Origin of the sequence: Citrobacter sp. EC_71 (genome assembly GCF_019584005.1) — a bacterium.
Classification (GTDB): Bacteria; Pseudomonadota; Gammaproteobacteria; order Enterobacterales; family Enterobacteriaceae; genus Citrobacter; species Citrobacter werkmanii.
Window position 1 is genome coordinate 115,344 of sequence record NZ_VDAY01000011.1, and the last position, 57,671, is coordinate 173,014.

The following is a 57,671-nucleotide window of genomic DNA, read 5'->3' on the forward strand; positions in this document are numbered from 1 at the left end:
CGCTATTGTAAGCTTGAACGTATTAATGCCGAACGCCATGCCAAAGAGTTGTATGAAGCGTACTGCGAAGCGAGTGATTTTCGTGACTGGACATATCTGGCGGCAGGGCCTTTTGAAACTTTTGACTCCTTCCTGAACTATGTAAAAAACATGGAAGAACAGACAGATCCGATGCATTTTGCCGTGATTGATTTAGTCACTATGCAACCTGTTGGTACGTTTGCTCTTATGCGTATCGATCCCTCAAATGGTGTGATTGAGGTGGGGCATATTTCTTACTCCGTACGCATGAAACGCACACGAATTTCAACGGAGGTCATATCATTGCTTTTAAAGTACGTTTTTGAGGATCTGGGCTATCGCCGTTTTGAATGGAAATGTGATGCGCTTAATGCGCCTTCCCGTGGGGCGGCGGAGCGTTTTGGCTTCAGTTTTGAAGGCATATTTCGGCAGGCTATTGTTACCCATGGGCGAAATCGGGATACCGCATGGTACTCAATCATCGATAGTGAGTACCCGACACTCCGACCGGCCTACGATCTGTGGCTTAATGAGCGTAATTTCGATAACCAGAGTCGGCAGATTAAACGTCTTGGGGAATTGATGGAAAGGGTATAAAAGGATCACTGCCCCATACCGTCAGTGGTTACGTGAGTTTCGGTAATGCAAAGACCGTAGATTCGACTTCTATTATCGTGCCAGATGAGCATAGCGCTGTATTATCGCTATGCTTTCCCAACCACCCATTTCCTGAAGTGCTGATAGCTGAATACCGGACTGGTACATAAACTAAAGGTAGTAATGATACTAAGGTGAAAATATGAATGACGATCACCTTTAACGAGACAGGCAGTTACACATAATCACGGACAGGCTCAGATTCAATTATAATATTTCATTATCTAATATTCCTGCGTTACAAAGTTTATTACGTAGTTTTTTGGCGCCAAACATATTCAAATGATGTCCATCGAGAAAATCACAATAATGAAAATCACGATCTGTGGAATAATCATATACATGGAAATGTTGTGACTTTAATGTGCTTAAAAAATTATATACTTTATGTTTGATGTGTTTGTCTAAGTTTTCAATATATGATCTTTGTACTGGTGGTATAATGAAGTAAACTTCTTTTTCTAAATGATTAGCATTGTTTTTTAGTTCTTCCATTAATCTGCAATTTAGTTCAAATGAGTCTTCGTATTTAATATATTTGTTATGCACGGACACTGTGTGAATCCCCAGTTTTTCACCTTCCTCTTTTGATATTTGAACTGCGGAGTTTATTTTTTTTTGCATTTCCAGTATAACGTCATTGTCATCATTTTTGTTTTCAAATCTATTGTTCTCGGCAGTGCCATCGTCTAAATAACGTGAGCTGACCAAAACATCAACAGAAGTAGATATATTAAGGTTTGTCGTATGATTATGTAATCTGCCGCTCTGTGATTCGGGAGATAGATCTTTACCATTCATGAAACTCGTTACGGCTTTATACGCATCAACATATACTTTAGCATTTCCTTTTTTTATTTCTTTAAAAAAATCATACAAGCCAAAACAAAAGATAACTTTATTATCTAATGGTACTTTATGTATCTCATGGTACAATTGCATAGCGCTGATTATATCTAAGCCTGGTATTGAGAAACTGACAGAATTCTCTGAATTCACATCTGTTAGGGCATGGTAAGCATACGAAGAGCCGAATATGATTTGTTTGAATTTTTTATCCAGTAATCTCATGTATTGATATGCAAAAAATAACGTCCAGTCTTCATGTGATTCGCGTGTGATTTTTTGTGGTGCTTCGTAAAGATAATGAGAAAAAGGTCTGCATACACCTTTATTCAAAACAGCATTGCTTCCATGGTAATCATAGGCAAGCACAGAAAATGGGCTATTATAAATTTCTTTACTAAGCTTCTCAATATCAATAAATTTTTCTGAATTATAAAAATGGATATTGAAATTTATAATGTTTACACGCGTTGTAAAATCTTTATAAGCACTCTCTTTGCCGATAAAAAATACATCCTTGGTTTTTATATCCATCATATACCCATAAAAATTACATGAGGTCATATAAAAAGAATCAATACAGTCTGCGTGGAAAAATTCACATAGCATGAATAAAGCATCGATAAAAGCTACAGTTGCATCACCGTCAGGCAGGTGATGACAGTTATCCAGCAAAAATTCTTTTAACTCCAGAGCATTAGAGACATCCCGGCTATTATATAGCGCTAAAATAAAGAATCTTAAATTTAACATAAATTTTACATTGCTGTTCATCTATTCCTCCGTTACATATTAATATCCATCCTTATAAATGCGGCAGGGAAGAAAAAAACTTAAAATGTGAGTCCACCGGAACGTTACACTGAAAGTGACAATGACAGTCGATGGATACGGCTCGGAATTTTCAATGGCAATAAAAAAACGCACAGGGGAGACCGCCCTGTGCGTTGGGTTTATCGCGGAAGAACTCAAACCCCAAGGCGATCGCGTAAGCTGTAATAGGCCGCCCCCATGGCGGTAAAGGGAATGCGCAGGCTGCGGCCTCCCGGGAACGGGTAGTGTGGCAGATTGGCGAATGCGTCAAAGCGCTCGGCATCCCCGCGTAACAGTTCGGAAATCAGGCGTCCAGCCAGATGGGTGCAGGTCACGCCGTGACCGCTGTAGCCCTGCATATAGTAAATATTGGTATCAAGACGGCCGAACTGCGGCATACGTGATAACGTCAACAGGAAATTACCGGTCCAGCGGTAATCAATTTTTACCCCCTGCAATTGCGGGAAGGTCTTCAGCAGATTCGGCATCACCAGGCGCTCAATATCGTTCGGATCGCGGGCGCCGTAGACTACGCCGCCGCCGTACAGCAGGCGGTTATCGCCGGTCAGACGGTAGTAATCCAGCAGGTAGTTACAATCTTCCACACAGTAGTTTTTCGGGATCAGCGAGCGCGCCATTTCAGCGGACAGCGGTTCGGTGGTTAATACCTGTGTGCCGCACGGCATGCTGCTTTTTGCCAGCGCCGGTTCCAGTTTGTCGCCGAGGTAGGCGTTGCCCGCCACGATCACAAAGCGGGCGGTAACCTGACCTTTTTCCGTGCTGACCACCGCCGGGCTGGTGTGCTGAATGCGGGTGACCGGCGACTGTTCAAAGACGCGCCCGCCGTTCAGACGAATAGCGTTAGCTTCGCCAATCGCCAGATTGAGCGGATGAATATGACCACCGCTATGGTCGAGCAGCGCGCCGACATAACGATCGCTACTGACTTCGCGGCGAATTTCGCTGCTGTCTAACAGTTCAAGCTGCGTGTTGCCGTAGCGTTCCCAGTTCGACTTCTGCTCTTCCAGCGTTTCCATCTGCTTATGGTTCAGCGCCACAAACAGCCCACCGGGGCGATAGTCACAGTCAATCTGATAACGCTTGATGCGTTCGCGAATGATATCGCCGCCTTCAAACATCATGCTGCCGAGCATTTTGGCGGCGTCCGGGCCGTAGCTGCGTTCGATAACATCAATATCGCGACTGTAAGAGTTAACCAACTGGCCGCCGTTGCGTCCGCTGGCGCCAAAACCAATACGCGCGGACTCCAGTAGCACCACGTCATAACCCATTTCCGCTAAATGCAGGGCGGAGGAGAGTCCGGTATAGCCACCGCCCACGACACAGACATCACAGCTAACCGATTCGCTAAGGGTGGGAAACGGTTCGTACTGATTGGCGCTAGCGGCGTAATAACTGCTGGTATGTTCAGTCATGATTAAGGCTCCAGGGAGATCCAAATGGTTTTCAGTTCGCTAAATTTTTCCAGGGCATGCAAGGACTTATCGCGCCCGTTGCCGCTTTGCTTATAACCGCCGAACGGCACGGTCATATCACCGTCGTTGTAGTTATTCACGAAGACCGACCCGGCCTTCAGGCGACGACTCATGCGATGGGCGCGCGACAAATCGCGGGTCCAGACTGCGGCACCCAGGCCGTAGTCGCTGTCGTTGGCCAGCGCCAGGGCTTCGGCTTCGCTGCTAAAACGGGTGATGACCAGTACCGGGCCGAAGATCTCATCGCGGCTGACGTGGGCTTGCGGTGCGGTATCGACAAAAATCGTCGGGCCGATAGCCGCCGGATGGACATGGCTGCGGCCATCCAGCGCCAGCGTGCCTTGCGTTTCACCGTCGCGAATAAAGGTGTCCACGGTGTCAGCATGCGCATTGTCGATAAGCGTGCCCATCGTGGTTTCAGGATCCAGCGGGTTGCCCGGCTGCCAGTTTTTCGCCTGCTCTTTCAACAGCGCGATAAATTCGTCGGCAATACTCTCTTCCAGCAGCAGACGCGTACCGGCGATACAGACCTGACCCTGGTTGTAGAAAATGCCTGCCGCGGCAGTGGCGGCGGCTTTTGGTAGATCCGGGCAGTCGGCAAACACGATGTTGGCGCTTTTACCGCCAGCTTCCAGCCAAACGCGTTTCATGTTGCTGTCGCCAGCATCTTTTAGCAGTTGCTTGCCGGTGCGGGTTGAGCCAGTAAAAGTGATCACATCGACATCCGGATGCTGCGACAACGCCTGGCCTGCTTCGTGGCCATACCCGCTAACCACGCTGAGAACGCCATCGGGCAAACCCGCTTTTTTAGCCAGCGCCGCAAGGCGAATGGCGGTCAGTGGGGATTTCTCCGAGGGTTTGAGGATCACGCTGTTACCGGCGGCCAGCGCGGGGCCAAGTTTCCAACAGGCCAGTAGCAGGGGAAAGTTCCACGGAACGATAGCCGCGATCACGCCCACTGGTTCGCGCACAATCAGCGCCAGATCGTTTACCGAGGTGGTGGCAACTTCGCCATAGACTTTATCAATAGCTTCGGCGTACCACCGGATGGCGCGCGCCGCACCTGGAATATCATCACGCAGGCTATGGCGAATCGGTTTACCGGTGTCGAGCGTTTCCAGTAGCGCCAGCTCCTCGTGATGCTGCTCCATTAAATCTGCAAGCTTGTGCAGAACCGCCTTGCGCTCAGCGGGTGACGCCTGCGACCAGTCACCGCGTTCAAAGACGGCGCGGGCGGCGGTGACCGCACGATCCACATCCGCTTTTTTGCCGCGGGCGACTTTGGCGAGTGGGCGCTGTCCGGCCGGATCCTGAGTAATAAAGGTTTCGTTATCGGCGGCGGCGCAATATTCGCCGTTAATAAATAAACGGGTTTCCGGCGAATAATGACTGGCTTTCTCACGCCAATATTTAAGGTTCTGAAAGTTCATAGCTACTCCTTTTATATCAATAAGATAAAGTTCGTTGCTGATCTTTTTCAGGCAAAATCAGGCTGCACGATGCCCCAGGGATTTACCCTGTTAATGCGCGTTATTTAAGAAGGCCTGAGAAACTCAGGCCGCTACTTATTAGAATGTGGTAGGAGTGTGGGCACTGATAATGCGGCAGATCCCTGCCGAAGTGTTGCTGAAGCTGTGTGGAATGCCGGTGTTAATGGCATAACTCTGCCCTGCAACAAGATGATACGTTTGACCGTTGATGGTCAAAACCACTTCACCTTCCAGTATTGTGCCTATCTCTTCACCCTGGTGCTTAATTCTCTCCCCGGTTGTCGTGCCTGGCTGATAGGTTTCAAACATCATTGCCAGCGTACGATTCGGATTTCCGTTGTGAACTAACTTCATGGATACTCCCTGACTCCCGATCTCAATCAAATCATCCTGATTGATAACCACCTGCGGTTCGTCAGGCTTTTCCGGTTCCGCGAAGAACTCGGAGAGCGACAGCCCATATACTTTCAATAGCTTTTGCAGCGTACTGATGGCAGGACTGACTTTATCCTGCTCTATGGTGCTGATGGCGCTATGCGTCAACCCAGACAGTTCGGCGGCACGACGCTGCGAAAGACCCAATTGCTGGCGGATCTCTGACAAACGTTTACCCGGCGCCAGGCCGTCATCGCTCATAATTGCATTTCCTTAACAGTAGTGGTCAGAGTCGCTGTTTTTCAGCGAGGTGGTTCTGACAAGCGGTGATAAAACCTTCAAGTAACAAACGCGACAGGGCGTATTCGCTACTGTTCCATTCCGGGTGCCACTGCACGCCGAGCGCGAAAGGATGGTCGTGAACGCTGGCAGCTTCCACTAATCCATCCTGCGATCGTGCTTCCACACGCAGCTGCGGGCCGAGCGTTTTTGCGCCCTGACCATGTAAGGAGTTAACCCAAAACGTGCTGCAACCTGGTATTAATTGCGACAGCAATCCTCCCTGTTGAACCTGGACTTCATGAGATGGGGCGTACTGCTGCTCCACCGGGAGTTCCGCATCTTCACGATGCTCCAGGAACTGTGAGTGATCGCACAGGCGACGATACAGAGTCCCGCCAGTGGCGACAACTAATTCCTGTAAGCCCCGGCAGATGGCGAAAATGGGAATGCGCCTTTCGAGCCCGGCGGTAATTAGCGCCATGCTCAGAAGATCACGCCCCGGATCGGCGTCAGACTCATCGCCATTTTCACCATATAGGTGCGGCTGCACATTGCTTGGGCTTCCAGGCAGGAAGATACCATCCAGTTTTGGTAACAGCGCGTTCAGTAATTCTGGCTCCGCGAGCGCATGAGGTAACGCTATCGGTAATCCCCCGGCATTCAAAACCGCATTCAGGTACTTTTCTTGCAGAGTCTGGGTCTCGTGACCCTTAAGCCTGTTCCTACACATCACGACACCAATAACTGGCTTGTCAAATATATTGCCCATGATCGACCTCACGTTTTGGAATAAATTATTGCCAAACGGTTCCTTGTTGTGCCATTCCGTTCATTATTTTCTCAATCTAGCAGCGCAATAACCTTCTGGCAAACTTAATTTAACATTTGACAAACAAATTGTTTGCATCCAGAGTCGAAGAGTGGACATTATATTTAACAGTCAAATCACAGAAAGCTTACCAGGCCAACGGCGGTGAATCATGGAAACCAATATCGTAGAAGTTGAGAATTTTGTGCAGCATTCTGAAGAGAGGCGAAGTAGCGCGTTTGCGCGCGAAGTGAAGCAATATCTGGAACGTTATCCCAACACGCAGTTTGTGGATGTGCTGTTAACCGACCTGAATGGCTGTTTTCGCGGTAAACGCATTCCCGTGTCGGGATTGTCTAAGTTAGAGAAGGGCTGTTATTTTCCGGCATCGGTGTTCGCGATGGACATTCTGGGCAATGTGGTGGAAGAGGCGGGGTTAGGACAAGAACTTGGCGAGCCGGACAGGACCTGTGTGCCAGTGCTCGGAACGTTAACCCCTTCGGCCGCCGATCCGGAATTTATTGGGCAGATGATGCTGACAATGCTGGATGAAGATGGCGCTCCCTTTGACGTTGAGCCGCGGAACGTTCTCAACCGACTCTGGCAGAAACTTCGCCAGCGCGGTTTGTTCCCCGTCGTAGCGGTAGAGCTGGAGTTCTATTTACTCGATCGCAAGCGCGATCCCGAAGGTTATCTGCAGCCGCCGTGCGCGCCGGGAACGGACGATCGTAATACCCAAAGTCAGGTTTATTCCGTTGATAACCTGAACCATTTTGCTGATGTGCTGAACGATATCGACGAACTGGCCCGTCTGCAGTTGATCCCGGCCGACGGTGCGGTGGCCGAAGCATCGCCTGGTCAGTTTGAAATCAATCTTATCCATACCGATAACGTACTCGACGCCTGTGACGATGCGCTGGCGCTGAAGCGGCTGGTGCGGTTGGTGGCGGAAAAACATAAGATGCACGCCACGTTTATGGCAAAGCCTTATGAGGAGCATGCCGGTAGCGGGATGCATATCCACATCAGCATTATGAATAACAAAGGCGAGAACGTGCTGGCCGATGTGAATGGCGATGACTCCGCGTTGCTTAAGCGGGCGCTTGCCGGGATGATTGATCTGATGCCTGCGTCGATGGCGCTGCTGGCGCCAAATGTGAACTCTTATCGTCGCTTCCAACCTGGGATGTACGTCCCGACTCAGGCTTCCTGGGGGCATAACAACCGTACAGTGGCGCTGCGCATTCCCTGCGGCGATCGTGATAATCATCGGGTTGAATATCGTGTGGCGGGGGCTGATGCCAACCCTTATCTGGTGATGTCGACCATTCTGGCCGGGATCCTCCATGGTCTGGATAACGAACTGCCGTTACAGGAAGAGGTGGAAGGCAACGGACTGGAGCAGGAGGGTTTGCCGTTCCCGATCCGTCAGAGCGATGCGCTGTGGGAGTTTATGCAAAACGACAGTCTGCGTGAATTATTGGGTGAGCGCTTTAGCCACGTGTATCACGCCTGTAAAAACGATGAATTAATCCAGTTTGAACGTCTTATCACCGACACCGAAATTGAGTGGATGTTGAAAAACGCCTGACCGTCGTACAGGTCGTTTAAAAAGAAGTCGCATCATGCGGGCTGAGCGGAGCCAGCCCGTAAAAATTGCAGGAATACCTGCCATTTCCCGGATGTCGCGTAATGGAGCGCGGGCGACAACGGGTCTTCAGATAACCGACAGAGTTTGTGACGAGGAAATGTGATGATGCCAGTGTTTAAAAACCAGCCCCGCGTGAGCATCCATGGCTCCCGCAGTAAGTACGGACCACACCTTTGCCGTACGACATTGACGCCTTACTTTTGGAGATCCACCCCGACACGACTCAGGTTTGCGCTACCAACATTTCGAACGCAGACCTGGACTCGTTGCGGGGAGGATCGCTATGTCGACTAATTCTCCTGTGGACGTTGCAGCCCAGCCGGGCAAAACACAGCTGCGAAAATCCCTGAAGTTGTGGCAGGTGGTGGTGATGGGGTTGGCCTATCTCACGCCGATGACGGTGTTTGACACCTTTGGGATTGTTTCGGGCGTCAGCAATGGCCATGTTCCGGCCTCCTATCTGCTGGCCCTGGCGGGCGTGCTGTTCACCGCCATCAGTTACGGTAAGCTGGTACGCCAGTTTCCGCAGGCCGGTTCGGCCTACACCTACGCGCAAAAAGCCATCAATCCGCATGTGGGGTTTATGGTTGGCTGGTCGTCGCTGCTTGACTACCTTTTCCTGCCGATGATTAACGTCCTGCTGGCGAAAATTTACCTCTCCGCGCTGTTCCCGGAGGTTGCGCCATGGATTTGGGTGGTGATGTTCGTGGCGATCCTCACCGCGGCCAATTTGAAAAGCGTTAATCTGGTGGCGAACTTCAATGCGCTGTTTGTACTGGTGCAGGTGGCGATAATCGCCGTGTTTATCTTCCTCGTGGTACAAGGGCTGCATAAAGGCGAGGGGGTCGGCACCGTCTGGTCGCTGCAACCATTTATTAGCCAGAATGCGCATTTGATCCCGATTATCACCGGGGCGACCATCGTCTGCTTCTCGTTCCTCGGCTTTGATGCAGTGACGACGCTTTCTGAAGAAACGCCGGATGCGGCGCGTACCATCCCGAAAGCTATTTTCCTCACCGCCCTGTACGGTGGGTTGATCTTCATTGCCGCTTCGTTCTTTATGCAGCTGTTTTTCCCGGATATTAGCCGCTTTAAAGACCCGGATGCGGCGCTGCCGGAGATTGCGCTGTATGTCGGCGGCAAACTGTTCCAGTCCATTTTCCTGTGTACGACTTTTGTGAATACGCTGGCGTCAGGCCTGGCGTCACATGCCAGTGTATCCCGTTTGCTGTACGTGATGGGCCGCGATAACGTCTTCCCGGAGAAGTACTTCGGTTATGTCCATCCGAAATGGCGCACCCCTGCGCTAAACGTCATTATGGTCGGCATTGTGGCGCTGTCGGCCCTGTTTTTTGACCTGGTGACCGCCACGGCGTTGATTAACTTTGGTGCGCTGGTGGCCTTTACGTTCGTCAATTTGTCTGTGTTTAACCACTTCTGGCGTCGTGAAGGGCGTAAACATACCTGGCAGGAGAAATTACACTTTCTGGTATTGCCAATGGTTGGCGCCGCCACGGTTGCCGTACTGTGGGTCAATCTGGAGGTGACATCGCTGACGCTGGGACTGGTATGGGCCGGGTTAGGGTTGGTGTATCTCGCCTGGCTGACCGGACGTTTTCGTAAGCCGCCGCCGCAGTTTGACGCGGCGAAAACCGAACGGGCCTGGGAGTGATCTGACGACGAACCACATTGTTGTTTCAGGTATTAACAACAGGGCGTGCCTTCAAGGACGCCCTCAGCCGTAAAAGAGTTCATGTATCGTAATTTCTTCGTAGAGAGATATAGCACCAGGTTGGATAAACTTTTAATGCCATACTTTTTCTATTCGAGGTTCACATGCCAAATCATATTGATTTAGCACAAGTTAAAGCGATGAAAGTGGTTAATTATGCCACTTTGCGTGAAACGTTAAAATCAGGTGACCTTTTTTTCGCTTCCGGAGACTACCTGGTATCAAAAGCAATTGAAAAGATGACTGACTCACCATGGAGCCATGTAGGGATTGTTTTTGTTTTACCGCAAATAGATCGTGTGTTGCTCCTGGAGAGTGTAGAAGATATGGGCGTACGGCTATCTCCATTATCAAAATATTTATCCGATTATGATGATATTGGGAAACCTTACAAAGGCCGGGTTGTTCTCGCTAGATATGAGGCATTGTCTAAATCCGCCGTTGAGCAAATAGCGGCTTTTGGTCTTAATGAACTAACCCGCCCATATGATAAAGAAGAAATAGCACGCATCCTTGCGAGGATCACTCTTGGGAAAGGAAAATCGAAAAAGGACAGGGAATATATCTGCTCTGAACTCGTCTATGCTTGCTTCAACAATGCCGGAATTAACATTCCATATAATCAGAAAGGATTTATTAGCCCTGAGGATGTATGGCAGGAGTCACATATTTCTTTAATAAACAGAATATTGTAGAGACCGCCACTGTCAAAATAGCATCGAAAATCGGCGTATGTAATCTGCGCCGCTATTTTTACTACGAAAGATAAATTACTCGCGTGGTTGCTGCGTAACGTATTGAGTAGCGTAGTCGCGTATATATCTGACGGAGGGGGACGGCCCTTCAATTGTGACCACCTTCAAACCTCCGATGACGGCGCATACTGCTGTATTTATTAATGTCGGGATACGCGTGGGCTATAGTAAAGATGGCCGCTATTTCTCATCATTAATCACTGTGAGTGGGGGACGTGAATGAAGAAGATACTGATGTTGGTTGGCGATTATGTCGAAGATTATGAAACGATGGTTCCTTTCCAGGCGTTGCAAATGCTGGGCCATCGTGTTGATGCAGTCTGTCCGGATAAGCGTCAGGGTGACTACGTTCAAACCGCGATTCATGATTTTGATGGGGCGCAAACCTATAGCGAAAAACCGGGACACCGTTTTACGTTGAATGCGAATTTTGCCGAAGCGCGGGCCGTCGATTATGACGCGTTGGTGATCCCCGGCGGGCGTGCTCCGGAATATCTCCGGCTGAACCCGGATGTCATCCAACTGGTACAGGATTTCAACTCGGCGGGTAAACCTATCGCCGCCGTCTGTCATGGTCCTCAATTATTGGCGGCAGCGGGAATATTAGAAAATCGTACCTGTAGCGCCTATCCGGCCTGCGCGCCTGAAGTGCGTTTGAGCGGCGGACATTATGCGGATATCGGCATTGATCAAGCCCACGTCGACGGTAATCTGGTGACTGCGCCAGCCTGGCCCGCGCATCCGCAGTGGCTGGCTAAATTTGTTGAAGTATTAATGCAGTCAGCGGCAAAGTGATGAGAAAGTCGGTATAACCTCCCGGTTATACCGACCACACAGCTTACCTCTTCATGAGTGCGAACACGCCCCAACCAATGTATTCTCGGGTGAAGGTGACGTGGCGTCCGGGTGAACTTCTCAGTTGCTCCCTGACTTCCGGTGCAAACTCATCGTTTTGATTAGCTTCCAGCCAGCGGCGCATCGTCAACCATTTTGCCGCCTCGTACCTGTCCCAACCTTCCTGGTCAGCCAGAACCATTTCAACCACGTCATAGCCGAGCGGGTCAAAAGAAGAAATGAGTTCCGCCAGGGAAAGAAAATCGGCAACAGCGGTCGCGCCGCAGGACTGGGCGATTTCCTCCGTTGCGGGCATCTGGCGCCAGTACGGTTCACCGATGAGTATGATTCCACCTGGCTTAAGACTCTGCTCCAGTTGTCTGACCGTTCCGGTGACGCCGCCTGCAATCCAGGTTGCGCCCACGCAGGCGGCAATATCGCATTTTTCTTCAGCGACATAGCCCGTTGCATCGGCGTGGACAAAACTCACCTGCTGACTGACGCCCAGTTCTGCTGCGCGCAGCGTTGCTTGTTCGCTAAACAGCTGGCTCATATCGATACCGATGCCGAAAATGCCATGATCGCGCGCCCAGGTACACAACATCTCTCCTGAGCCGCTACCGAGATCCAGAATGCGGGTGCCCGGTTCCATGCGCAACACCTGGCCTAACGTGGCGTATTTCTGCGCGGTGAACGGGTTATGGATGCGATGAGCGCTTTCGCTGATAGTAAAAATTTTTGGGATATCCATTTCTCTCTCCTTAGCGATTATCCAGTTGGGCGCGAACGTTGTTCAGCCCGGTAGTATTGATGCGATAGGGCTGACCATTGACAGATTTGATCAGCTTTTTGGTTCTGAGTTTTTTGAACACGGCGAGGGTGCAGTCGCAGAGCAGTAGTCCTTCGCGGCTGTAGCATTCGACGGAGGTGACGCGGCCTGAGGCGTCGCGGACGTGAACGATACGGCCACCTTTGGCGAGAACGTGTAAGGTACGTTGTTCCTGACGGGATAAATTCATACTGGAAAACCTGTTTAATCATCATGTGCAAAACGTGCAAACACACTGCGGTGTCCGCATTCGATTTCGGCGCATTGATAACCAGTCCGGCCTGAAAAGGTCGGTAAGCTGATTATCTGATGATTACATTCTCCAGCATCAAAGCCTCGGGTTGAGTTGAAAGGTATTTACCTGATGAATCATACCAGCCAGAATCTCCAGAGAAAACTCCTTGTACATAAAATGTGATCTATAACGAGTTATTGCGTTTAGTGACTTTATTAACTGCAAATTTTCGTTATGTGAGACATTTATTAAAGTATTAAATTAATTTGATATTCTGTCTGTGCATAGCGTGATGTCTGTGGTAACTCAGCATTTTGAGCGCATTCAGTACCATGTAATTGATTAGTATAGGTTAATATTTGCGAGGTTTTATTTGCCTTTTTGATAAGGTATTTTTTATTATTTTAATAATTTTCTACCGAGTTTGCGATTAATCAATTTTAAGAATTTTCTTAATGTTGCGAGTTGTGTATACTCGGTTCCGCAAGAAGCTCTTCCGTTATCACTAAAACTATAAATCTGTCCTTAACACCCGTATTACCTCTGCCCTGAATCTCTTCTCAGGGCAGAGGTTTTTTTTGCCGGTGCAGGATTTTATTAATCACCAATATATACAAATATTATGGTGGGTAATGTTTAAAATTAATGGTTAGGGAAGTATTATCCATCGATAATAAGGTAATGTCGAATAGTATCATAATGAATCTATTTACCAAGGGACTATATAGTATTTCTTATAATTCACGGTTTTTCAGTATGATAGAAATTTTTGCTATTGATATAATTGTGAGTTTGTTCACGGATTTTAGTGCGCTAAGTGGCTATTTCTAGAGAAGTGCAAACGGTTGCATGTTGCAGTTACAGTATTCGTTCATTAAAAAAATATAGCGATGGTATATCTTAGGCCGGTATGGATGAGTGGAGTCTAAATGATTTCTATTATCTCTTAGGCTTACGAGTACCGTTTATGATTTCTGTTAGCTAAACACCATGGGAAATAGCAGTAAACACGGACAGGGAGTATGATTTTACCCATCAGTAAGGCGTTTTATCACAGGCATAATTTATATTCATTTATATAAATCAACGTCGTAATGTTCATAAAACCAGCGTTCCGGGATGAACGCTGGTTTTATCCAGTTCCCTGTTTTATATCACTCGCGCTGTACGCGAGCCTCCTCTCACAGTATTTCGTCAATAAAATATTAAAGGACCTCCTGGAATGGATATTGTTGAACGTTTTATCAACTACACCAAAATTAATACCACGACTTCAAGAGAAAACGGCGCCAATGGGATAATGCCTTCTTCTGCTGGTCAAATGGTACTGGCAAAACTGCTTGCAGCAGAACTTGAAGCATTAGGAATGGAAAACATTGAGGTCAGGGATACCGCTATCGTAACGGCAACACTTCCCGGGAATACTGATGACACGGTTCCTGTCGTTTCATTCTTTGGACATCTGGATACCAGCGCGGAACAGACTGCGGACACAAATGCACAACGTCTTCACTATAGCGGTGGGGATTTGTGTCTGAACAAAGAGCTGAATATTTTTCTGCGCGAAAGCGAATTCCCGGAACTGAAAAATTATATCGGTGATGATCTGCTCGTCACTGACGGAACCAGTCTGTTAGGGGCTGATGATAAAGCAGCCATCGCCGCAATTATGAACGCATTACAGTATCTGGTGGCACATCCGGAAATCAAACATGGGCCGGTGAAGGTGGGTTTTGTGCCTGATGAAGAGCAAGGATTACGTGGCGCAAAAGCGTTTGATGTTGCGAGCTTCGGCGCTGATTTTGGTTACACCCTGGATTGTTGCGGTATCGGGGAGTTTGTTTATGAGAACTGGAATGCGGGCGATGCGGAAATCATCTTTACCGGCCAGTCTGCGCACCCCATGTCAGCCAAAGGTAAGCTGAAGAACTCGCTGCTGATGGCGCATAAGTTTATTGCGATGCTGCCTGGCGGAGAAGCGCCTGAATATACGGAAGGGCGCGAAGGTTATTACTGGGTTAAGCAGTTGCAGGGTAACAGCGCCCGCACGGTGCTTAAGCTGGATATCCGCGACTTTAGCGAAGAAGGCTATAAGGCGCGTATGGCATTTATCCGTCAGCTTGCCGTCAGTACCTGCGCTCTATGGGGCGAAAATAGCGTGGTCTGTCATTTAGCCGATCGCTATGCGAACGTGTTCAATAGTTTGCAGGGTGATGCTCACTATCCGATTGATATTGCATTACGCGCCTATCAGAAATGTGGGATTACCCCGGCTCCTGTCGCCATGCGCGGCGGATATGATGGTGCGGTTTTATCGCAGAAAGGATTGCCATGCCCGAATATTTTTACCGGTGCTCATAATTTTCACTCAATCTATGAATATCTGCCGGTGCGTTCACTGCGGGCCGCCAGCGATGTCGTGGTATCGGTTATTGAGGAAACCTTTGCTGAGTTCACGCAGCGGAGAGCTCAGTCATGATTCAGGTGTTAATTGCCCTGCTGGTTATCGTGGTAGTCGCGCGTCTGATCCTGAAAGGTTATCGTGCCGAGCCCGTGCTATTTATTGCGGGTTTGGTGCTGATGATTTGCACCGCACTCACCGGGTGGGGTTCCGTACTACCGAAAGGCGTTGCTGGCACGGGGATTTCCTTTCTCGATCCGTTCGAGGTTATGCGCGATCTTTTCAGCACGCGAGCTGCCGATCTTGGCCTGATGATCATGGCGCTGATGGGATTTGCGCACTACATGGATCATATCGGTGCAAATGAGGCGGTGGTGCGTGTCGTCACAAAACCCCTGCGTGCGCTGCGTTCGCCCTATATTCTGCTTTTTTTCTCGTACCTGCTCGCCAGTCTCCTGCAGTTAGCTATTCCTTCCGCCACTGGACTCGCCGTACTGCTGATGGGAACAATGTTCCCCATTATGCTGGGATTAGGGCTTTCCGCTGCCTCTGCTGCCGGGGTAATTGCCACCTCGCTTGGTGTGGCGTACACCCCAACGGCAATCGATGCTATCAGGGGGTCGAAAGCGGTCAATATGGATGTGGTGGAATACGTTGTCTACCACCAGGGACCGGCAGCTCTGGCTACCGTTTTGGTCGTGGGAGTCTGCCATTTTTTCTGGCAGCGCTATTGCGACCGTAAAGCGGGGACCTTACCACGGGAAATCGGTAGCACTGAAGTGACTGACTCAGGGAAAGCGCCTGCTTTTTATGCGCTGCTTCCCATGCTTCCGATACTGATGGCAGTGGGATCCTCCGAAATGTTCGTCAGTGGTATTAACCTGAATATCATTACCATTGTGCTTATTTCAATGGCTATCTGTATGTTGATTGAATGGCTACGGGTGCGAGATTTAAAGGCGGTGTGCGAAGGGTTTAGCCATTTTCTGAAAGGAATGGGTACTGCCTTTACCGGTGTAGTAGGACTGCTGGTAGCGGCGGGTGTTTTTGCTCATGGTATTAAAGTCATTGGTGCAATTGATCAATTAATCCTGATGGCCGAACATGTGGGATTACCGCCATTCGCCATGGCGGTGGTGTTTGCGCTGGTAACGCTTGCGGCGGCTATCATTATGGGATCGGGTAACGCGCCATTTCTGGCATTCGTTGAGCTTATCCCGCAAATCGCTGCCAGTATGGGGGCTAACGCCGTTGCCATGATTCTGCCGATGCAGCAGGCATCGCATATGGGACGGGCCATTTCACCGGTATCTGGCGTGGTGATCGCCGTTTCCAGCGGGGCAAAAATAACCCCATTCGATGTGGTTAAACGCACCGCCGTGCCGTTGATTGTCGGCTTTGTTACCCATACGCTAATCATCGGTATTTTCTACTAACAATTGCAGGCACAGACAAACCTCTGGTTCATTGAATCTGGAGGTTTTCTGGTTTGATACGTTGGTGTATTGATTACGGGGGATAATTATTAGTTTTCATCTTTATCGAGCTATTCTTATTATTTGTGGTCAACCTTGTTAACTATAAATGGTTAATAAAAATAATGTGTTTCATGGCTCTTTTTTTACATTGAGATAAATTAATCTGGATCATATTATGCTGATTTTAGTTGTAGTAGGTTTTTAAATTGAGCAGTAACAAATTAAATACAATAATGATTTTTTCTGGGTGGGTTTTAAGTGGTAAAAAATTTAGGAAAAGTGAGTAAATCGAGGCATCATTATCAGGATGAGCTGGAAGCGTTTACCTGGAGCGCGTTAGTGGCAATTGGTATCGCAATACAGGATCACAAGATCCACTCTAAAATGTCAGAGCATATTTTTATTATGCATTGGTTGGCTATCGCAAAAAAAAGAAAACTCTTCTCACGAAGTGTTGCCAATGAGCTTCAATGGTTAATTGATGAAGGCAAGAAAAAAAACATTAATGCACAACTAAAATTTAAAATTGAATACTTGTACGCCACCTCAAGTGGTGATGTGACAATGCAAAATGATTATTTTAAATTCACCCACACGATTGAAATATTGAGAAATAATGGATGGCAGAACTTTCTACTCACACCAGAGAAGTGGCGTAACCTGCATGATAAGATTAAAGTGAGAAAGGGTAACTTTATTTTTATGGATGATACCCGACTCCAGGAGTGCTTTGGTACTCAGGGCGAGATAGTCAAGCCTTTCTGTATCCGGGTGTATGGTGATGTTGAGTTCGCAAAATTAACCTTCATCAAACACCACCTGCCGGTAGAGTTTGTGAAGGATATTTCAAATGAATTTCATCACTTCCAGTTTCTTACTGATAAGTAATGATTAGCACAAGTTATGAACAGAGAATTGTTAAAGCAAAAGTTAGAGATCGCGACCGAATGGATTAGGTTGTCTGATGCCGCTGACAATTTATCTATAACTTTTCGGGGCATTCTCGAGATTGGCGAAAGTTCTTCTGCGCCAGATGACAGCACGCCGCTACTTCGGTTAGAAAATGAAATGGCGACAATTGCAGTTGATTCAATGTCATGGGTAAGGGTGCCGGCAGATCTTCAGGAAAAAGTTACCGTCTATATTCTCTGACGTTTGGCTGCTGCTTTGTTCGTTTTATGCCAGTCAGATACGGCTATCGTGCCCATTCTCAGTGGCGCATGATGTTTAATATAACTGTTTTTTTTTCATTCATAAATAATATTAATATTGGTTTTTTTATAGTGTGATTGTTCCCGGTAATAAAACGGCGATTTGCCGCCATGTATACGACGGTGTACGTAATTTATTATGCTATGTTGAGCCGGGAAACTTTCTCATAATTAACCATTTTTAGGTTAAGGTATTACGTGGCGTGTCGATAACAATTTAGTCAGAGATGATTGTCTAATTGTTATGGAGATGTTCAAATGTTAAAGAATATGAGGGTTAAAACCAGTCTGTTATTATTGCTTTTGGTATTTACCTTTATGCAGTTCCTTTCTAATGGGTTTGAGTTGGTCGATCTCAAAGGAAATCAAAAAAGTACCCTTCTACTGCATAATATAGTAAAGGAACAGGATTCGCTGCATAACGTCGTTGGGGCTGTTTATAAAGTAAGAAGCGTTCTAGATAATATTCAACTGCAAGATATGGCTGCTACCCAACAAAAATTGAGACAGGTACAGGATGAGATCGCCTATGCCAGAAAGCAGTTCGCTATTTTTTGGGATATACCTGGACTGACGGCGGATGATCCCCAGATTGGTAAAATCGTCAGAACTGCTTTTGAGCAACAAATGAATGCTGAACAAAAGTATGTTGATAAATTAAATGAGGCTATTTCTAACGGTAGTCTTGTCGGTACACAAGCAAATGCCAACACTGAGCTGCTGGCTTTGCGAAAAAATTTTGATAAGGAGATTGAGAACTACTATAAATCAACCATGTTGGTCGGTAAAAATATCGTAGAGCAGACACACGTTCAGTTTAATGTCTCAATACTTAAAATATCCTTGCTGCTGGCCGTTACAGTTCTTATCTTTATTCTCTGCAATATCTGGATAAACCGAACAATCATTCGGCCATTAAATATCGTGTCTGAGCATTTTTCACGGATTGGTAAAGGCGATCTGAGTCATCCCGTTAAGGTGCCGGGTAACAATGAAATTGGCTTACTGTGTTTAAATTTACAACACATGCAAAACGGCCTGCGGGAGACTGTCAGTACAATTCGCGATGGCGTTGAGTCTATTAATATCGGAATGCAGGAAATTGCTTCGGGTAATTCAGACTTATCCACCCGAACGGAGCAACAGGCTGCGGCAGTGGTTGAAACGGCGGCCAGTATGGAACAGATTTCCGTAACAACCAAAAATAACACCGATAAATCACATCAGGCTTCTGCCATGACGAGTGAAAGCACGGAAATGGCATTGCGTGGCGAGCGCTTAATGAGCGACATGGTTGAGAAAATTCACCTGATCAGCCGCAACGCGCAAAGCGTGAATGAAATCTCTCATGTGATTGATAGTATTGCTTTCCAGACCAACATTCTCGCTTTAAACGCCGCGGTAGAAGCGGCGCGCGCTGGCGAATCCGGGCGTGGATTTGCCGTTGTAGCGAGTGAAGTCAGAACCCTTGCCCAACGTAGCGCCTCCTCAGCGAAAGAAATTAGCGAACTGGTTGCCAAAGCGGCAATCAGCGTCAAGGAAGGGGTGGAGATAGCTGAAAGCAGTGGGGCTATGATGGCGGACATTGCTAAGGCAATACGCAATATCAATATACTCATGGAAGATATATCCGGCGCATCGGGGGAACAGAGTAGCGGCATTGAGCAGATCCGCGTTGCTGTCACGCAAATGGAGCAAGTCACTCAACAAAACGCGTCTCTGGTTGAGGAAATCGCCGCCACGACAGGCAGTGTGGAAGAGCAGTCGGCAATGCTTTCCCAGGCCGTGGCTGTGTTTCAGGTTGATGAAAAGCCGCAGGAGGGTACGCAGGACAAGCAGTAGAACATGCCATCTCATCAGCTGTAAATTCAGTCTGATGAGATGGCTGGCTGTCAGGAAAAGCGCCTTAATCATATTGATAATAATTCTCATTATTATTGTTGTGTTGCGCAGGGAATGGTAATGTTGCTCCTGGCCATAAACTGTTAATCCCATTTTCTGTGCAGAAGACAGCATGAACAACACCACTCTGAATGCGTCCAGACGCGTAGCCCGTACTTTTTCCGTCAGCGAGTTTATGGATTTTGGTGAGCGTTACGGGATCGACTATCGCTTTCCCCAACTGGCACAAAAGCCGGACTTGCCGTCTGCTAGCCCTGTGCTGCAAGGTGAAATTGAGGAGATGACGCTCCCCTGCGGGATGTGCGTGACGCACTCTGATGTACAGGTATTGCAACCCTACGAAACCACCTCCCGCCACAGCAGTCCCCTGTATATGTTGGTGGTACTGGAAGGCTGTGTGGTCCTCTCGCTTAACGGTCAGGAACACGTGGTGCGTTCCGGCATGGCGTTTAGCTCACGCCTGAGCGAGCACCAGACGATGCGCGCCCGCCATCATGCCGACTGCAAACTGCGAACCTTATCTCTCGGTCTGTATCCCGGCGGAGCGTGGCGCACGGGGCTGCTCGAATCGTTGATGCGTGAGTGGGAAAGATGCCAGACGCCGACGCTTATCTGGCAGGTGCCGGGATTTTTACTCAGTGGCCTGGAGTATGCGCAGCAGATCACGCTCAGCAATGTTTCTCGCCAGTTGATGCTGGAAGGGCTGATATTGCAACTGTTCGGCCATGGCCTCAGCGTGTGCCAGGTCGAGAGCGGCAAACGCCTCGCCGCCAGCGGTGAACAGCAGCGGCTGGAAGTCGTTCGTCGCCTGTTGGAACAGAATCCTGAGAATGACCACACGCTCAATGAACTGGCGCAACGCGCGGCAATGAGTCCCAGTAGTCTGCGTAGCAAGTTTCGCGCAGCCTATGGCTGTTCGGTCTTTGATTACCTGCGCGATTGCCGCCTGGAACGCGCTCGCGGTTATTTACTGGAAGGATACAGCGTACAGCAGGCAGCCTGGATGTCGGGATACCAGCACGCCACCAACTTCTCTACCGCCTTTCGTCGTCGTTACGGTTTTTCGCCAGGCGATATGCTCAAGCTTTGCTAATCCATTTTTGCGTTTTGCGCACGTTGCTGGCAGACAATTTGGCACTGCGCATAGGTAATCTGGCATCCGGCATAGCTATCTCCGTCAGCAAAAAGGTAATAATTCTCACTTACAATTAGAAATGCCTTTGGAGATACTCATGTTCGCGAAGACTCGGTTGGCGCTGCTGGTAGGATGGGTGACCGGCAGCGTGGCTTTTCCTCTGCTGGCGCAGGAAACAACAAAAAACGATACAGTCGTTGTCACCTCGCAAATGCAGAGCGGGGCTACTAAGCTTGCCACGCCGGATATTGAAACCCCGCAATCGGTATCCATCATTACCCGCGAACAGTTTGAAGAGCAGGGTGCAACCAGCGTGCGTCAGGCCGTTAGCTATACGCCGGGGGTATACAGCAACCAGATTGGCGCCTCCAACCGCTTTGACTACATTGTGCTGCGCGGCTTCTCCGATGGCAGCCTGGACAACGTCTATCTCGATGGTCTGAAGATGATGGGCGACACCAACTCACATAGCTCGCTGGTGGTCGATCCGTGGTTCCTTGAAGATATCGAAGTGGTGCGCGGCCCGGCTTCCGTGCTGTACGGGCGTTCTTCTCCGGGGGGGATCGTCGCGTTGACGTCGCGCAAGCCGTCGTTTGACGCGGGTGGGGAAGTGAAGCTGTTTGCCGGCAACAATAACCAGCGCGGCGCGGCGTTTGACGTCACCGGAGCGCTGGATGATAACGATCGTGTGGCGGCGCGCCTGAGCGGGATGACGCGTTACGCTGACTCACAGTTTGGCCCATTGAAAGAAGAGCGTTACGCGCTGATGCCCAGTCTGACCTGGCGGATCACCGACCAGACGCGTCTGGATCTGATGGCCTATCTGCATCGCGACCCGGAAGGCGGTAGCCACTCCGGTCTGCCTTATGACGGCACCGTGGTTCCGCATTACGGGCAAAAGATCTCCAACACCTTTTACGAAGGTGAGGATGATTACGACAAATACGATCGCCGTGAAAACATGGTGGGCTACAATATTGAGCACATGTTTGATAGCGGCTGGTCGGTGCGGCAAAAGCTGCGCTATCTGCATACCGACGTTGAACTGAACCAGGTGTATGCGGCGGGCTGGTTGAACGAAACCGAGCTTAATCGCGGCTATTCCGGCTCTGATGAAAAAATGTCGGCGATTACGCTGGATAACCAGCTCGACGGCAGCTTTGATACCTGGCAGGTCAACCATCGTCTGCTGGTGGGCATTGATTATCAGGATCGCAGCAACAATACCACCGGCTACTACGGCGCATTCCCGCCGATCGACGCTTTTAACCCGGTGTATGGCGCGAAGCCGGATTATATCGACATGTATGCGCGTGAGAAGCACAAGCTGCGCCAGACGGGCTACTATTTGCAGGATCAGATGTCATGGGATCGTTGGCGTATTACGCTCGGCGGTCGCTACGATCAGGTCAGCGTGTCTAATATTGATAAGATCAACGATACCCGCAGCGATCTGGATAAAAACAACTTTAGTACTCGCGCCGCATTGCTCTACTTGTTCGATAATGGCTTTGCGCCGTACGTGAGCTATTCCACCGCCTTTACGCCAACCAGCTTTGCCGATGAGAACGGCAATCTGCTGGATCCGATGAAAGGCAAGCAGTGGGAAGCGGGGCTGAAATATGAGCCGGAAGGGCTTAACAGTCAGTTCAGCGCGTCGGTGTTCCGCATTAATCAAACCAATATCGCCACCAAAGAAGAGCCGACCGATCCGTACCGCTCGATTGGGGAAATTGAATCTGAAGGGGTGGAGCTGGAGGCGATTAGTCAACTTACGGACAGCTTCCGTCTGCAGGCGGCATATACCTACACCGACATCCGCTACAAGAAAAGCAGTCCGGAGGAGCAGGGCAAGCGTGCCGTGTATGCACCACGGAATCAGGCCAGCACCTGGCTGAGCTACGATGTGAAAAGCGGCCTGCTGGATGGTCTGACGCTCGGCTCGGGCGTGCGATATGTCAATGGGATCACCAGCGATCGTCTGAATACGCATACTCTGCCATCCTATACGTTGGTGGATATGGCAATTGGCTACGATTTAACGAATATCGGTATTAAAGGACTGAGTGCCCAGTTGAACGTCAACAACCTGACCGATAAACGCTACGTTGCGGCCTGTAATTCGCTCTCATACTGCTACTTCGGCGCTGAGCGCAGCATTGTCGGCAGCGTATCCTGGAAATTCTGATGCTTTAGCCGGATGCGGCGTTGACGCCTTATCCGGTCTACAACAGAGTGCAAATTGTATGCCTGATAAGCGCATCAGGCATAGTGGATTGCGGCTATTGCGTAAAACCGTTTTGCATACAAATCTGCGCGCTGGTTCTCAGAGTGAAGGCGACTTTGTCTGGGTACTGGCTGTAATAGTTATGCTCTTCTTCCAGCCCTTTCGCCTGCGCCAGACGTACCGTTTCCAGCGAGCAGGTACGGTAGATCAGATCCTTATTCATATTGATCTGCTTCTCGCGCTGTTTGTCCGCAGACAGCGCCAGCCATTTCTCTGACAGCGAGTAATCGTAGACCACCCGATTTCCTTTCGCCTGCACGTTCTCAATGGTAATGAATTCGTCGATTTTCAGTCTCGGTTGCCCACGCATTTTTTTCTTATCTTCTGCGGCGGCATATTGGGCCAGGGTATTAATATCCATGCTGGCTATCTTCTGTTTATAAGTCTCGACATAGGCGGCGGGTTGCTGATAATGCTGAGCGTAAGCGTTTCTTAATTCCCCGTCGCTCATCGTACAACCCGCCAGAAACAGAGGTAATAGCAGTGCCAGTTTTATTTTAGTCATAATGCTGTCCCGTTTATTATTGGATGCAGTCGCCCATAACATAATAAAAAATGAATGATCACAGGTGATAGTTAAGGTTGTATAAACCGGGGCGCGAAGGCACAAGTTCAATAGTCTTAAAATGGCGGAACCGGCGGGAAACCCTGCCAGAATTGGCAGGGTTATTAAAAATTAATGGCCGATCATTTTAGCCTTCGGGATTAGCTGGAAATACATGTGATCGGGCACCGGCGTATCCCAGACATTGGCATAAACCGCATAGCCAATGGTGGCAAAAAGGATACCCAGCACCAGGATAGTCATGACAACGCCTGACAATGCCGTTTGCCGCCATAACGATTTTCCGTTTCCTTGTTCCCCCGCAGGGGGGGGCAGTGAAAAGCTCAGCGTAGAGGCCACCGGGCAGGATTCAACGCAGGTCATACAGCCGGTACATTCCACGGTACGCACCTGAATCAGTCGATCAACCGGGATAGTAGACGGGCAGTTTTTCGCACATTTACCGCAGTCAATGCAACTGTCTGGATTACGCCGGATTTTAAACGGCGAGAGCAGTGAAAACAGGCCAAGCAGTGCGCCATAAGGGCACAGATAACGGCACCAGGCATTGCGAATAAACAGGCTCAGAACGCTGATAACTACCACGAAAATAAGCGTGGCGGAGCCGATATGACGAAAAAAATCGAGCATCTTCACGTCAATGATCATGCCGTAGGCCGACATCAGAAAGTACTGGATTCCCTGGGCGGGCATCGACAGAGCGATATACAGGAAGAAACCCAACAGCAGATACTTCAGACTGAGCAGTGGGATGTCCAGCCAGCGCGGAAGCGTGAAATTGCGACCCAATACTTTTTTTCCCAGAGTACCAAGCAGTTCGGAAAGCGTGCCAACCGGGCATAGCCACGAACAGAAGGCTTTTTTTAACAACAAGCTAATCAGGATAAACGCAACTAACAGCAGCATGGAGGCGGCATGGATGGGCGGGAGAAAACCGGTCTCCAGCGTGTAGCGGATATTCATCAAACCCGCGATCGGCAGCCACCCCTCAATACCGCCGGGTCTTGGAATATAAACGCTGGTACCGGCAGTTTCAAAATAGCGGACCCAATAATAAAACGTCACGCCAATATAGACATTGCTGGCCAGCAGGAGAAACTGGGTGGCTTTTCGCCAGGTGCTGGCGTTACGCCAGTCATTCCACGGCAGTTTGCCTCCGGTCGTGCCTGGGCGGCGCTGCCAGCGTGTTCTCTTTTTCCCGTTCATGGTTTTACACTATCCCTCATATTTCCCCTCCTGCATTCAGAAGGCGTCATCACCGGGATATGCTAGCGCTATTCAGATTTGGTGTATTTGATTTGCATCTTATTAAGCGGCTGTTATTTTTATGGTACGTATATACCTGAATAAAAATAACAGCCCGATACTTATCGCAGGTCAGATAAATACCCTTAACGGGGTATTTATTTCTCCGTGGGAAAACAGGTTATTCCTGAAATATCTCGATGCGGTCACGGCCATTACTTTTTGCCAGGTACAGTGCCCGATCGGCTTTATCAACCAACTGCTTGTAGTCAGGATGGTAGTCATATTCGGCGATGCCAATACTGACGGTAACAGAAAACACTTCTGTTGCTGAGGCCGCCATACGCATCTCGGCAATTTTCATGCGTAGCGTTTCGAGGATAATACTGGCCTGAGACTGATCTGACTCGACAAGCAGAATCATAAATTCTTCACCGCCGTAGCGGAAAACGTAATCGCTGCTGCGAATATGATCATAAATAACCGCCGCGACGTTTTTGAGCGTCATATCACCGGTGTTATGCCCATAGTTGTCGTTAATTTGCTTAAAGTAGTCGATATCCAGCATCGCCAGGGTAAAGGGCTTCCGGGTATGTAACGCCAGCGAGATCTCACGCCGCATAATGGTCGGGATAAAGCGTCGGTTAAGCAATTGAGTCAATGAGTCTTTACCATTTTCCTGCTTCACCAGCGCGTCGAACATTGAGGCGAGCAGGAAATGGATTTTTGCCGAGAGCTGGCGTACATCCTGCAACAAGCTCATCCGTTCAGGTTCTGTCGCCTGATGCTGATGCGACAGCGTGGTTGTCAGGCGGTTGTCGATTTCCGCAATCAGCGACTCCATTTCTTTCAGCAGATTGCTGTTGCCCAGAATGTATTTTACCTTGTGTGCGAACCACATACCAAAATCAGAATTCGCCAAAAGGACCAGCTCACCGAAAGGCATTCCGGTGGCGATGTTATAGATAAACTGATTTTCCCAGTCGGTAAATGAGCGTATTTGCCGCTCGCGTTCGACGTTAACGTCATCGTAAATGGTCTGCAGGCGATACTGTTCCTGGGTATGCAGTGAGTTTTGATAGCTGGGGGAATAGGAGACGGTCATGGCCTCCAGGGCGGTATCCATTGCCAGACTGCTGAAACAGATGGCATCGCTCAGCAGGGCGGGCGAGTATTCCGCTTTCTTTTTCAGGACCCGATACAATTCATCTTTCAGCTTGCGTGCGCCGCGATTAACCAGATCGATAGGCAGCCCGATGCGGGCATGCACCACGCCAATTTTGCGCTGTTTTGCCAGCAGTTGTGAGAGATCTTCGTTCGCGCTACCAAGTACGCTGCGTAGCCAGTCAAACATACTGCCGCTGAGGCGGGTGCTGACCTGTTCTGTATTGAGGAACAATGCGCTCTCCGCATGGGAGAGCATATAGTCATAAAAAACGCTCACTAAATGGCGGATCTCTTCGTCGCTTAATGATGTCAGGATCGTATGAACTTCAGGGGATGTTTGACGTAACAACGCCTGCCATTCTGTAAGGAGTAATGTGTCGTTTACCGAAGCAACCTGTTCCATCTCACTGCCACTCAAAATGCGATTTAAAAATTCAGGCGGTATTACGGACAATTACGTCACAATGGTCAAGTTAAACTCGCTTAACGATGGCTGACACCTTCATAAATCAGCCTGAGCGCGAAGACGCCGATAATGGCGCCTATCACCCGGCTGGCAACCCTCTGGATTCGACCATACGCACGGCGCACAGCGGGCAAAGAAAATGCCTGGCTGAGAAAAATCCGCCAGATAACGGAAGACAACACAATACCTGCCCAGGCCATTAGCCTCGCCCACGTAGGCGTTTCTGCGCTGAGGGTGACGGAGAAGATACTAATAAAAAACAGAACGGTTTGCGGATTAGACAAATCTGTTAATAACCCGCGGCGGAAAAATACATACCAGGGGGCGGAAATCGGCTGCTGTAACGTTGGCATTTGCGGTGTAGCCTGATGGCGAACACTGTTCCAGGCAAACCACAGCAAATAGGCGCCGCCGACAATTTTAATCAGTGAAAATATCTCTTCACATTGGGTAATGAGCGTCGCCATGCCAAAGAGCCCGAGGCCGGAGTAGAACGCATCGCCTAAGGCCACACCCAGACCGGTCATCACCCCTGCGCGCCGTCCTGACGCCAGACTGGTTTGCACCACCACGAACAGGTTCGCGCCAGGATTAAAAAAGGTTAAAACAAACAGGCTGATGGTGAGTACGACGGCGTGTAAAGGTTCCATAGACAACGATTCCATTAGTGAGAGCGGGCCAGGGGCATGCTTAGACTGCTAACACTATAATTTTAGCGCGCTCGTCATTCTGCGTATTCACTCACACTGTATTGTGAAATGAGCTCAAATTTGCAAATAGCGTCTACGCCTGGTTTCTGTAACCCCGCTGCGCCGGATAATGCTGCGGCGTGGGATCTTCTGTTATACACGATGCGCAAAATATCTTTATATTTCCGCCAGCTCTGGATCTTTTTAGCGGCCTGAACTACTTATTAATCATCCTTGACTCGCATGGCGAATGTTCAGGGGGCGATGATGGCATATATAACAAAACCTGGAGCTTTTATATGAAAACTGGAATTAAAGTACTTATTGGTGCGTTAGCTTTTGTTGTGTCCAACGCGTATGCCGCGGAATTTATGACAAAACTTGAGTTTGAAAAGGTTGAGTCGCAATATACCAAAATCGGTGATATTTCAACAAGTAATGAAGTATCAGCCGCTGATGCGAAAGAAGACCTTCTGAAGAAAGCCGAAGAGAAAGGTGCCGATGTGGTGGTATTAACCTCCGGCCAAACGGACAATAAAATCCACGGTACAGCCAATATTTACAAGAAAAAATAATGCGCAGTACTGAAAGATAACATACCCGCCAGTCATTGCACTGGCGGGTTTTCTTTTAGCCTGCGCCAGAACGTAGTTCTGCTGATACCGAGATATTGCGCCGCCGCGGTTTTATCGCCATTGAATTGCGCCAGTACCTGCTGCGGCGTCAGTGATGAAGTGACCTGCGGCGGGGCAGCAACCGCGGCCAGTTCAGGTAACAGCTGCTGTAGAAATTGTTCGTTCAGCTCCGGCTGTGGTTCGACGCTTAAAAACAGCGCCAGACGCTCCATCATATTGCGCAACTCGCGGATATTTCCCGGCCAGCCATAATTGAGCAACGTATGCTGGCTCAGGGCTAATCCCTTACGCACCGCGTCAGAAAACGGCGCGTCCAGTTCCGCCAGCGACTGTTTTAAAAAGCCTTCCGCCAGCGGCAGAATATCGGGCAACCGCTCGCGTAGCGGCGGCAGTTTGAGGCGCAGAATGCTCAGGCGGTAAAACAGATCGGTACGAAATTCTCCCTGTTTCATCTCTTGTTCCAGGTTGCAGTGCGTGGCGCTAATCACCCGTACATCGACAGGAATCGGCTGATGTCCCCCGACCCGGGTGACCTCTTTTTCTTCCAGCACGCGCAATAACCGGGTTTGTAACGGTAGCGGCATTTCGCCTATCTCATCAAGAAACAGCGTCCCGCCGTGGGCAATTTCAAACAGGCCCGCGCGTCCTCCCCGGCGAGAGCCGGTAAACGCGCCATCTTCATAGCCGAACAGCTCCGCTTCCAACAATGATTCGGTGATGGCACCACAGTTGACGGCAACAAACGGCGGCGAAGGTTTTCCGCGCCGATTCTCCTGACGTGTGAAATATTCACGATGAATAGCCTGCGCCGCCAGCTCTTTACCCGTGCCGGTTTCCCCCTGAATCAGCACCGGCGCACGCGAACGGGCGTAGAGCATAATGGTGTGCCGCACCTGCTCCATTTGCGCAGAGTGACCGCGCATATCCCCCAGCGCATAGCGGGTGCGCAGCGTGTCGCCGGAGGCGTATTGCCCGTTTCTGCGCAGCGTCAGCCGGGTCATATCCAGCGCATCGACAAAAGCCTGGCGCACGGTAGCTGCTGAATAGATAAAAATACCGGTCATACCTGCTTCTTCCGCCAGGTCGGTAATCAACCCCGCGCCGACCACCGCCTGGGTACCGTTGGCCTTCAGCTCGTTGATTTGTCCACGGGCATCTTCTTCGGTGATATAGCTGCGCTGTTCTAGCTGCAAATTGAAGGTCTTTTGAAAGGCGATTAGTGCGGGGATGGTTTCCTGATAGGTAATGACGCCAATCGACGAGGTCAGTTTTCCCGCTTTCGCCAGCGCCTGTAGTACGTCAAACCCGCTGGGTTTAATCAGGATCACTGGAATCGATAAACGGCTTTTCAGATACGCGCCGTTGGAGCCTGCCGCAATGATGGCATCGCAACGCTCAGTGGCCAGCTTCTTACGGATATAAGCCACCGCTTTTTCGAAACCCAGCTGAATAGGAGTGATGGTCGCCAGGTGGTCGAACTCCAGACTGATGTCGCGAAACAGTTCGAACAGGCGCGTGACCGAAACCGTCCAGATAACTGGTTTGTCGTCGTTCACCCGCGGCGGAAGATGCGTATCAGCCATAAGTAACCCAAAAAGTAAGGAACCGAGTATAAGGGTTTAGTTGTGTTTCATAAATGTTGCAATGAAACGTTCAAGTCGGTTTCATGAAACGATAGCTGACACGCTTTTGTGCAATAAAAATACAGGTTATAAATGTAATCATCTGTTTTAAAAAGTAAAAATGGAATTTGAATAAAAGTTTTGGTCTTTGGCATACCCCTTGCTTTAGGTAAATCAACGAATGATAACAAGTTGATAACAAGAGGACGGGATATGTCTCTACACTCTCCAGGGCTGGCGTTTCGCGCCGCGCTCAGCAAAGAAAACCCATTACAAATCGTCGGTACGATCAACGCCAACCACGCGCTGCTGGCTCAGCGTGCCGGGTATCAGGCGATTTATCTCTCCGGCGGCGGCGTTGCGGCGGGGTCGTTGGGTCTGCCGGATCTCGGTATTTCTACCCTTGATGATGTACTGACCGATATTCGTCGTATCACTGATGTTTGCCCGCTGCCATTGCTGGTGGATGCGGATATTGGTTTTGGATCGTCGGCGTTCAACGTGGCGCGTACCGTGAAGTCGATTGCCAAAGCCGGTGCCGCCGCGCTGCATATTGAAGATCAGATCGGCGCCAAGCGTTGCGGGCATCGTCCGAACAAGGCGATCGTCTCTAAAGAAGAGATGGTCGACAGGATCCGCGCCGCCGTGGATGCGCGTACCGATCCCAACTTTGTGATTATGGCGCGAACCGATGCGTTGGCGGTGGAGGGGTTAGAAGCGGCCATCGATCGTGCCCAGGCATATGTTGAAGCGGGGGCCGACATGCTGTTCCCGGAAGCCATTACCGAGTTGGCGATGTACCGCCAGTTTGCCGATGCGGTGCAGGTTCCGATCCTCGCTAACATTACCGAATTTGGCGCCACGCCGCTGTTTACTACCGATGAACTGCGTAGCGCGAACGTCGCCATGGCCCTGTATCCGCTGTCTGCCTTCCGCGCCATGAACCGTGCGGCTGAACGGGTCTACAACGTGCTGCGCCAGGAAGGCACGCAAAAGAGCGTGATCGACATTATGCAGACGCGCAACGAACTGTACGAAAGCATCAACTACTACCAGTTCGAAGAGAAACTCGACGCGCTGTACACAAAAAAGTAGCCACGTAGGCCTGATAAGGCGAAGCCGCCATCAGGCAATGCCGGATGGCACTGCGTTTATCCGGCCTGCGTAGCTACTCGCACACCCTCAGCACCCTACATATTATAAAAATGACGAGGACAACATGAGCGACACAACAATCCTGCAAAACAACACGCATGTCATTAAACCTAAAAAATCGGTTGCGCTGTCAGGCATCGCCGCCGGAAATACCGCGTTATGCACCGTGGGTAAAAGCGGTAACGACCTGCATTATCGCGGCTACGATATTCTCGACCTGGCGCAACAGTGCGAATTTGAAGAAGTTGCGCACCTGCTGATCCACGGGAAATTACCTACCCGCGACGAACTCACCGCCTATAAAAGCAAACTCAAAGCGCTGCGCGGCTTACCCGCAAATGTGCGTACCGTGCTGGAAGCGCTGCCTGCCGCATCCCACCCGATGGATGTGATGCGCACCGGCGTCTCCGCGCTGGGGTGTACATTGCCGGAAAAAGAGGGGCACACCGTTTCCGGCGCGCGCGATATTGCAGACAAGCTGCTGGCGTCCCTCAGTTCGATCCTCTTGTACTGGTATCACTACAGCCATAACGGCGAGCGCATTCAGCCGGAAACGGACGATGATTCCATTGGCGGTCACTTCCTGCATCTGCTGCATGGCGAAAAACCGTCGCAAAGCTGGGAAAAGGCGATGCATATTTCGCTGGTGCTGTATGCCGAGCACGAATTTAACGCATCCACTTTCACCAGTCGTGTGATTGCGGGAACCGGCTCCGATATGTATTCCGCGATTATCGGCGCGATTGGCGCGCTGCGTGGGCCGAAACACGGCGGGGCGAATGAAGTGTCGCTGGAGATCCAGCAGCGTTATGAAACGCCGGATGAAGCCGAAGCGGATATCCGCAAACGCGTGGAAAACAAAGAAGTGGTGATTGGCTTTGGTCACCCGGTTTACACCATTGCCGACCCGCGTCATCAGGTGATTAAACGCGTGGCGAAGCAGCTTTCTCAGGAAGGCGGTTCGCTGAAAATGTACAACATCGCCGACCGTCTGGAAGAGGTGATGTGGGAAACGAAAAAGATGTTCCCCAACCTCGACTGGTTCTCGGCGGTCTCCTACAACATGATGGGCGTCCCGACCGAAATGTTCACTCCGCTGTTTGTTATCGCCCGCGTTACCGGCTGGGCGGCGCACATCATCGAACAGCGCCAGGACAACAAAATTATCCGTCCTTCCGCCAACTACACCGGCCCGGAAGATCGCGTATTTGTGCCGATCGAAAAGCGTTGCTAATTAAACCCTCTAAATATAAAAACAGGAGTTGTACCCTATGTCCGCACATATTTCGAACGTTCGCCCAGACTTTGACCGTGAAATCGTTGATATCGTTGATTACGTTATGAATTACGAGATCACCTCAAAGGTGGCGTACGACACCGCGCATTATTGCCTGCTCGACACCCTTGGCTGTGGTCTGGAAGCGCTGGAATATCCGGCCTGTAAAAAACTGTTAGGACCGGTGGTGCCGGGGACCGTAGTGCCGAACGGCGTTCGCGTACCGGGCACCCAGTTCCAGCTTGACCCGGTGCAGGCGGCGTTTAACATCGGCGCGATGATCCGCTGGCTGGACTTCAACGACACCTGGCTGGCCGCGGAATGGGGCCATCCTTCCGATAACCTCGGCGGTATTTTGGCGACGGCTGACTGGCTGTCACGCAACGCGGTGGCGGCGGGGAAAGCGCCGTTGACCATGAAAAAAGTGCTGACCGGGATGATCAAAGCCCATGAAATTCAGGGCTGTATCGCGCTGGAAAACTCCTTTAACCGCGTTGGTTTGGATCACGTTCTGTTGGTAAAAGTCGCCTCCACGGCGGTGGTCGCGGAGATGCTTGGGCTGAGCCGGGATGAAATCCTCAACGCCGTTTCGCTGGCGTGGGTCGACGGCCAGTCGCTGCGTACCTATCGTCATGCGCCAAATACCGGCACGCGTAAATCCTGGGCGGCAGGCGATGCGACCTCCCGCGCAGTACGTCTGGCGTTGATGGCAAAAACGGGCGAGATGGGATATCCGTCTGCGCTGACGGCGAAAACCTGGGGCTTTTATGACGTCTCCTTCAAAGGGGAATCGTTCCGCTTCCAGCGTCCGTACGGCTCTTACGTGATGGAAAACGTGCTGTTTAAAATCTCCTTCCCGGCCGAGTTCCACTCGCAGACCGCGGTAGAAGCGGCAATGACGCTGTATGAACAACTGCAGGCCGCGGGTAAAACGGCGGCTGATATCGAAAAAGTGACCATTCGCACCCACGAAGCCTGTATCCGCATCATCGATAAAAAAGGCCCGTTGGATAACCCGGCGGATCGCGATCACTGCATCCAGTATATGGTCGCCATTCCGCTGCTGTTTGGGCGTTTAACCGCGGCAGATTACGAAGACGGCGTGGCGCAGGACAAACGTATTGATGCCCTGCGCGAGAAGATCACCTGCTTCGAAGATCCGGCCTTTACTGCCGATTATCACGACCCGGAAAAACGTGCCATTGCTAACGCCATCACTCTCGAGTTCACCGATGGTTCACGTTTTGAAGAAGTGGTGGTGGAGTTCCCAATCGGTCATGCGCGCCGTCGTCACGACGGTATGCCGAAGCTGGTCGAGAAGTTCAAAATCAACCTGGCGCGTCAGTTCCCGACCCGTCAGCAGCAGCGCATTCTGGATGTCTCCCTGGACAGAGCCCGCCTGGAGCAGATGCCGGTCAATGAGTATATGGACCTTTATGTAATCTAAACCTGCGTGCGGCAAGGCGTAAGTTCAACAGGAGAGCATTATGTCTTATAGCGAGTTTTATCAACGTTCGATTACGCAACCGGAGTCGTTCTGGGCCGAGCAGGCCCAGCGTATTGACTGGCAGCAGCCGTATACGCAGGTGCTGGATCACAGCAACCCGCCGTTTGCCCGCTGGTTTTGCGGCGGCAAGACCAATTTGTGTCATAACGCCATCGACCGCTGGGTGGAGAAACAGCCTGAGGCGCTGGCGCTGATTGCGGTGTCATCGGAAACCGAAGAAGAGCGTACCTTTACCTTTCATCAGCTGTACGACGAAGTGAACGTGGCGGCGGCAATGTTATTGTCTCTGGGCGTACAGCGCGGCGACAGGGTACTGGTTTATATGCCGATGATCGCCGAGGCGCACATTACGCTGCTGGCCTGCGCGCGCATTGGGGCGATCCATTCGGTGGTGTTCGGTGGCTTTGCCTCGCACAGCGTGGCGGCACGCATCGACGACGCCCAACCGGTGATTATCGTTTCGGCGGATGCCGGCGCGCGCGGGGGCAAGATCCTGCCGTATAAAAAGCTGCTCGATGATGCAATCAGTCAGGCGCAGCACCAGCCGCGTCATGTGGTATTGGTCGATCGTGGTTTGGCGAAAATGGCGCGGGTAGAGGGGCGCGACCTCGACTTTGCCGCGCTGCGCCAACAGCATCTTGGCGCGCGGGTGCCGGTGACGTGGCTGGAATCGAATGAAACCTCCTGCATTCTCTATACCTCTGGGACAACCGGTAAACCGAAGGGCGTCCAGCGCGACGTTGGCGGCTATGCGGTCGCGCTGGCAACCACGATGGACACCATTTTCGGCGGTAAAGCGGGCGGCGTGTTCTTCTGCGCGTCGGACATCGGCTGGGTGGTTGGGCATTCGTATATCGTGTATGCCCCACTGCTGGCGGGGATGGCGACGGTGGTGTACGAAGGGCTGCCAACGTACCCGGACTGCGGTGTGTGGTGGAAGATTGTTGAGAAGTATCAGGTTAGCCGGATGTTCTCCGCGCCAACGGCGATACGCGTACTGAAGAAATTCCCGACCGCGCAGATCCGCAATCACGATCTCTCCTCGCTGGAGGTGCTGTATCTGGCCGGGGAACCGCTGGACGAACCGACCGCCAGTTGGGTAACGGAAACGCTGGGCGTCCCGGTTATCGACAACTACTGGCAGACCGAATCCGGCTGGCCAATTATGGCGATCGCCCGTGGGCTGGACGACAGGCCTTCGCGGTTGGGCAGCCCTGGCGTGCCGATGTACGGCTATAACGTGCAGTTGCTCAATGAGGTGACCGGTGAACCTTGTGCAGCGAATGAGAAGGGGATGCTGGTCATTGAAGGGCCGCTGCCGCCAGGGTGTATTCAGACCATCTGGGGCGATGACGCACGGTTCGTAAATACCTACTGGTCGCTGTTTTCTCGTCAGGTATACGCCACTTTTGACTGGGGCATTCGCGATGCCGACGGCTACTACTTCATCCTCGGCCGTACGGATGACGTTATTAACGTCGCCGGACACCGACTGGGTACGCGTGAGATAGAGGAGAGTATTTCCAGCTATCCAAACGTCGCAGAAGTGGCGGTGGTCGGCGTGAAAGATGCATTGAAAGGGCAGGTGGCGGTTGCATTTGTTATTCCGAAACAGAGCGATAGCCTTGAAGATCGCGACATCGCACATTCGGAAGAGAAGGCGATAATGGCGCTGGTGGACAGCCAGATTGGTAATTTTGGCCGTCCGGCACACGTCTGGTTTGTGTCACAGTTGCCGAAAACGCGCTCCGGTAAAATGCTCAGGCGGACGATTCAGGCAATCTGTGAAGGCCGCGATCCCGGCGATCTGACGACCATTGACGATCCGGCGTCGCTGCAGCAAATTCGCCAGGCGATCGAGGAGTAGCCGTTATTAATTGGCCCGGTGGCGCGATGCTTACCGGGCCTTGTTTCTAATCGACTTTCTTATACGGTCCGTGATAGTAATCAAACGGCGCATAGACCGTATCCGCCACAAAAGACAGCGGCACATCGATAAATAGCAGCGCTAAATCGAAATAGTTATAATCGTAAGCGCCTGGATTTTTTAGTTTATCAATGTCGTGGTGCGTACCCACATAATAGGTATTCGAATCCTCGCCTTCCGTGCGTGCATTAATGCTGCCACATCCTGAAAGTAATGTGCTGATAAAGAGTGCCATTACCGCAACCGTCTTTTTGCTCATCCTGTGACCTGGGTTTTACCGTCTCGTTTACCATAGCAGGTTAAAAGCGGCTTTTTGCCCGCAGAACTTAAACCCTCAGGTCAGGACTCATAGAGTGAGGATTGCACGTTATAGGCCGGATAAACCACGTGAATGGTGCATCCGGCAAAGAGGCTTTTACAGCGCGACGCTTTCGCGACGACGCAGCAGGGAAAATGGCCCCGGCCCGCTAAGGGTAAATACGGAAATCAGCGTGAAGCTCAGCGCAATTATCCCCAGCACCAGATAAGCCCCCTGGAAACCAATACTCTCATACATTTTTCCGGCCAGAACTGACATGAAAATCATTGCCAGCTGTTTGAAGAAACAGAAACACACAAGGTAAATTGTGGCCGAGAAACGCACTTCAAACTGACTGGTGATGTATTTGAAGCAACCAACAATCAGGAACGGTATCTCGAACATATGCAGCGTTTTGAGGATAACGACTTCCAGCGCCGTGGTGGCGAATGATGAACCAATGATCCGTACCGACATGATCGCACCGGCCAGCAGCAGGGCGTTCTTTCCGCCGATGCGGTTCACAATCAGCGGCGCAAAGAACATGATCGAGGCGTTGAGTAATTCCCCCATGGTTGTGACGTAGCCAAATACCCGCGTGCCTTGTTCGCCGGTGGCAAAGAACGAGGTAAAGAAGTTGGCGAACTGCTGGTCAAACACATCATAAGTACAGGAAACGCCGACCACGTACAGGGAGAGGAACCAGAGTTTTGGTTGTTTGAATAATTCCAGCGCCAGCTTCAGGCTGAAGGCTGAGTTGTTGGCGCCTACCGCATCCGCGACTTTTGCAGAAGATGGGGCATCTGCTTTTGAAAAGAACAGCAGCAATGCCAGAATGACCGCACAGCCAGAACCTAACCAGAAGACAAACTGGTTATTGATGGTGAACATAATTCCTGCAATCGAGGCGCACAGCGCCCAGCCCACACAGCCAAACATGCGTGCGCGACCAAATTCAAACTTGCTTCGGCGGCTGGCCTTTTCAATATAGGCTTCAATCGCCGGAGCGCCGGCATTGTAAATAAAGCCAAGATAAATCCCGCCGACAATCGACCCCAGTAAAATATTAACCTGTAATAGCGGGCCAAAAACGTAAATAAAGAACGGGGCAAACATTACCAGCATTCCAGTAATTACCCACAGCAGGTGTTTTCGCAGGCCAAGCTTATCGGAAAGTAGTCCGAAAATAGGCTGGAATAATAATGAAAACAGTGAAATACAGGCGAAAATGATCCCAGTGTCACCTTTACTGATATGGTTCACATCGTGTAACCAGATCGGAAAGAAGGGGAAATAAGCACCCATAATGAAAAAGTAAAAGAAAAAGAAAAAGCCGAACACCCAAAAGTTAGTGTTTTTTAAATAATACATGACAGACTTCCTCAGGAAAAATAAGGGCAGGTCATAACCTGCCCATTATTATTATGTTTAACCCCAGATAACCTGGTAGTGATAACGTCCGGCACTCAGCAAAAACTCCGGCGACACGGAAGGACTCCATGAATCATCGCCGCCGACACCCATATGGAAGCCATCAATATTGAGCCAGGTACCCGCCTCCGGTTGCAGCAGATGACGGTGGCTGGTTTCCATTAGTTGCTGTTGGCTAAAGCGGCTGATGTTGAACAGGAAGTCGCCACGCCATTGATGCGTGCCGTATCGCAGTTCGCGCGTGCCGCAGCGCAGACCGTTTTCGCTCGGGAAAATATACGGGGTGTACATCTCATCGAGTGACAGATCCCAACGGTCAAAACAGGCGGCGCTCAGGCGATCCGGGTAGTTCTCATGTGGACCGAGACCTAACCAATTCACTCGCTCGACGACCTGCGACAGCTGGCAGCTCAGGCCAATACGCGCCGGATGCGGCGTGCCGCTGGCGATGTCGACATCCACCGTTATCTGCATCTCGCCATGACCGTCGATACGATACGATTTACGGCTGATAAACAGTGTTTCATCCAGATACTGCCAGGCATGCGCGGTGGTGATCAGCACACTGTTTGCCAGCGTTTCGGCTTCGCATAACAACAGCAGCGGCTCTACGCGGTAATGGCCTGCGGCCTTCCAACGTTCAACCCAGGCATTAGGATCGATGCGGGATGACTCGCTGACGCCGATATCGTTGTCCAGCGGCGCGCGGGTGAACTGGTCGGTCAGTGGGGATAACAACTGGGCGGTATCATCAAGCCAGTATTGTGTCAGCAGGCCAGACCGACGGTCGAATTGCCAACGCTTGTTGTCGTTCTCAACAGTAAAGCTGTTTTCGCTAACGTTGAGCTGTGGCGCGTTGCGGACAGTTGGCTGCCGCACCAGGCTGAGTTTCTCTTCCAGCTTCCACTGCTGCCAGGCGCTGATATGTCCGGCGTCTGACCAGGCGGTGGCGCGAGGCTGTTCCACGCGCACCGTCAGCCACAGTTGGCCTGCGGTTTCCGGCATCGGGCAATTTGGCAGGGTAATCACCTGGCGGCCCTGCGGGGCAATATCCAGAACGATTTGTCCGGCGGCCAGCAGGTTGCCGTCCTGGGCAATCGACCAGTGCAGAACTTCGTTATCGCTGCGGCGGAACAGATATTCGCTGGTCACTTCAATCTGGCGTTCAGCGCCCGGCAGTAACGTAAACTGGAAAAACTGCTGTTCATGTTTGGCCTCGTATAACGCCGGATGCGGGGTGCGATCGGCGAACACCAGTCCGTTCATGCAGAACTGACGATCGTTAGGCGTGTCGCCAAAGTCGCCACCGTAGGCTGACCATGCCTTACCGTTCTCATCATATTTAATCAGCGACTGATCCACCCAGTCCCAGACAAACCCGCCCTGCAGGCGCGGATACTGACGAAATGCCTGCCAGTATTTGGCGAAGCCGCCGAAACTATTGCCCATCGCATGGGCATATTCACAGAGAATGAGTGGACGCTGCTCACCGGGCATCGACAGCCACTTTTTAATCGACCATTTAGGTACCGCCGGGAAGGGCTGATCCTGATCGACGCGGGCGTACATCGGGCAAATAATGTCGGTCGCCGCGGTATTCGCGCCGCCGCCTTCGTACTGTACCGGGCGTGACGGGTCTTCTGATTTTATCCAGCGATACAGCGCGTCGTGATTGACGCCATGACCGGATTCATTGCCCAGCGACCAGATGATAATGCTCGGATGGTTGCGATCGCGCAGCACCATGCGCGTCACGCGCTGGCTCATGGCAGGCAACCATGTGGGATCGTCGCTCAGGCGATTCATTGGCACCATGCCGTGGGTTTCGATATTGGCTTCGTCGACCACGTACAGGCCGTAGCGATCGCACAAGGTGTACCACAACGGATGGTTCGGGTAATGGGAGCAGCGCACGGCGTTAAAGTTGTTCTGCTTCATCAGCAGAATATCCTGCACCATCGTCGCCTCATCCATCACCTGACCGTTGACCGGATGGTGCTCATGACGGTTGGTGCCGCGAATCAACAGCGGTTTACCGTTTAACAGTAGCAGGCCGTTTTTGATATCAATCTGACGAAAGCCGACGTCACAGGCTTCTGCTTCAATCAGCACCCCATCCGCGCTACGTAACTGCACAACGGCACGGTACAGATTGGGCGTTTCGGCACTCCACAGCGCTGGCTTTTCGACGTTCAACCGCAGGGTAACCCGGTCATGATAAGCGCCGCGCTCATCAATAATCTCGCTGCCGAGTGGGGAGGTCGTTTCGTCAGTGAGCGTTTCACCTCCCCACAATTGCAGGGAAACGCGTAAATCTTCGCTCGCGTTGCCTGCCACTTTGACTTCCGCTTCCAGCACGGCGCGGCTGAAGTCATCGTTAAAACGGGTGTTAATGCGCAGGTCGCTGATTTGCGTGGTGGGCTTATGCAGCAAAGATATGTCGCGAAAGATACCGCTCATGCGCCACATATCCTGGTCTTCCAGATAGCTGCCGTCGCTCCATCGCAGCACCATCACGGCCAGGCGGTTTTCGCCGCGCAGCAGATAATCGCTCAGATTGAATTCAGACGGCAGACGACTGTCCTGACCGTAGCCGACCCAGCGACCGTTGCACCACAGATGAAATGCGGAATTGACGCCGTCAAAAATAATGCGCGTCTGACCTTCATCTAACCATGCGTCTTCGATATTAAATGTGAGCGAGTAACATCCCGTTGGGTTCTGTGCCGGAACGTACGGCGGATTAACCGGGATCGGGTAGGTGACGTTGGTATAAATTGGCGCGTCGTAACCGTCCATCTGCCAGTTAGAAGGGACGTTGATAGTGTCAGCCTGTGGCAGATCGCTTGTCAGCCAGCTTTCCGGCACAGCCTCCGGCGCGGGAAACCACGCGAATTGCCACTGGCCATTCAGCGAGCGTAACTGGGCTGAGCGCTGATTAGTTCGCGCATCATCTGCTGAGCGCCAGCTACAGAAAGGTGGGTGCGCCTCCAGGCGGTTGAGCTGCGTGACGCCGGGATTTTCCCAGTCGCGGCGGGCCAGAACAGCGGAGAGTGAATCTGGGTTCAGGTTCATAACGGTATCCTGTTTGAATTTGTTATTCGCTCACAATTTCAATCAAAATACGGATAAGCGTTCCCAACTGTAAAGGATGGGGCGTGTAATGAGTGAACTGACTCACACAATTGTTATGCGTTCACATTTTAGGTGTGAGCTGAGAGACTTGCCTCGCCAACTGGATGAGTGTATCCGCCAGCGCCTGGGGAGAGGTGGTTTGCGTATCGGGAGGCAGAACCGTTTTGCGCTTAACCAGAGTTACGGGCAGCAGTTGGTTGCCCACAGTTGATTCGCCATGGGGAAGTTGCAGCAGCCTGTCGACGCTGGTTTCGCCTAATAACGGAAAATCCTGCCTGATGGTAGTCAGCGGTGGAATGTAGCAGGCGCTGTCTTCGGTGTCATCGTAGCCGATCACCGAGATATCAATCGCCACCCGCAGGCCGAACTCGCTGATTGCCCGCATCGCGCCCAGCGCCATTTGATCGTTAGCAACCAGCATAGCGGTGGGGAGATTACCGCTATTGAGCATATGCAGTGTTTGTTGAAAACCGGACATGGCGCTCCAGTCGCCTTCCAGCTCCGCGACGGGTTGCAACTGGTAGTACGCCAGATATTTATGCCACCCCGCATGGCGAAGCCTTGCCGAAACCGAAGTGCGCGGCCCGCTCAGCAGGGCGATACGCTGATGTCTGTGCTGTACCAGATGTTCAACGCCGAGGCGTGCGCCGTCATCATGGGAGAAAATCACGCTGTTAATTGGCGTCTGGTCAGAGACATCGAGAAACAGCACCGGCACCGTACCGCAGGCGGCAGCCACGGCAATAGCGTCTTCTTCATCCAGCGGATAGTTAATGATAAGCCCGGTAACGCGTTGGGAAAGCAGGTTGTGGACCGCGGCTTTGCATGCTTCAACGCCGCTGCGCTCGACCATGGCGATCACCACGCTGGCACCGGACTGGTCGGCGCGGGATTTTATGGCGGCAACGATTTGTGAAGGGGCGTGCAGGGCAAGGTTCGCCGTCACGACGCCAATCAGCGACGTCTGTTTACCTGCCAGCTGCTGTGCGACGCGGTTAGGGATGTAGTTGAGTTCCGCCATCGCGGCCTCAACTTTCTGTCGGGTTTTTGCAGAAACGTGGCTGGCCTGATTTACGACGCGCGAGACGGTCTGGTAAGAGACTCCTGCATGGTCTGCCACATCGTATAGCGTTACCGGTTTCACGTTTATCACCCCTGTCATGATGTTTTCTACGCGCTATGATGCCACAGCGGGACGGTTTTAGGGGATTTGCGCATTGGTTCTGCGAGGCGCATTCCAGGGTTGCGTCTCTGGCGCCGGAGGATTTATCGTCGTGATTATTAACAGAATAAAAAGTGAGGAGATGGTGAGCGACGTTGCGGCAAATAACATTCTGTCCATCTACAGGCGTCATGCGGATGCCTTTGCCAGCCAGCGCTCTCGTGCACTGTTTGAAAAAAGCTGGCTGGACAAGTTCATCTCGGTTATGGACGGGCAGGGCAGCATTGTGGATATTGGCTGCGGGAACGGTCAGCCGATTGCCGGGTATTTTATCCAGCAAGGTTTTCAGCTCACAGGGATTGATGGTTCCGCAGCGATGCTGGCGCGGGCCCGGCAATCCTTTCCCGCGCAGCGCTGGCTGGAGCAGGATATGCGTGAACTGGCACTCGACGAAACCTTTGCCGGCCTGATTGCGTGGGACAGTTTTTTCCATTTAACCCAGCAAGACCAACGAAAGATGTTCCCGATTTTTGACCGGCTTAGCCATCCCGGCAGCGCGCTGATGTTTACCAGCGGTACCGGGAATGGCATTGCTATGGGGCAATTTGAAGGCGAGCCGCTATTTCACGCCAGCCTTGCACCTGATGAGTATCGCGTATTGCTCTCAGCGCACGGCTTTACGGTGATTGAAATGGTGATGGAAGATCCGGAATGCGCAGGGCACACGGTGTGGCTGGCGAAAAAAGGCTAAACGCCGCGAAAGGTTTTGCGCCATTCGGCGGGGCTGACGCCGAAATGAGATTTAAAATGCTGACGCCAGGTGACAGGCGACTGAAAACCGACCTGTTCGGCGATGCGTTCAACGGGCAACTGACTGGACTCCAGTAGCGCCTGGCTGCGGCGAAGACGCTCGACAATCAACCACTCTGCCACGCTCGACCCGGTGGCTTTCATAAAGTGACGGGTTAACGTGCGACGGCTCATCATCACCCGCTGCGCCAGCGCATCGAGACTATGCTGTTCGTGGATATGCAGGCGTAAATAATCAAGCAGCGCATTGATGCGCTGATCCTGGGTGTTTTTCGCCACCGGCTGTTCGATAAATTGTGCCTGACCACCTTCGCGATGCGGCGGCACAATCATCCGCCGCGCAATCTGATTCGCTACCGTGCTGCCAAAACGTTGGCGGATCACGTACAAACAGCAATCCAGCGCGGCGGCAGTGCCTGCGGAGGTAATAATACCGTCGTCATCCACATACAGAGCGTTGATATCCAGACGCGCCGCCGGGAAGCGGGCCTGGAAATCCTGCTCGAACTCCCAGTGCGTGGCCGCCCGTTTGCCATCCAGCAGACCGGCATAGCCGAGGACAAATGCGCCCAGACACAGCCCGACCATTTGCGCGCCGTTTTGCCGCGCACGGTTGAGCGCATCAAGCAACCCCTGCGGCGGGCGATGTGCGGTCGTGCCCCAGTAAGGGATCACCACGATGTCGGCTGCCTCCACCGCTTCATAGCCATAAGCTGCGTTAATCGAGAAACCGTCCTGCGAGGAAACAATACCGGGCTGTTCGGCGCACAATTGCACGTCGAAGCGCTTTTTCGCCGCCACTTTGTCACTGAAAATGATGCACGGCACCGAGAAGTGAAACGGGCTGAAATCTTCCACGGCGACAATAGCGACGGTAAGTGGCTGCATACAATTCCTCTGCGGATATTAAAACGTCAGGGTTTCACCATCTTCCGGCACGTTGACGCATTGCGCAATCTGGTTGTCGCTGGCATATGCTTTCAGCGCGGCGCGGGTCAACAAACAGTGGTTTATCGCCTCCATATGCGTGGCCACAATTTGTGCATTAGGAAGCGTGAAGTGGGTTTTTAGTACATCTTCTGCGCCCATAATAATTGGGCCAAAACCGATGACGTGGGCAAAACCTGCGTTCAAAATCACCACATCCGGCTGGAAAGTCAGCATGTTGGCTTCCACTTCGTCACGCCAGATAGTGTCCCCAACCAGATACAGCGTTTTTTCCGCCGGATGTTGAAAGATAACCCCGCAGGCATCGCCTAAACGTTCCGCCATTTGCGGGATGGCGTAAGCGCGATCTGAACCATGCTGACCGCCGGTTTTACGTAAGGTGATGTCGCCCAGCGTGGTATTGTGTGTCAGTACATTAAGTTGGGTGAAACCCTGATCTCGCAGTACCTGCGCATCCTGCTCATTTTGCACGTAAATCGGTTTGTCTTTCGGCACGACGCGTGCGGCAACCTCATCCCAGTGATCTTCATGCAGATGCGTCACGATCAGCGCATCGACGTTAAGCAGATTATCAATATTAACAGGCAGATCGACGGTCGGATTGCGGATCTCCGCACGTGCCGTTCCGGCAAAGCCCGGATAAGCACCTTTTGCCGCCAGCATTGGATCGATTAGAAAGGTTTTGCCGCCAAAGGTGATGCGCTGCGTGGCGTTGCGGATTTGCGTGATGTTCATGATGTTTGCTCCACGTGTTGGGTCAGTGGTGTCATCGTAGAGTGTTATGCATAAGTTGAATGTGGGCAAATGGGCGAGTAGCGATGGGATCGGGCCAATCTGCGGGTCATTCAACGTAACAGGAGAAAATATTTAACTGTGGGGTGGGCGCTTTTCCTAAAAAGCAATAGGAAAGCGGTTACAAATTGAATATCACTGTGTCATTTATTTACATTTTGTGCCTTTTAACCTAGTTTGCTCATTTTTTAACGACCATGATGGATTATGGAAAGTGGGGCTGCGGGTGAAGATCAGGGACGTCGGGATGACTTTTTTACTGTCAGGGGGGGGGCTGTTATTGACCATGACGGGTCACGCCGCGCCTTTATCTCCTGCCGATCACAGTTCCGTTCAGCAACAGCAGCAGCAATTGCTTGATGAAAACCAGCGACAGCGCGAAGAGTTAGGCCGTAGCGTGGTCCTCCCTGAATCGGAAAGGTCAACCCTTCCTGCCCCGCCCTCCGGGGCCTGCTTTACGACCTCTCGTATCAATATTGAGGGGGCAAACCAGTTATCACCGAAAGCCGCCAGAAAATTAACCGCGCCGTGGGTGAATCAGTGTCTGGACATTGCTCGCCTGACGGCGCTGACGAACGCGATTTCTGATTGGTACATCAGCCGCGGGTTTATCACCAGCCGTGCTTTTTTAACCGAGCAGGATCTCTCCTCCGGTGTGCTGCACATTGCGGTACTTGAGGGAAAATTGCAGGAAATTCGCCTCGAAGGCGTCCCATCGCGCACGCTGAAAATGACCTTTCCTGGACTGGAAGGGAAGATCCTGAATTTGCGCGATCTTGAACAGGGCATGGAGCAGTTGAACCGGGTTCGCCGGGCGCCGGTGGAAATTGAAATTTTACCCGGTAGCCAGCAAGGTTTCTCGATAGTTAACCTGACGGTTGCCCCTGAATCTCTACTTAATGGCTCCGTAAGTTTTGATAACAGCGGGCAAAAGAGTACCGGAACCGGACAACTGAGCGGGGCGTTGTTTGCCAATAACCTGTTCGGCCTTGCGGATAAGTGGTTTATCAGCGGTGGGCGCAGCAGCGATTTTTCCAGCAATAAAGATGCGCATAATTTTGCCGCTGGGGTGAGTATTCCTTACGGCTACGGATTGCTTGATTACAGTTACAGCTGGAGTAACTACTTCAGCACCATTGATAACAATGGCTATGCCTGGCGATCCACCGGTGACAGCGAAACCCATCGTCTGACCGGTTCATGGGGGCTGTTTCGCAATGGTGACATCAAAACGACGGCTTCGCTGGGACTGACGCATCGAATAAACCGCAACAAATTGAATGATGTCCTGCTGGAAACCAGTAGCCGTAAGCTTTCCAGTATTTCGCTGGGTATCAACCATACGCAAAAAATCGCCTCCGGCGTTGCCACGTTCAATCCCACGTTTACCCAGGGGGTGCCGTGGTTTGGCGCAGAGAATGACAAGAATAAACAGGGTGATGTTCCGAAGGCAGAATTTCGCAAATGGAGCGTTAGCGGCAGCTTTCAGCGACCCCTGACAGAGAATCTGTGGTGGCTGAACAGCGTCTATTTTCAGTGGTCACCGGACCGGCTTTACGGCAGCGAACGCCTGACGCTGGGCGGTGAAACATCAGTACGTGGCTATAAAGAACAATACATTTCAGGAGATAACGGCGGCTACTGGCGCAACGAAGTGAATTACTCGCTGTTTACGCTGCCGGTATTCGGACAGATTGGCGCGATGGCGGCATTTGACGGCGGCTGGCTGAAACAGGATGGCTTTGATCGTTATGCCTCCGGCACGTTGTGGGGGGCCGCGCTGGGATTAACCAGTTCAGGGCGCTGGTTCTCCAGTCAGTTTATCGTAGGAACGCCAGTGAATTATCCGGACTGGCTGGCACCAGATCATCTCAATATTTATTACCGCATGGCCGTGGCATTTTAAGGAAGCAGGATGATGAAAAAGGATCAGATTCGTTTCTCTCAGCGTGTACTTAGTGGGGTAGTGAGCGCTCTGTTAGCCACGCAGCCGCTGTTTCCGGCCATAGCTGCCACCATCACCCCTGCCGGCAATACGCAAATGGATAAAGCCGCCAACGGTGTTCCGGTAGTGAACATCGCTACGCCGAATGCGTCCGGGATTTCACACAACAAATATAACGACTACAACGTGGGAAAAGAGGGGCTGATCCTCAACAACGCCACCGGGCAATTTAATCAGACTCAGCTTGGCGGCATTATCCAGAATAACCCGAACCTGCGTTCAGGAAAAGAAGCGACAGGGATCATTAACGAAGTCACCGGGAGCAACCGTTCACAGCTACAGGGCTATACCGAAGTGGCGGGTAAAGCGGCCAACGTTATCGTTGCCAACCCTTATGGCATTACCTGCAATGGTTGCGGATTTATCAATACGCCCAACGTCACCTTGACTACCGGCAAACCGGTGCTGGATGCTGACGGTAATCTTCAGTCGCTGGATGTGAGCAAAGGCGGTATCACTATTGAAGGTCAGGGATTGGATGGCAGCCAGAGCGATGCGGTGTCGATCATTGCCCGGGCCACAGAAATCAATGCGGCGCTGCATGCAAAAGATCTCAGTGTTATCGCTGGAACCAACCGCGTAACGGCGAAGGGACAGGTGAGTCAACTACAAGGCGAAGGAGAAGCGCCAAAGGTGGCGGTGGATACCGGGGCGCTAGGCGGCATGTACGCCAATCGAATTCGTCTGGTTTCCAGCGAGAAAGGGCTGGGGGTCAACCTCGGGAATCTGAATGCCCGTCAGGGTGATATCACGCTTGATGCGAATGGAAAACTAACCGTTAAGTCCAGCCTGGCCAGCGGGGCTATCTCCATGAAAGGACTAGACGTTGCGCTTTCTGGCGATCATAAAGCGGGGGAAAATTTATCCGTCGCCAGTCAGCGTGATATTGCCCTGAATGATGGCGTGCTGGTCAGTGATAAAAACCTGCAATTGACTGCGCAAGGAAAGCTGGAACAGAAGGGCGGCACGCTTACCGCGGGCCAGGACGTTGCGCTTGCTGCCAGTGACATTACTCAGCAGCACGAGGCGCAGATTGATGCTGCTGGAAATGTTTCGTTGGCCGGACGGAACAGTGTCGACACGCAGGGAAAAGCCGCTGCCGGAAAACAGCTTAATGTTAACGGTGATTCGCTGAGTAACGGCGGCCAGTGGAGCGCGGGTGACGCCGCCCGTATTCAGGGCGGCAGCGTAACCAACAGCGGTGTGATGCAGGGGACATCGCTGGATATTGCCGCCACGCGTGATGTTAATCTTAGTGGCCAGCTCAATGCGGCAGATACGCTGACGATTAAAGGCCAGCATATCTCTACAGCCACGGATGCTCAGATGCAAAGCGGGAAGAATATTGCCCTGCAAGCCGGGACGGTAAGTCTGAACGGCACCCACGCGGCGAAAAATGACCTGACCGTGACGGCAAACACCCTCACTCATAACGGTAAATCAAGTGCCACGCAGATGAACCTGAACGTGGCGCAAACTACCACTCAAAACGGCACGCTGGTGGCAGACAGTCTCAGACTCGACAGCCAGCATATCGCCAACAGCGGTCTGCTGCAGGGTAACGCAGCGTTGGCTCTGCATACTGATAATCTGCAAAATCTGAGCGGCGGTACTATCTACAGCCTTGCCGCTCTGGCGCTGGATATTCCTTACCTGACTAACGACGGGACTATTGCTACCGATGGCGATCTGCGCCTTGGCGGTCTTCAGTTGATTAACGCAGGCGACATTCAGGCTGACACGCTTGAGCTGCAACTGCGCGACGCGATAAATAATTCCGGGCGTCTGCTCGCACATCAGAGCGCGCAACTCACGGCGCAAACGCTGGAAAACGGCGGCATGCTGGTGGCGAATACTCTCACTCTCGACGGAAACACTGTTCAGAACGGTGGTCTGGTTCAGGGTAATGACAGCGCGTTGATTTCTGCGGGTACTCTGACGACGGAGACGACGGGGCAATGGTTAACCGGTAATGCGCTGACGGTGAACGCGGGTACGGTAGAACACGCCGGGGTGATGCAGGGTGATACCCTTACATTGACAGCCGATGCGCTCAATAACAGCGGGGTGCTTAACGGCTTACGTGGCCTGGAAGGGACACTGACCGGGCAACTGACCAACGTCGGGCAAATTCAAAGCGGTGGTGGGCTCTCGCTCACCGCAAACAACCTGATCAGCGCCGGGCGTATCGTGGGGGATTCGCTCACGCTTGCGGCAACGACGCTACGTAACAATGGCTTGTGGCAGGGGGCTAACGGACTGACTTTACGCAGCGATACGCTCAGCACGGACACAACGTCACTGACGCTGAGCGGCGGCGCGCTGACCGTTGATGTGGATACTCTGATCACGCAGGGCACGTTGCAGGGACAACAGGTCGCGGTGACGTCTGATGACTGGCGGCACGAGGGGGCGTTGGTCAGCCTTGGCGCACTGACGGCTGACATCAGTAACCGATTTACCCTGCCGGGTGAATTGATGAGTCAGGGCGCTCTGTCGTTAGCTGCACAGCAGTTGAAGAACGACGGAAACATCCTCAGTGAAAGTGACATTACGCTCAATGGTCAGCAATTTACAAACAGTGGGGTGGTACAGGGAAATACCCTGACGCTAAGCCAGGATCGTATTCATAACCAGGGCGTATTGATTGGCCGACAAAACCTGACGGTGGCAGCCCCGCAGCAGGAGCTGATTAATGCGGCGGGGGGGGCGCTACTGACCCAGGGAATGCTGAAAGTGACGTCCGGCGATGTGACCAACGCAGGAACGTGGCAGGGGCAATCGATTCTGCTCAATGCGCAGTCGCTGACTAACAGCGGAGCAATCCAAAGTGCGGATGCGTTACAGCTTATGCTCGTCAAAAATTTCACGTCTGCAGAGGGCAGCAAAGTCACCGCACTCGGTAATGCCACGCTCCAGGCGCTATCCCTGACGAATAACGGGCAATGGGCGGCGAGTCATTTGACGTTAAACGGCACCACGCTGGATAACGCCGGGGCGATCAGCGGAGTCAATGGCCTGACGTTAGCCATGAATGGCGCGGTCAACCAACAGCCGTTGGGCAGCATGCTCACCGGCGGCGCATTGGATCTCAATGCGGCATCGGTGGCTAACGCAGGCAGCATTCAGGGGACGACGCTAAGCATAACGTCCGGTGTGTTAACCAATAGCGGACGGCTGCAGGGGGATAATGACGCCACGCTGGCGCTGAACGGTGAACTGACGAACCTGGCAGGGGGGGAAATTGTAAGCCGTCAGGGACTGGCGATCGCCACGCCCGTAATGTTTAACTACGGCGTCATTCAGAGCGGCGGCAACACACGTATTAACGCCACAACCCGCGCGCTGAACGAGGGGAAGCTGCTTTCCGGCGCCGAGTTGAGACTCACCACGCCGCAGTATTCCGGCGCAGGCTGGTTACAGGCGACAAATCTCATTCTGAATGCGGCAACGGCCACCAACGACGGAAACTGGCTTGCCGACAGCGCAACGCTGACGGGGAGTCAGTTCACTAACCAGGGGACGACGCAGGCGGGACAACTAACACTCAATTACCAGCAGTTGACCAATAACGGTACGGTGTTAGGAACGTCTCAACTGACGGTTAATGCCGAACGCGTGAACCAGAATGCGGCTGGCAAACTGTTCAGCGGTGGCGATTTGACTCTCACTAGCCAGTCTCTGGAAGCGCTCGGGCAGGTGGTTGCGCTGGGTAATCTGACGCTGAAACTGGTGAATGCGTTCATCGCCAACAGCACGCTTGCTGCGGGCAACATCCTCACGATTAACAGCGAGGGCGCCATCGACAACCGCAACGTCATGCAGGGGCAGGCGGTCAACCTGACGGCAGGCGGGCAGTTGAGTAACAATGGGCAAATCACCACCGGCAGCGGTACGAGCAGCCTCAGCGGCAGCAATGTGGCGCTTAATGCCGCCGGAACGGTACAGGGTGGGGGTGACATCATGGTCACCAGTCACGGCAATATTACCGTAGACGGTTTTACCGGCACGCGCGGAACGCTCACGCTCAATACGCCGGGGGCAATCATCAACACGGCGCTGCTGTATGCGGCAAATAACATGGCGCTGTATGCCGACGCTATTACCAACCAGCGCGGCGATATCCTTGCGGGCAACAGCCTGTGGATGCAGAAAGATGCGGCGGGAAATGCCAACCGCGAGGTCATCAACACCTCCGGCACCATCGAGACGCAGGGCGGCGATATCACGATTAAAACTGGGTATCTGCTGAATCAGCGAGATGGGCTGGTGGTAAGCAAGGGTAACACTGAAGATCTGACACAACAGTATGCATGGCTGAATGAGGGATATGCCGACATTCCCCTGTCAGAGCTTATTCTGGGAACCGACTATGGCTATGTTGTTAGCGAATCCTGCAGTGGAGGTGGTAGCCCAGGGCACGGCGCGGCCCCCAGCTGTAGCGATATCGCAACGCCTGTGGCGATGAAAAATAGCCCAGCAAAAGAGATCGCCATTTCACGTTCTACACTTTCAGTCTCCGCAAACGGCGGTGCCGCGCGCATCAGTGCCGCGCGCGGGATGGTAATCCAGGCAGATCATCTTGAAAATAATGCCAGCACGTTGCTTGCGGGCGGGGATATGTCCCTTTCCGGTTCAACCCTGCAAAATCAGTCATGGACTGACGGGACGATCACCCGTTATCGGACGTATGTTGCTGATCAGCAGGGCAACCGCTGGGAGACTCCTGCCGCTTCGGTAGACGCGGATAGATATAATAGCGGCCCGATTCACTATATCGCTCAGGGTAATGACAGGGAGGAAACCTCTGGAGGAACGGTATACCGCGCGGTTATTCAGTCTGGTGGAACTGTTCTGGCTAATTTTTCGCAAGATATCAGTAATACCACTACCACTACCACTCCCAGTGCGGGTGGGGCGATAAACACCCTCGTTACCCCTACCCTGAACGCACTCAGTAACCAGACCATCGACGCTGGGGTGCAAAAGCAGACACTGGCAGATAGTGAAGCGGTTAGCGTTAATTCGCCGCAGTGGAACGATCAACTGCAAGATGCCCTGCAGCAGATTAACGGTGGTACGCTGGATGCCGGGAATGTCGCGGATACCACGCTGGACACGGTCTCTACCGATAAGAACAGCCAGATTAATCAGGGGAAAACGGTGGATACCAGCGCGTATCCATTGCCTTCTGGTCAACACGGCTACTTTGTTGTCTCTGACGATCCGCAAAGCCCGTACCTGATCAACATTAACCCCAAGCTCGATGGTTTGGGTCAGTTGGACCCGGCTCTGTTTGCCGAGTTGAACGCACTGCTGGGGATTATGCCTGGCGATGCCCCACGTGAAACCAACAGCGCCTATACCGATCAAAACCAGTTTCTGGGATCGGCGTATATGCTGGACCGTCTCAACCTGAACCCGGAATTCGATTACCGTTTTCTTGGTGATGCAGCGTTCGACACCCGCTACGTCAGTAATGCGATGCTGAATCAGACAGGAAGCCGTTATATCAACGGTATAGGTTCCGATCTGGATCAAATGCGTTATCTGATGGACAGTGCCGCCGGCGCACAGCAGTCGCTGGGGCTGAAATTTGGCGTAGCCCTGACGGCGGAGCAAATTACCTCTCTTGAACAAAGCATATTGTGGTGGGAAGCTGCGACCGTCAACGGTGAAACGGTGATGATACCGAAGCTCTATCTGTCGCCGAAGGATATCACCGTCAATAACGGGAGTGTCATCTCCGGGAATAACGTCCAGTTGGCAGGCGGTACTATCACTAACGCCGGTAGTACGTTGCTGGCGAATAACACACTGACCCTCGACAGCCAGAACAGCATTAACAATCTCAACAATGGCCTGATGCAGGCCGGGGGCAACCTCGACCTGAGCGCTATTGGTGATATCAATAACATCAGCGCCGCTATTAGCGGAAAAACGGTTCAGTTGACAAGTCTCGACGGCAGCATCAATAACCTGACGCAGGTGGAGCAGATTGACATCAATGCGTGGGATAAATACGGCAATGTGAGTTTTAAAGACACGCTGCTGGGCACGACGGCGTCGATTACCGCACAGGATGGGCTGTCGCTATCGGCAGGCACAAATATCACCGTCACGGGCGCAACGCTTTCGGCGGGCGATTCACTGCAGATGAATGCTGCGGGAGATATTGCGGTGAATGCGAATCACATTAACGATGCGCAGAGCCATGCCGGACGATGGACTGACGAGACCAGCCGTTCATCACTGGGCTGGCAGGGAAGCAGCATCAGCGCGGGAGGGGACCTTGGCATCAATGCCGGGAATAACCTCAACCTGACGGCAAGCGACGTGAACGCTGGCGGCAGCGCGATGCTGACTGCGGGTAACGATCTCAACCTGAATGCGGCCAGCACGCGTGAGAACAGCCGCGACGGGGGCAGCGAATCACACCGTTCCGGGCTGGATCGCACCACTATTTCTGCGGGCGATAACCTGGTCCTGATCGCGGGTCAGGATATTAACGCCCACGCGGCGGGCCTGGCGGCGGAAAATGATGTGGGTCTGCAGGCCGGACGTGATGTCAATTTGCTGGCCGAGGCCACGGCTGAAGGCGACAGTTACCACGCGAAGAAAAAAACCATCATCAATGAGTCCGTGCGCCAGCAGGGTACGGAAATTGCCAGCGGTGGCGACACGGTCATTATCGCCGGGCGCGATGTGAATGCGCAGGCAACCGATGTGATTGCTCAGGGAGATATCGGCGTAGCGGCGGGCCGGGATGTGAATCTCATCACGGCGACGGAAAGTGACTACCACTACGAAGAAACCACCAAAACCAAAAAAGGATTCCTCAATAAAAAGACCACCCACACGATTGAGGAGGACAGCGCCACGCGTGAAAAAGGCGCGTTGCTGAGCGGTGACAATGTGACTGTAGCTGCCGGGAACAACATTCTGGTTCAGGGCCCTGCCGTCGTCGGTGATGGTGATGTGGCGCTCGGTGCCGGAAACAACGTCGACATTATTGCCGCAACCAATACCGATACCTCTTGGCGGTTTAAAGAAACGAAAAAAAGCGGCGTGATGGGAACGGGCGGGATCGGTTTTTCCATCGGCAGCAGTAAAACCACGCATGATTTGCGCGAGCAGGGCACCACCCAGAGCGAGAGCTTCAGCACTGTCGGGTCAACCGGCGGCAACGTCAGCATTACAGCCGGTCAGCAGGTGCGTATTGGCGGTGCGGATATCATCGCGCAGAAAGATATTGCTATGCTCGGTGACAGCGTGGTGATTGAGCCAGGCCATGACAAACGTACCCGCGATGAGACGTTTGAGCAGAAGAGCAGCGGCCTGACGGTGGCGCTGTCGGGGGCAGCAGGCAGCGCAGTAAACAGCGCAGTGCAGACTTCGCAAGATGCGAAGGGGGAGAGCGATGATCGTCTGGCGGCGCTGCAGGCCACCAAAGCGGTGCTTTCTGGCGCGCAGGCGGTGCAGGCGGCAGCGGTTGCCCGGGCCAGCGACAAAGCGGACAGCGGGCTGGGTATCAGCGTCTCGCTGACGTCGCAGAGCGCCAAATCTGAGCAACATGTTCAGACGGATACCGTGACGGGCAGTACCCTGAATGCCGGTAATAATCTGATTATCGCTGCGACGGGCAGCGGCCAGAGCGGCAACAGCGGCGATATTCTGATCGGTGGCAGCCAGATAAAGGCGGGCGGTGACACCACCCTGGTGGCGGCGAATGATATTGTGCTGAGCGGTGTGGCAAACACCCAACAGACGACAGGCACAAACAGCAGCAGCGGGGGCGGGGTGGGCGTCGGTATCGGCGTCAACGCTGACAGTTACGGCATCAGCGTCTTCGCCAACGTCAACGGCGCAAAAGGCAGTGAAAAGGGCAACGGCACGGCGTGGACGGAGACCACGCTGGACAGCGGCGGTACGGTTTCGCTGGTCAGCGGGCGTGACGCCATCCTGAACGGGGCGCAGGTCAGCGGTGACCGCGTGGTGGCGGATATCGGTGGCGACCTGTGGATGAGCAGTGCCCAGGACAGCAATGACTACCGGTCGAAGCAGAGCAGCGCAGCGGCCGGGGGCAGCTTTACCTACGGCAGCATGTCCGGCTCAGGTTATATCAGCGCCAGCCAGGACCAGATGAAGAGCGACTACGCCTCGGTGCAGGAGCAGACGGGTCTGTTTGCCGGCGACGGCGGATTTGACGTAACAGTGGGCGGGCACACGCAGCTGGACGGCGCGGTAATTGCCTCAACGGCGACGGCGGATAAAAACAGCCTGGACACCGGAACGCTGGGTTTCAGGGATATTCATAACGAAGCGGACTTTACGGTCAGTCATGCGGGAGCCGGCATGAGCGCTGGCACCGGAGACACGGGCGGCGGGTTCAAAGGCAACATGCCGGTCGGGATGGTCACGGTCGGGGGCAACAGCGGTCATGCGGACGGGACGACGCAGGCGGCGGTAGCGGGCGGGACAATAGCGGTTCGCGACGCGGCGAATCAGCAGCAGGATGTGGCGGGTCTGAGCCGTGACGCGGAGCATGCGAACGACAGCATCAGCCCGATTTTTGACAAAGAGAAAGAGCAGAAGCGGCTGCAGGAAGTGAGTCTCATCGGGGATATCGGCAGCCAGGCGGCGAATATCGCGCGGACGCAGGGGGAGCTGAATGCGCTGGAGGAAGCGCGGAAGGTTTACCCGGATAAAACGGTGGAAGAGCTGAAAGAGACGCAGACCTGGCGTGATGCACAGGCGGAATATGGTACGGGGAGTGATTTTCAGCGTGGAATTCAGGCAGCGACGGCAGCGCTTCAGGGGCTGGCGGGCGGAGATGCCGGCGCGGCGCTGGCGGGGGCATCGGCCCCGTACCTGGCGAATATTATTGGTCATGATTCGGGATTAAGCGATGAGGCGGCGCTGATAGCACATGCGATACTGGGTGGCGCGGCAGCGGCGATGCAGGGAAACAGCGCGGCGGCGGGAGCGGCAGGGGCCGTCTCGGGCGAGCTGGCGGCAAAAGCGATAATGGAGGCGATGTACCCGGATAAGCGGGTCAGTGAGCTGAGCGAAGCGGAAAAGCAGACCATCAGCATGCTGGCGAGTCTCTCCGCGGGAATGGCGGGCGCTCTGGCGGGGGGCAGCTCATCATCCGCGGCAGCAGGTGCGCAGGCCGGGAAGAATGCGGTTGAGAATAATTACCTCAGCTATGACGAGGCACATGCTTTCGATAAAGAAATGACAGCCTGTCGAAAAGCCGGGGGGGATTGTGGCAGCATCCAGAATAAATATGCTGTAATTAGTGCTGATAACCGACTGAAATTGCATATTGATGTGGCTGCCGCCCCTCTGACTGCTCTGTCCGGGGAAGATAAATGGAATATTGAGGGTGGGCTCAGCGCGGCGGGTCGACCTGACTGGTTATATGGTTCACTGGAAAATCAGGATGTGAAGGACTACGTTACTGAAGGCAACAGCTACGACCTGGACTATCTGAATAGTAATACGTCACAGGGTGATAGAGCTTTGGCTTTCTTTGGGGAGCCAGAAAATTACTGGGGTACGGTAGCGGGAGCTGGTTCGTTGTTAACGTCATCAGCCACGCTGACGGAAAAATTTGTTAGTGCCGGGCTGAGTTACGGGGCAAATGGTGCAGTCCAGGTTGCAACCGGCAATACTGGTGAGAAGTTCGATTATCTCAGTTTCACGATGTCAGGATTAACCGGGATAGGGACAGCCGGGAAAGGATATTACGCTAACCAGTTATTGGGGGCCGGTAGTGCTTACATGAGCAGCCAGATTGAAGGCCAGGACAGTACCTCATCAGTAGTGGGCAGTATGGCCGGCACAGGAATTGGTTATGGTACAGGAACAGCAGTTACCAATAAATTTGAGTCTCAGTACATAAAAAACCAGCTGGGAATGGATGCCAGCAAAAATGCTTTAAAATACTCTGAATCATCTTTTGGTCCGGGGTATTTGCTTAAAGGTGGTGAAATGAGCTCCGTTCCAGGGATTGCTGGCGGATCCGTTGGTTCGTTAATGTCGGAAGGTGCAAGTAGTGGAGTTCAGCAAGAAGTTAATGGAGGTGGTAAATGAACCGTCCTCTATTAGAACTTATTAAGCTAATATTTATTTTTTCTGCGACTTGCTCTATAGGAATGGTTGTTAGTATCTGGCTTATCGCACGAAATCCCATCGCTCTAACTGTATATATAAAGTATGGATGTATTGGTGCTGCAGTTGGGGTTTGGATCGGTGCTGGAATTTGGTTGTTATTCTATCTGCAAGTACGACGACACTTTCGTAAGTAGTTATTGTTGAGAATAATGCGCTGGGAGATAAGGACAAGAAACTTCCGATACTGGATATACGTCCGGGGTGGCTGAAACCTGGAGTTGTGGATGCTGATGGAGACATTCAAGGGAATGGAATGTCAAAAGCTTCAATTCCTAAAGTCCCCCCAAAACTACAGCCTTTTACAAACCCGCCTCAGGGACCTGTTATCCCTCAGGGTTGGGTTAGTAAGCCAGGTAGAACACCAGGAAGTACAATTTATTATCCACCAAATACTGACCCGGGCAGTCCAGGAAGCTCATATATTAGAGTGATGCCGCCAGGATCGACCCCGGTTCCTGGGTTAGAAAATGGATACTGGATATCGGTTAAAAATGGTCAGCCAACAAATCCAGCCACAGGTGGCACTGGCACTCGAGGTGAAACTCATGTACCACTACCAACAGACACTATGCCGCCAGAAAGGTAAGGACAATATGATTACTGATGCCGAACTTCATGAATTTGAACAATCTATATTTACCGGAGTAACGGTTGGTGTGGGATCTTTAGTTTTGCTGTTTTCATCAGGCGCTAGGGTAATGATCCAGTGTCCATTTCAGTGCGGGGAAAAAGGACATTTACATACAGGGCATGGTGAGAATTTATCGACTAGTAATTTTTTATTTCCTTTACTTAACCAGGTAGTCAGAAGCTGTTCTGTTGTGGATGGTGAAATACTGAGACTATCCTTTGATAATGAAAGATATATACAAGTTTTGCCTGAAAATAACGGGTTTGAGTCTTATGTTATTACTACAAGTTATGGGGATTACCCCGTAATTACTTACTGAACGGGTACTGGTTCTTGCGTTAGGATCTTATCAGTTGCTCTTTAACAATATTGCTGGGTAGTGCAACGAACTGAAAAGGCGCGTCGGGGCAAAAGTTGCCGCGCCGAAAGTCCTGCAAGGAAAACCGCCTTTAACTCACGGAAAATATAGGGAAAAACCGGGTTCATCACAGCAATGTGCACCGGATCGAGTTGTTGCGGAGAATAACCTGATGGGCGGGAGTGAGGATGCGCAGGCTGCCTGGATACGCCAGCACGGCATCGATATGGCGACCTGTTCCGACAATCCGAGTGGGGCCGCATGTCAGAAAGCAATGAATGAACGTGATGCGGTAGGGCTGGCGCTGGCAACAGGTACAGTGGCTCTGCTTCCTGGCAGTGCTCAGGCGATGTGGGGACTGGGCGCGGGGGCAAATGCAGGAATTGGCTACCTGGCGGATGGCACTATAGATCCGGCAAACGCAGTCATT

At 52.1% G+C, this 57,671-nt stretch carries 39 protein-coding genes and 3 pseudogenes (2 of these 42 cut by a window edge); 23 read left to right on the forward strand and 19 right to left on the reverse strand.

Features of this window, described 5'->3' with window-relative positions:
• On the forward strand, positions 1-618 hold the 3' portion of the coding sequence (locus FHD02_RS13945; protein ID WP_220393988.1) for a GNAT family N-acetyltransferase. Its footprint begins 96 nt before the window's first position; the window shows 618 of its 714 coding nt (coding positions 97-714); its start codon lies beyond the left edge, outside the window; the stop codon is at positions 616-618.
• 72 nt (positions 619-690) lie between these two features.
• Here the strand turns inward: FHD02_RS13945 and FHD02_RS13950 are convergent.
• The 6 genes and pseudogenes from FHD02_RS13950 to puuD all read right to left on the reverse strand — a co-directional run.
• A pseudogene (locus FHD02_RS13950) lies at positions 691-789 on the reverse strand (tyrosine-type recombinase/integrase); the annotation flags it as partial.
• Positions 790-885: 96 nt separating this feature from the next.
• Entirely contained in the window at positions 886-2,298 is a 1,413-nt protein-coding gene (locus FHD02_RS13955) for a hypothetical protein (RefSeq protein ID WP_220393989.1), read from the reverse strand.
• Between the two features lie 194 nt (positions 2,299-2,492).
• The gene (locus FHD02_RS13960; RefSeq protein WP_137371407.1) at positions 2,493-3,773 is read right to left on the reverse strand and encodes an FAD-binding oxidoreductase; all 1,281 of its coding nucleotides are present in this window, start codon (positions 3,771-3,773) and stop codon (positions 2,493-2,495) included.
• A 2-nt stretch (positions 3,774-3,775) separates the two neighbouring features.
• Complete coding sequence (puuC, locus tag FHD02_RS13965; RefSeq protein ID WP_220393990.1) at positions 3,776-5,263, reverse strand: aldehyde dehydrogenase PuuC; 1,488 nt, start codon at positions 5,261-5,263, stop codon at positions 3,776-3,778.
• A gap of 138 nt (positions 5,264-5,401) precedes the next feature.
• Positions 5,402-5,959, reverse strand: coding sequence for an HTH-type transcriptional regulator PuuR (gene puuR / locus FHD02_RS13970; protein WP_038637926.1), 558 nt, complete (start codon positions 5,957-5,959; stop codon positions 5,402-5,404).
• A gap of 25 nt (positions 5,960-5,984) precedes the next feature.
• Positions 5,985-6,749, reverse strand: a complete 765-nt coding sequence (puuD, locus tag FHD02_RS13975; RefSeq protein WP_003838709.1) for a gamma-glutamyl-gamma-aminobutyrate hydrolase — start codon at positions 6,747-6,749, stop codon at positions 5,985-5,987.
• Positions 6,750-6,960: 211 nt separating this feature from the next.
• Between puuD and FHD02_RS13980 the strand changes: the two genes are divergently transcribed.
• From FHD02_RS13980 to FHD02_RS13995, 4 genes are all read left to right on the forward strand, one after another.
• Entirely contained in the window at positions 6,961-8,379 is a 1,419-nt protein-coding gene (locus FHD02_RS13980) for a glutamine synthetase family protein (protein ID WP_042310310.1), read from the forward strand.
• Between the two features lie 343 nt (positions 8,380-8,722).
• On the forward strand, positions 8,723-10,111 hold the full coding sequence (locus FHD02_RS13985; RefSeq protein ID WP_042310309.1) for an APC family permease: 1,389 nt from the start codon (positions 8,723-8,725) through the stop codon (positions 10,109-10,111).
• A 164-nt stretch (positions 10,112-10,275) separates the two neighbouring features.
• Positions 10,276-10,866: a YiiX/YebB-like N1pC/P60 family cysteine hydrolase gene (locus tag FHD02_RS13990; RefSeq protein ID WP_220393991.1), complete on the forward strand. Its 591-nt coding sequence runs from the start codon at positions 10,276-10,278 to the stop codon at positions 10,864-10,866.
• Positions 10,867-11,145: 279 nt separating this feature from the next.
• Positions 11,146-11,721, forward strand: a complete 576-nt coding sequence (locus FHD02_RS13995) for a DJ-1/PfpI family protein (RefSeq protein ID WP_137359903.1) — start codon at positions 11,146-11,148, stop codon at positions 11,719-11,721.
• Between the two features lie 43 nt (positions 11,722-11,764).
• Here the strand turns inward: FHD02_RS13995 and FHD02_RS14000 are convergent, their stop codons facing one another.
• Both FHD02_RS14000 and FHD02_RS14005 read right to left on the reverse strand, forming a co-directional pair.
• Positions 11,765-12,511, reverse strand: coding sequence for a cyclopropane-fatty-acyl-phospholipid synthase family protein (locus tag FHD02_RS14000; protein WP_042310298.1), 747 nt, complete (start codon positions 12,509-12,511; stop codon positions 11,765-11,767).
• Positions 12,512-12,521: 10 nt separating this feature from the next.
• Positions 12,522-12,779 carry a YjhX family toxin gene (locus FHD02_RS14005; protein ID WP_042310296.1) on the reverse strand — a complete coding sequence of 86 codons (258 nt, stop codon included), beginning with the start codon at positions 12,777-12,779 and terminating at the stop codon, positions 12,522-12,524.
• A 1,267-nt stretch (positions 12,780-14,046) separates the two neighbouring features.
• On the opposite strand from FHD02_RS14005, the gene pepT reads away from it, so the two are divergent.
• The 8 genes and pseudogenes from pepT to foxA all read left to right on the forward strand — a co-directional run bounded on the left by pepT (position 14,047) and on the right by foxA (position 23,139).
• Complete coding sequence (pepT, locus tag FHD02_RS14010) at positions 14,047-15,303, forward strand: peptidase T (RefSeq protein WP_220393992.1); 1,257 nt, start codon at positions 14,047-14,049, stop codon at positions 15,301-15,303.
• Positions 15,300-16,661 (forward strand): C4-dicarboxylate transporter DcuC, encoded by a 1,362-nt coding sequence (gene dcuC / locus FHD02_RS14015; protein ID WP_061383026.1) that lies wholly within the window; start codon positions 15,300-15,302, stop codon positions 16,659-16,661. Before pepT ends, dcuC begins: the two co-directional genes overlap by 4 nt.
• A 300-nt stretch (positions 16,662-16,961) precedes the next feature.
• Complete coding sequence (locus tag FHD02_RS14020; protein ID WP_137359905.1) at positions 16,962-17,591, forward strand: DUF2913 family protein; 630 nt, start codon at positions 16,962-16,964, stop codon at positions 17,589-17,591.
• A gap of 15 nt (positions 17,592-17,606) precedes the next feature.
• On the forward strand, positions 17,607-17,855 hold the full coding sequence (locus FHD02_RS14025) for a hypothetical protein (RefSeq protein WP_061383023.1): 249 nt from the start codon (positions 17,607-17,609) through the stop codon (positions 17,853-17,855).
• Positions 17,856-18,184: 329 nt separating this feature from the next.
• Positions 18,185-18,949 (forward strand): annotated as a pseudogene (locus tag FHD02_RS24870) (HAMP domain-containing protein); the annotation flags it as partial.
• A 57-nt stretch (positions 18,950-19,006) separates the two neighbouring features.
• Positions 19,007-19,756, forward strand: a complete 750-nt coding sequence (locus FHD02_RS24875; protein WP_371415455.1) for a methyl-accepting chemotaxis protein — start codon at positions 19,007-19,009, stop codon at positions 19,754-19,756.
• Positions 19,757-19,928: 172 nt separating this feature from the next.
• On the forward strand, positions 19,929-20,909 hold the full coding sequence (locus FHD02_RS14035) for an AraC family transcriptional regulator (protein WP_079225323.1): 981 nt from the start codon (positions 19,929-19,931) through the stop codon (positions 20,907-20,909).
• Between the two features lie 121 nt (positions 20,910-21,030).
• Positions 21,031-23,139 carry a ferrioxamine B receptor FoxA gene (foxA, locus tag FHD02_RS14040; RefSeq protein ID WP_137359907.1) on the forward strand — a complete coding sequence of 703 codons (2,109 nt, stop codon included), beginning with the start codon at positions 21,031-21,033 and terminating at the stop codon, positions 23,137-23,139.
• Positions 23,140-23,233: 94 nt separating this feature from the next.
• Here the strand turns inward: foxA and FHD02_RS14045 are convergent, their stop codons facing one another.
• From FHD02_RS14045 to FHD02_RS14060, 4 genes are all read right to left on the reverse strand, one after another.
• Complete coding sequence (locus FHD02_RS14045) at positions 23,234-23,743, reverse strand: hypothetical protein (RefSeq protein ID WP_061383018.1); 510 nt, start codon at positions 23,741-23,743, stop codon at positions 23,234-23,236.
• Positions 23,744-23,914: 171 nt separating this feature from the next.
• Positions 23,915-25,009 carry a 4Fe-4S binding protein gene (locus FHD02_RS14050; RefSeq protein ID WP_137371411.1) on the reverse strand — a complete coding sequence of 365 codons (1,095 nt, stop codon included), beginning with the start codon at positions 25,007-25,009 and terminating at the stop codon, positions 23,915-23,917.
• Between the two features lie 220 nt (positions 25,010-25,229).
• Entirely contained in the window at positions 25,230-26,618 is a 1,389-nt protein-coding gene (locus FHD02_RS14055; RefSeq protein WP_220393993.1) for a diguanylate cyclase, read from the reverse strand.
• A gap of 80 nt (positions 26,619-26,698) precedes the next feature.
• On the reverse strand, positions 26,699-27,331 hold the full coding sequence (locus FHD02_RS14060; protein ID WP_042310278.1) for a LysE family transporter: 633 nt from the start codon (positions 27,329-27,331) through the stop codon (positions 26,699-26,701).
• 338 nt (positions 27,332-27,669) lie between these two features.
• Here FHD02_RS14060 and yahO point away from each other — a divergent pair, with 338 nt between their 5' ends.
• Positions 27,670-27,945, forward strand: coding sequence for a DUF1471 family periplasmic protein YahO (gene yahO / locus FHD02_RS14065; protein ID WP_137359910.1), 276 nt, complete (start codon positions 27,670-27,672; stop codon positions 27,943-27,945).
• Positions 27,946-27,977: 32 nt separating this feature from the next.
• On the opposite strand, the gene prpR is transcribed toward yahO, so the two are convergent.
• Positions 27,978-29,588: a propionate catabolism operon regulatory protein PrpR gene (gene prpR / locus FHD02_RS14070; RefSeq protein ID WP_137349051.1), complete on the reverse strand. Its 1,611-nt coding sequence runs from the start codon at positions 29,586-29,588 to the stop codon at positions 27,978-27,980.
• A 252-nt stretch (positions 29,589-29,840) separates the two neighbouring features.
• Here prpR and prpB point away from each other — a divergent pair, with 252 nt between their 5' ends.
• From prpB to prpE, 4 genes are all read left to right on the forward strand, one after another.
• A complete protein-coding gene (prpB, locus tag FHD02_RS14075) occupies positions 29,841-30,722 on the forward strand; it encodes a methylisocitrate lyase (RefSeq protein ID WP_069323901.1) in 882 nt (293 codons plus the stop codon).
• A gap of 124 nt (positions 30,723-30,846) precedes the next feature.
• Positions 30,847-32,016 (forward strand): 2-methylcitrate synthase, encoded by a 1,170-nt coding sequence (prpC, locus tag FHD02_RS14080; RefSeq protein WP_042310274.1) that lies wholly within the window; start codon positions 30,847-30,849, stop codon positions 32,014-32,016.
• A 37-nt stretch (positions 32,017-32,053) separates the two neighbouring features.
• A complete protein-coding gene (locus FHD02_RS14085; RefSeq protein WP_220393994.1) occupies positions 32,054-33,505 on the forward strand; it encodes a bifunctional 2-methylcitrate dehydratase/aconitate hydratase in 1,452 nt (483 codons plus the stop codon).
• A gap of 40 nt (positions 33,506-33,545) precedes the next feature.
• Complete coding sequence (gene prpE, locus FHD02_RS14090) at positions 33,546-35,432, forward strand: propionate--CoA ligase (RefSeq protein WP_220393995.1); 1,887 nt, start codon at positions 33,546-33,548, stop codon at positions 35,430-35,432.
• Between the two features lie 46 nt (positions 35,433-35,478).
• Here prpE and FHD02_RS14095 read toward each other — a convergent pair whose 3' ends face one another.
• The 4 genes from FHD02_RS14095 to FHD02_RS14110 all read right to left on the reverse strand — a co-directional run bounded on the left by FHD02_RS14095 (position 35,479) and on the right by FHD02_RS14110 (position 41,509).
• Positions 35,479-35,751 (reverse strand): YceK/YidQ family lipoprotein, encoded by a 273-nt coding sequence (locus FHD02_RS14095; RefSeq protein WP_220393996.1) that lies wholly within the window; start codon positions 35,749-35,751, stop codon positions 35,479-35,481.
• Between the two features lie 156 nt (positions 35,752-35,907).
• On the reverse strand, positions 35,908-37,161 hold the full coding sequence (locus tag FHD02_RS14100) for an MFS transporter (RefSeq protein ID WP_220393997.1): 1,254 nt from the start codon (positions 37,159-37,161) through the stop codon (positions 35,908-35,910).
• Between the two features lie 57 nt (positions 37,162-37,218).
• Positions 37,219-40,296, reverse strand: coding sequence for a beta-galactosidase (locus tag FHD02_RS14105; protein ID WP_220393998.1), 3,078 nt, complete (start codon positions 40,294-40,296; stop codon positions 37,219-37,221).
• Positions 40,297-40,417: 121 nt separating this feature from the next.
• Positions 40,418-41,509: a LacI family DNA-binding transcriptional regulator gene (locus tag FHD02_RS14110; protein ID WP_220394003.1), complete on the reverse strand. Its 1,092-nt coding sequence runs from the start codon at positions 41,507-41,509 to the stop codon at positions 40,418-40,420.
• Between the two features lie 151 nt (positions 41,510-41,660).
• On the opposite strand from FHD02_RS14110, the gene FHD02_RS14115 reads away from it, so the two are divergent.
• Positions 41,661-42,269, forward strand: coding sequence for a class I SAM-dependent methyltransferase (locus tag FHD02_RS14115; protein WP_220394004.1), 609 nt, complete (start codon positions 41,661-41,663; stop codon positions 42,267-42,269).
• Here FHD02_RS14115 and FHD02_RS14120 read toward each other — a convergent pair.
• Positions 42,266-43,216 carry a GlxA family transcriptional regulator gene (locus FHD02_RS14120; RefSeq protein ID WP_204555961.1) on the reverse strand — a complete coding sequence of 317 codons (951 nt, stop codon included), beginning with the start codon at positions 43,214-43,216 and terminating at the stop codon, positions 42,266-42,268. The two genes, FHD02_RS14115 and FHD02_RS14120, sit on opposite strands and share 4 nt — an antisense overlap.
• Positions 43,217-43,234: 18 nt before the next feature.
• Positions 43,235-44,011 (reverse strand): MBL fold metallo-hydrolase, encoded by a 777-nt coding sequence (locus FHD02_RS14125; protein ID WP_137371347.1) that lies wholly within the window; start codon positions 44,009-44,011, stop codon positions 43,235-43,237.
• A gap of 304 nt (positions 44,012-44,315) precedes the next feature.
• Between FHD02_RS14125 and FHD02_RS14130 the strand changes: the two genes are divergently transcribed.
• From FHD02_RS14130 to FHD02_RS24880, 4 genes and pseudogenes are all read left to right on the forward strand, one after another.
• Positions 44,316-45,974: a ShlB/FhaC/HecB family hemolysin secretion/activation protein gene (locus FHD02_RS14130; RefSeq protein ID WP_220393999.1), complete on the forward strand. Its 1,659-nt coding sequence runs from the start codon at positions 44,316-44,318 to the stop codon at positions 45,972-45,974.
• Positions 45,975-45,986: 12 nt separating this feature from the next.
• Entirely contained in the window at positions 45,987-56,171 is a 10,185-nt protein-coding gene (locus FHD02_RS14135; protein ID WP_220394005.1) for a hemagglutinin repeat-containing protein, read from the forward strand.
• 548 nt (positions 56,172-56,719) lie between these two features.
• On the forward strand, positions 56,720-57,202 hold the full coding sequence (locus tag FHD02_RS14140) for a hypothetical protein (protein ID WP_170972924.1): 483 nt from the start codon (positions 56,720-56,722) through the stop codon (positions 57,200-57,202).
• A 199-nt stretch (positions 57,203-57,401) separates the two neighbouring features.
• Positions 57,402-57,671 (forward strand): annotated as a pseudogene (locus FHD02_RS24880) (filamentous hemagglutinin) (its annotated part continues 399 nt past the right edge of the window); the annotation flags it as partial.

What these genes read in the sequence shown, in the direction of transcription:
- FHD02_RS13955 (WP_220393989.1), bottom strand. Translation starts at nt 2,298, where the DNA reads ATGAACAGCAATGTAAAATTTATGTTAAATTTAAGATTCTTTATTTTA.
- FHD02_RS13960 (WP_137371407.1), bottom strand. Translation starts at nt 3,773, where the DNA reads ATGACTGAACATACCAGCAGTTATTACGCCGCTAGCGCCAATCAGTAC.
- puuC (WP_220393990.1), bottom strand. Translation starts at nt 5,263, where the DNA reads ATGAACTTTCAGAACCTTAAATATTGGCGTGAGAAAGCCAGTCATTAT.
- puuR (WP_038637926.1), bottom strand. Translation starts at nt 5,959, where the DNA reads ATGAGCGATGACGGCCTGGCGCCGGGTAAACGTTTGTCAGAGATCCGC.
- puuD (WP_003838709.1), bottom strand. Translation starts at nt 6,749, where the DNA reads ATGGGCAATATATTTGACAAGCCAGTTATTGGTGTCGTGATGTGTAGG.
- FHD02_RS13980 (WP_042310310.1), top strand. Translation starts at nt 6,961, where the DNA reads ATGGAAACCAATATCGTAGAAGTTGAGAATTTTGTGCAGCATTCTGAA.
- FHD02_RS13985 (WP_042310309.1), top strand. Translation starts at nt 8,723, where the DNA reads ATGTCGACTAATTCTCCTGTGGACGTTGCAGCCCAGCCGGGCAAAACA.
- FHD02_RS13990 (WP_220393991.1), top strand. Translation starts at nt 10,276, where the DNA reads ATGCCAAATCATATTGATTTAGCACAAGTTAAAGCGATGAAAGTGGTT.
- FHD02_RS13995 (WP_137359903.1), top strand. Translation starts at nt 11,146, where the DNA reads ATGAAGAAGATACTGATGTTGGTTGGCGATTATGTCGAAGATTATGAA.
- FHD02_RS14000 (WP_042310298.1), bottom strand. Translation starts at nt 12,511, where the DNA reads ATGGATATCCCAAAAATTTTTACTATCAGCGAAAGCGCTCATCGCATC.
- FHD02_RS14005 (WP_042310296.1), bottom strand. Translation starts at nt 12,779, where the DNA reads ATGAATTTATCCCGTCAGGAACAACGTACCTTACACGTTCTCGCCAAA.
- pepT (WP_220393992.1), top strand. Translation starts at nt 14,047, where the DNA reads ATGGATATTGTTGAACGTTTTATCAACTACACCAAAATTAATACCACG.
- dcuC (WP_061383026.1), top strand. Translation starts at nt 15,300, where the DNA reads ATGATTCAGGTGTTAATTGCCCTGCTGGTTATCGTGGTAGTCGCGCGT.
- FHD02_RS14025 (WP_061383023.1), top strand. Translation starts at nt 17,607, where the DNA reads ATGAACAGAGAATTGTTAAAGCAAAAGTTAGAGATCGCGACCGAATGG.
- FHD02_RS24875 (WP_371415455.1), top strand. Translation starts at nt 19,007, where the DNA reads ATGCAGGAAATTGCTTCGGGTAATTCAGACTTATCCACCCGAACGGAG.
- FHD02_RS14035 (WP_079225323.1), top strand. Translation starts at nt 19,929, where the DNA reads ATGAACAACACCACTCTGAATGCGTCCAGACGCGTAGCCCGTACTTTT.
- foxA (WP_137359907.1), top strand. Translation starts at nt 21,031, where the DNA reads ATGCCTTTGGAGATACTCATGTTCGCGAAGACTCGGTTGGCGCTGCTG.
- FHD02_RS14045 (WP_061383018.1), bottom strand. Translation starts at nt 23,743, where the DNA reads ATGACTAAAATAAAACTGGCACTGCTATTACCTCTGTTTCTGGCGGGT.
- FHD02_RS14050 (WP_137371411.1), bottom strand. Translation starts at nt 25,009, where the DNA reads ATGAACGGGAAAAAGAGAACACGCTGGCAGCGCCGCCCAGGCACGACC.
- FHD02_RS14055 (WP_220393993.1), bottom strand. Translation starts at nt 26,618, where the DNA reads ATGGAACAGGTTGCTTCGGTAAACGACACATTACTCCTTACAGAATGG.
- FHD02_RS14060 (WP_042310278.1), bottom strand. Translation starts at nt 27,331, where the DNA reads ATGGAACCTTTACACGCCGTCGTACTCACCATCAGCCTGTTTGTTTTA.
- yahO (WP_137359910.1), top strand. Translation starts at nt 27,670, where the DNA reads ATGAAAACTGGAATTAAAGTACTTATTGGTGCGTTAGCTTTTGTTGTG.
- prpR (WP_137349051.1), bottom strand. Translation starts at nt 29,588, where the DNA reads ATGGCTGATACGCATCTTCCGCCGCGGGTGAACGACGACAAACCAGTT.
- prpB (WP_069323901.1), top strand. Translation starts at nt 29,841, where the DNA reads ATGTCTCTACACTCTCCAGGGCTGGCGTTTCGCGCCGCGCTCAGCAAA.
- prpC (WP_042310274.1), top strand. Translation starts at nt 30,847, where the DNA reads ATGAGCGACACAACAATCCTGCAAAACAACACGCATGTCATTAAACCT.
- FHD02_RS14085 (WP_220393994.1), top strand. Translation starts at nt 32,054, where the DNA reads ATGTCCGCACATATTTCGAACGTTCGCCCAGACTTTGACCGTGAAATC.
- prpE (WP_220393995.1), top strand. Translation starts at nt 33,546, where the DNA reads ATGTCTTATAGCGAGTTTTATCAACGTTCGATTACGCAACCGGAGTCG.
- FHD02_RS14095 (WP_220393996.1), bottom strand. Translation starts at nt 35,751, where the DNA reads ATGAGCAAAAAGACGGTTGCGGTAATGGCACTCTTTATCAGCACATTA.
- FHD02_RS14100 (WP_220393997.1), bottom strand. Translation starts at nt 37,161, where the DNA reads ATGTATTATTTAAAAAACACTAACTTTTGGGTGTTCGGCTTTTTCTTT.
- FHD02_RS14105 (WP_220393998.1), bottom strand. Translation starts at nt 40,296, where the DNA reads ATGAACCTGAACCCAGATTCACTCTCCGCTGTTCTGGCCCGCCGCGAC.
- FHD02_RS14115 (WP_220394004.1), top strand. Translation starts at nt 41,661, where the DNA reads ATGGTGAGCGACGTTGCGGCAAATAACATTCTGTCCATCTACAGGCGT.
- FHD02_RS14120 (WP_204555961.1), bottom strand. Translation starts at nt 43,216, where the DNA reads ATGCAGCCACTTACCGTCGCTATTGTCGCCGTGGAAGATTTCAGCCCG.
- FHD02_RS14125 (WP_137371347.1), bottom strand. Translation starts at nt 44,011, where the DNA reads ATGAACATCACGCAAATCCGCAACGCCACGCAGCGCATCACCTTTGGC.
- FHD02_RS14130 (WP_220393999.1), top strand. Translation starts at nt 44,316, where the DNA reads ATGACTTTTTTACTGTCAGGGGGGGGGCTGTTATTGACCATGACGGGT.
- FHD02_RS14135 (WP_220394005.1), top strand. Translation starts at nt 45,987, where the DNA reads ATGAAAAAGGATCAGATTCGTTTCTCTCAGCGTGTACTTAGTGGGGTA.
- FHD02_RS14140 (WP_170972924.1), top strand. Translation starts at nt 56,720, where the DNA reads ATGGATACTGGATATCGGTTAAAAATGGTCAGCCAACAAATCCAGCCA.